Here is a 57,671-nt window from a genome sequence, read left to right on the forward strand (position 1 = left end):
TTATTAACTATATACCAATATATTAAGCCGCAAAATTAAGTTAATTTAAGTATTGAGTACTATTAAAATATAGATTAGAGTATGGAAGGGGAAAGGAAGAATATAAATAATTGTGGCGAAATTTTGAAAAAAAGCAAAGAGGTGTAAAGTATGGACGATAAGAATATAGTCACTTTTTTTATTAACGATGCTTTAAGTAGTTTGAATGAATACCGCAATAAAAAGTTGAATAAGCACCCTGAAACAGAGAAAAGCATTCAAAACCTAATAAAAAGTAATAATGAAGTCGTATTTTACGAAATCAAGAATAAGTCTATATCCTTGCATTTCTACGATGGTGTAGATGGTACGAAAATAGAATTTTATATAGACGAAAAAGAGAATATCCAAGCTAGGTCAGTTCCACCGAAAAATAATCAATCGGTATTAAGGTGACTGAAGTAGGCGACGCAAAATAACTTTTATAAACCAACTTTAATTTTAAAGTGTTGGGACCCTTCAGGAAGAATGATAATGGACAGGCTTAAGGAGGAAGGGAAAGTTAAAAATAAAAATCTTTTATTTTGCAGTTACGATAAAGTAACCCCGTTAAACCATAATAGCTTACTGCCAATACATTAAATTAGCAGGTAAATTAATTGATTAGTTAATTAAAATAGTCTAACGACCTAAATTGAAAAATGAGTTTAAGAACGTACGATCTGTTTAACAAGATATAAATTTAACTGGGTTTTATTCCTTTTGAATCAAATTACTTCATGGGGGGATTTTATGAAACACTATACGGTTAAAGAGGGTGCCATTTTATTGAGTAAGAGTGAAGAAACTATTCGTAGGTGGTTACGTAAAGGCGATGTTTTTCCAAATGCTCAATACAATTCGGATAAAGAAGGATGGAAAATACCAGCGGCGGATATCTTCTTATTATCAAAACCAACGATTAATGAACAACCTAAAACAAATAACCAGACACTAACGGTATCTCAGGTCGCTTCTAGACTAGGCAAAAGCGAGGAAACCATCAAACGTTGGCTCAGGTCTGGTCAACAATTCCCTAACGCTTATAAGAACAGTGATGTACAGGGATGGCGTATCCCGGAAAATGACTTAACTAACATGAATTTTAAACAAGCACCTCCGGTGCAATCTCCTGTTATATCCCAATCTCCTTCAGTGCCATACACCAATGTTATTCATCAAGAAATAAATCAGAACAGAGACCTAGTAACTCTTGCATATAAAACAGTAACATTAAGCTCACCTACAGAAGACATGATTGCATTGTTATCTCAAGTGGGTATTCAAAGATGTATGGAAGTACTTCTGATAATGCAGCAATCCCGTTTAAAGGTAAGAAACGTTGATGGCTTTATAAAGAAAGCAATTAGAGAGAATTGGAGTACTGATACAGTTCCTATAAAGATACCAAGAAATCAGAGTAAAAAGTTGTATGAATTTACGCAAGATGAGTATTCACTAATAGTGAACAATAAAGAAAATCCTGCCCAAGATTATGTTCCTTTATACAATTGGTTGGAAGAGGATTGAAAAAAATTACCTCTCGATAACTCAAATTTCATATACAATCCCTTTCCGAACTAAACGATTTACAACAGTGTCGGCAGACAGAAATAAAAAGTTGCATTTGAGCCCCAAAACTTCAAATGATAAAACGCAAATGTACAAACTTGCCCCAGTATCTACCTATAATGGATTGGTGGTAGTTGATAGATCAATTCTCTGTCACTAGTCTTCGGAAGCTTGCCCAAGACTTACTGGAAGTCTAATAAGTGAAAATCCATAAAAAGGTTGAACAAACGAAAGGACATTGGATCGAACAGCCAATCCATTCATTTTTATCGTCTACAAAGAAAACGCCGGGGAGAACTTGAACACATAAAGCTTTTATAGGAAGAGAGTGACCATTATGAATATTTTATTTGAAGAATTATTTGATGTTGATCTAGTCGGAAAAGCGACTACCAAAAAACCGAAATTAAAAAACCTAAATTCTAATCCAACAAGAAAGAAAGAAGTGGCTGTAATTGGTATTGATTTTCAAAATGACTTCTTGGAAGAAGGAAATCTGGCTATTGCTAATTCTTATCAAGACGTTAGAAACTTTGCTAAGTTCATTTATGAAAATATGGATGCTATAGATGATATTTTTATGAGTTTAGATATACATCAACCGAAACAAATCTTCCACCCTGCTTGGTGGGTAAATGATAAAGGACAGTATCCTGAGCCATTTACGGTTATTACTTATCAAGATGTATTAGAAGGTAAGTGGGCACCTATTTACCAAGAGCAAGAAAGTTTAGAGTATATTCGTGGACTAGAGGCAACTGAAAAGAAGTCCTTGATAATTTGGAGTTACCATTGCCTACAAGGTACATTTGGTGCAGCAATTGAAACGCAGTTATCAAACTTGTTATTTGCCTATTCTTTGTATAAAGAGAAGGATGTACATTACGTGACAAAAGGGTTAAATCCTATTTCTGAAATGTATGGAATAATAAAACCTGAGTATTCAAAAACGGATTTAACAGACAAAAATCTTTTAAGTCAATTGCAGAATTATAAAACAATAGTTATTGGTGGAGAGGCTAAGTCTCACTGTGTACTTGAGACTATTAAACAGATTGTGGAAGAGTTTGAAATGATAAATCACAAGGATTACTTAATTTATGTGTTAGAAGATTGTACATCTTCCATCACAGGTTTTGAAGAAGTCACAGATGATGAATACAAAAAATTAGCTTCAAAATACCCAATTATACTAACTACAATTAAAGAACTAAAATTTTAATTGATACCTGAAGAGGGAGGGGTCTCTCTTCAGATACATACATTTTTATAAACGTAGGAGGTTGATTATAATGAGAAAAACTTATCAAGATAATAGTTTAGCTTCGTACAATGATGCTTACCGAATAAAAATGGTTGAGACATATTGGCAAGATAATATGCACTACAAACAGGCGTTATTTGAACTATTCTTTAGAAATTCACCTTTTAGAAACGGATATGGGTTATTTATTGGATTGGAAAGTATTGCGAATAATATCAAAGAAATTAAGTTCACAGATAATGGTATTGATAATTTGAGAGGTGTATATGGCTATGAGTGGTAAGTGTGACTACGATCACTTGAGACATATTGATAATACATTGGATAGTACTGACAGATTAAGAGACTTCATCCAGATTTATTCATCTGCAAATATAAAAGGTCTACATTATGTGCATTTTGATGGCAAGGAAAATGTAATTCAAATTTACACTCCTTCTCATAAACTGCATTACTATAGTACTTGTTTTTTATTAAAACAAAAGTACACAGACACTCCTATAAATACTGTTTTAAGACAAGGACATCAACTGAGAAGGTTTATGGACTTCCTAGAGTTTTGGAATATTGATTTGTTAGAAGTGGATACCTTTACAGTTGTTGTATCCTTTGTAAGTTACTTGCGTTTATTAAAGAGTGAAAGAGCTACACCTAACCGGGCAATTCAATGGTCATTACTAAATCAGGTGCCTTTGCATGAAAGAGCAAAGAATTTTGGTAAAGTGTCTACTATTAGATTAAATTTTGAAGGAATAATGGTTCAAGATAGATTCGAAGACTTTTCCCATAATACAATATGCGGCTTTGTCGAAACGGCATGTAAATACCTTGGATTTTTAAAAAAAGAAACCCATGATTTCGCAGATATAGATCTTTCGTCTATTCCGGTAAAGCAAAGAGCATTCACAACTACTTTAACAGGTACCACAGGGAGAAAAACGAAGGTAATAGTAACCGATGTACACGCAATACTAAGAGAAGCTAGTTTTAGCAATCCAAACGCTTCAGGAAACCTCATTCAGCCGTTATCGGAAGAAGTGATGACCGAAGAAGATGTAAAAAAGTTCATTTCCTTGATTCCTTCAGGCGATATCCAAACAATACTTTTGTTTTACATCCTGATGTCCTTCGGACTTAGAAGGGCCGAGGCTCGAAACCTTATGTTTGTTTCTAATAACGTACCTAATGACCTTTACCTTTGGGATATTAACAAGGCACAGGATTGGTTAAAGAGCGAGTTGCATGGGGATATATCGTATGATAACACAATAAAAGCATGGGTTTGTGATGTAGTAAAAAGAGAGGTTACCAATTTTCAATCTCAAAATAAAACTGTTAGACGACGATTAATTCCAAACTTCTTCTCTCAGCATGACCTCACTAACGTATTACTTGAACATATCAAGGAAAGACAATTGGTAATGAAAGAGGCTGCGCAAGAACATGATTACTTATTTTACTCAACTTCAAATAATTCAAAGAGAGAGGCAATTACCGGTGGTACGATTTATTCTAAGTACCGGAGCGTTATTTCCGGTTCAGAAAAAGAAAATTTTTACCTCAACTTTTCCCCACATTCATTCCGACATTTTTTTGCAACTCACTTAATTCGCATTAAACACAAACCGATATACGATGTTTCTAGGTGGTTAGGTCACAAAGATGAAAAAACCACTAGAACAATTTATCTTCATTACCTGCCTGATCAGGATGATTTGCCTGGAGACGATAAATTAGGAGATATGGCTGCTACTTTCAAAAATGGTGGAAAGGTATGAATTTAATGAATACAGAGTGGATTGAGCTTGAAGATATGTGTATAGTGCGCCAATACAGTGAGACAAGGAAGAAAAATTATAGTGGTATACTGAGGAAATTGAAAGCTGAATATCCGACAGGGGACATTTGGCTGAAAACTCCTATAGAAGAAAAGGAACATATCATTATATGGAGAGACATTAATGACTCTAGATATATTTTATCTTGGGCAATAGAAAGAGATTTAATGCAAAACCCTGAATATAGAAAAGTGGTTATAGATTACTATAGTAAGTTCTATAATACTGTGGGTGGAATATGTAAAGAGTTAGCTGAATATTACCAGTTTGTCACAGAAGAAGAAGCTGAAGCATTAAAAGAGTTGCGAAACGACTCCGAGAAAGTACTTTTTGTGAATAGTTTTTACAAGTTGTGCGTTACCTTTGGAAAGAAGTTGAGTGATCTTACTGATAAAGATGTACTAGAGAGCTGTGTAGACTGGTCATTAAACACAGTTGTTACTTCAAGAAATATCATACAAAAAGCAAGATTCGCTCTTGGTTATACGACAAAGAAGAGAATTGTTAATAAGAAAAGCAAAGATAAATTCGAAAAAATTGCGACTGAATTTCCAAATTTTGAAACTCCAATCCGAGATTATCACAAATACATGAAAGCCGGAGGATACTCTAAAGGAACTTTAGATAAGAAATATACCACCTTGTTACACTTTCTAACATTTCTAAATGAACAAAGTGATACTATACAACTGTCAAACTTCAAAAGAACGGAGTTCTGGGCTTACTATAGTTGGTTAAATCTGCAGTACGGCATATCATATACTTGGGCAAATGTTAATGATGCTAAGTTGTTTATTGAATGGGGGGTAAATGAGTACCCTGATTTTCCAAAGACTATTGACTACCCTGAAGGGCTATCGTCAAAACTAAATCGTGCTCTAAAAGCAGAGGAAGAAAATAGTGAGGGACTTGCTTTTCCGATAGAAGGATTAGCTCAAAGGATAATTCAGGAATGTTATGCATATGTTCCTGAAACTGAAAGGGAAGCGTTATGTAGAGACTTCTGGCTTATTGTCGGGTCTTGTCCTGTTCGATTTTCTTTTGTTCATAACCTTGAGGTAGACTGCTTAAATCCCATGTTAAACAGTGATAGTTTTCTAGGGTTATCATCCACATATAGGGATAAAGCTGGCAATGTTAATGCTCAGTTCCCTCTGTTTGATGACGTTGGAATTGAAGCGATACAACGTCTTCAGAAACGATTCCATGAAAAAGGATTGGAAGCAATTACTAATCCTAATAACAAGCTGAAGTATGATCATCTTTTCCATGAGAATAATGTCAACGGACTTCTGCCAAAAACTGCTTTTAGAGGCTTTTTGAAAGATAGAATCCTCCCTAAGATAAAAGAGATTGAAGATTATAAGATTAATAATGACGGTGCTATGTTTGAGATTGGTGCTCATGGATTTAGGCATTATATAGCTACCGTAGTACAAGCCAAAACAAGAAATATAAAGGCAACCCAGTTTGTACTAGGCCATCATGACGAAAAAATGTCTATGCGTTACCTTAGAAGTAAAATTTCGCGAAACACTCTTCTCTACTCCATCATTGATGGCTATGAAAAGCAGGAGGTTTCCGGAAAATTCTATCTGAAAATCATTGAAATGTGGAATGATGAATCCATTGAAGATAGTAGGTTGTTTGATGTATTCATGTCAGACATGGATTTAACTACATTCCTAAAACATTATGGTCGTAAAAGGGATATGGGGTGGTGTATGTCTGAAGATAATTGCGAAACTTACTATCGATGCTGGGGCTGTAACTTCTTTGTTTTGCGAAGGGAAGAAATAGAGGAAGCAATTGAATTGCTAGCAACTCTTTTTCGGGAACACAGAAATCTAGTTCAGAACAGTAAGGATTATACAGATAATAACCCTATCGCAGCTTCTTCTATAAAGACACAGGCTCTAATTCAAAAAAGGCTTACAGACTTGCGTTTGAGTCCAGAGATGGTATGGAAAATGGTCAGATTGAAATTGTTGGGTAAAGATATAAAGGAGGCCTTATCAAATGGGGATTTTTCACTCGCTTCAAAAGAGTAATGATGTCATTTTAAAAGGACTTCCTATAAAAATGTATGAACAAGTGCATTTATCAGTCGAAGAATGGGTTGTGCTTGCTCCTCTCGGACATAAAAATAGTAGGGCGATGTTTAAAGTCCCTTTTCATGAGTGTGTTCAAACTGACGTTACGAGATTCCTCGGAAGAAAAAAGAGCTTTAATGAACTTTTAATAATCAACTATTTGTTAGCTCTGGCTTTTGTACAAAGATGCCGATTACCTTTAGAATTCACTATGAAAGCTATTATACTTTATCAATTACCTTTAAAAGATATGCCTAATTTTATAATCCTTTCGGACTTGTTTGATAAGCATTATAAAACATGGAACCCTCTAAACGCAAATGACACAGAAAGAATGGAAGACAAAAAAGGAATCCAAAGTCTTGCTTTGAAATTTTGGCTTTCCGGATACGGGGTAATTAAAGGGATTGGTCATGAGCCAATAACCAATGATTTATTAAAAAATGTAGCAGATAATTTCTATCACCCATACAGTAAGGACAGAAAACGAAAAACTTTTATGTTACTAAGTTATCTTCTTTCCAAGGAAGAGATGTCCTCAGTTCAAGAAACTATGAGTTTTTCTAAAAAGAGGGACGTTTTCGGATTAGAATCAGAGCATTGGTCTGAAGAGTATCCTGCCCTTAAAACAGAGCTAGCACTCAATATAAAGGAGTATGTTTTTACTTTCTTGAAAAACAGAGTAGATAAAGGACAGCTTCAAATAATAACCGATAACGATGGTAATTCGGAGACTGTTTACCAAGAGCAGATAGTGGCCTCCTCTTGGAGAGAGTATTCCCGTAAATTACGTAGTTTTTGCGTGAACTATCTCTATCCAAGCCAAGTACACACCATTAAAGATGTACTTCAAGGAAGCCTAATGGATGTGTTCGTTGATATTGATTATGATTATGATAACAATATAAGGGAGCTTACTAAAAATGTCTTTCTCTTTGAAAATTGGTTTGATTTTTACGCAAGCAAAAACAAGTTATATATTAATAAAAAACGAATCATTCCAAGTGCAAACTTAGGGACACGCGATAAAATATATGGAAAACACATTGATTTCAATCAAGCAGTTAAATTAATAGAAACTTTGCAAGATGATCAATCACCTTATCATGAAGATAATGAGTTGCAATACTTTAGAGGTAGAAGGGTGTCTTTATTGGTGCTAGAGACTGCAAAAAGGGCTCATGAGATAGCTTACTTAAAACAAAATTGCCTAAAAAATAACGTGTATGGTGACAGCATCTTGCATTGTCATAAAACAAAAACAGGTAAACCGCATAATGTTAAAATTTCAAAAAATGCTGTCGAATGGGTTAAGCAATTACAGAGTGTAGCCCCAACGGAACCTATAGAAATAAATTCGAAAATTTTTTTAGGTGGCGACGATCTAAAAACAAAGAGGTTGGTTGCAGGTGCGTCTATGGTAACCCCTTTACTTCCAGGCTATATTACTTATTATCTCAAACAGTTACAGAAGAGGATATGGAAAGGGAACCCTCCGCCAAGTGGTAGGTACTTCACATCTCATGATTTAAGGAGAATGGGTGCGACTTACTTGAAACTGAAAGGACTTTCCAATGAGGAAATCGCTGATAGGCTGGGTCATGACGACTTAGCATCTCAATACACTTACACTCTCACAGCAGGGAATGATGTATTGGATGCACTACAAGACGTATCAGAACAAGGTTTGTACGGAATTCAAGCGGATGTGAATAAAAATGCCATTGCTTCTGTTACAGAAGACGTAAACGTGCTAAGCGAAGAGAGTTTTTTCAACAATGCTTCTATGGTTATTGATGTGGTGGAAGATGAGGAAAACGCTAAATCCTTTATAGACAAATTGTTACAGGAAATGAATGATGTTGATCTTCCAGAAGAACAATCGCAACCAAATGGAGAAATCCCAAAGGGATTCCCTATGAGAACACACAACTGCAACGCTCATGAGAAGGTAACTTGTTTTCATCATACATTGAAGTGTTACAAGTGTAAGAAGTACAGTCCTGATGAAGATATGTTACTGGAACATAAAGCTGAGCTTGTTAGATGGTTTGTTTTTGTTCATCACCAAGAAATTTTACTAAAGAAGACCAAAGATAGAGTAGAGAAAAGAACGCTTCCGGTAAGGATAGACGACATTAAAAATGACTTAAACCGAGAGACGTTTAAGGAATTATTCCGAAAGTTTAAGGATCTTTCAGAAAAGGAAGCTGAAGCTGTTGAAAAAGAGGTAAAACAAACTGCGAAAAAATACATCAAAAAGTATTATCGGAAGGTTCCGAGTCCAACAGCAAAGCAAATGGATGAATTTGTGAAGAGTGGTGTTATCAATGGCTAAGAAAATAATATCCCATGCTGATTTAACTCGAGGCACTGCCAGTGCAAAAAGAACGTTTATTAGGAGAGCCCAGAAGGGGATATATCTCACTAAAAAGCTTAGCAAGGAAGAAGTTTTACAGAAGATCGCCTCGACTCTACAATTGACACCTAGGAGCTTGTATTCTGTAGACAGAAAGAAATACTTAGAGGAATGGTATCATACCCTGCTTATCGAAATTGATGAAATTCATGAGGATTTAAGGGTTAAAAAGAACCTTTCTTCGGTAAAAGAGCTTAAAAACTTAACTGTAGAACAACTAATGGAAGAAGTTTCTGACCTGAAACAAATGTTAATGGCTTACCAAACGAAGTGTGAGGAGCAGGCATTAGTTATTGAAAAAATGATGAAACAAGTAGTAAAGAGACATGAAAGGGTTTGAAAAAATATAGCTTATTGACCGTCGAAAGGCGGTCTTTTTTCTATACCATTTTGTACTTTTGAAGTAAAATTGTATAATGAGTTAGAAAAAGCCTTGCCCTGACAGGTACGAAGCGGGTTTTTGGATATACTATTTATTCATATGACCGTATTTTGCATACGGCAATCGACGCTTATAATCTAGGCTATAATATCTTTGTATATGAAAATGCAGTGGCCTCGTTCAATGATGCCGGTCACCATTGGGCGCTTGGACATTTTAAAGGATCTCTTGGAGCAACCATTCTATAATATCCATTCAAGCAACAGAATAGAAGGGAAGCGATGCTTCTCTTTTGGGAGGAACTATCCATGGAAAAAAAGTACAACGACGACAGTTACGCATTACACACTGACCTTTACCAAATCAATATGGCCCAAACTTATTGGCAGGACAAAACACATAACCGAAAGGCAGTTTTCGAGATATTTTTCAGAAAGCTTCCATTTAATAGCGGATATGCGATTTTTGCGGGACTTGAAAAAATTGTCCATTACCTTCAAAACTTTTCCTTCTCGGAAAGTGATATCGACTATTTAAAAAATGATCTGCACTATAATGAAGAATTTTTGAATTATTTGAAGAACATTCGTTTCACGGGAGCGATTCGCTGCATGAAAGAGGGAGAGCTCGTTTTCGGCAATGAACCGATATTACGGGTGGAGGCACCGCTTGGTGAGGCTCAACTCATTGAAACTGCGTTGCTTAACATTGTGAACTATCACACACTCGTGGCAACAAAAGCTTCACGCATCAAACAGGTAATCGGTGAAGAATCTGCCCTTGAATTCGGTTCAAGGCGGGCGCAAGAAATGGATGCTGCAATTTGGGGAGCGAGAGCGGCCTATATTGCTGGCTTTGATTCCACTAGTAATGTACGTGCTGGAAAGCTGTTCGGCATTCCGGTTTCAGGGACGCATGCACATTCCATGATCCAAGCTTATAAAGATGAATATACAGCTTTTCATAAATACGCTGTTTCCCATAAAGACTGTGTATTCTTGGTTGATACTTATGATACATTGCGTTCTGGCATCCCGAATGCAATCCGTGTTGCCAAGGAATTGGGCGATAAAATCAACTTCATTGGCGTTCGTCTTGACAGCGGTGACTTAGCTTACTTATCAAAAGAAGCACGGCGTATGCTTGATGCTGCAGGGTTCCATGATGCGAAGATAGTCGCTTCCAATGACCTTGATGAATATACGATCATCAATTTGAAACAACAAGGAGCAAGAATTGACATTTGGGGCATCGGAACCAAATTGATTACGGCTTATGACCAGCCAGCGCTCGGTGCCGTTTATAAAATGGTTTCAATAGAGGGTGAAGATGGGAATATGAGAGATACCATCAAAATTTCTTCTAACCCTGAAAAGGTTACGACACCTGGCTTAAAACGAGTATATCGAATCATCAATAAAGTGAACCATCATGCTGAAGGTGATTATTTGGCGATGGAATATGAGAAGCCGCAGGAACAGGAAAAATTAAAAATGTTTCATCCTGTCCATACCTTCCTAAGTAAATTCGTCACGGATTTCGATGCGGTTGATCTGCACGTGGATATTTTCAAGGATGGAAGTTTGATTTATGAATTGCCGACCATAGATGAAATTAAGGCCTTCACGCAAAAAAATCTCCAAGTATTATGGCCGGAATACCTTCGTGCACTGAATCCTGAGGAATACCCGGTAGATCTAAGCCAGGATTGTTGGGATAATAAAATGAGGAATATAGATGAAGTTAAAGCAAATGTAGAAAGAATGCTAACGAAATGACCAATCTATTTTATTAGAAAGCGGGGCTATGCCAATGCGTCCATTACAAAAAGAAATCGTAAAAAAATTACTTGTCCAACCAACGATCGATCCTGAAGCCGAATTCAGGAAAAGTGTTGATCTTTTAAAAGGGTATATGAAGAAAAATACGTTTCTGAAAAGTTTTGTACTTGGGATATCCGGAGGTCAAGATTCAACACTGGCGGGGTATATTGCTCAAACCGCTGTCAATGAATTGAATGAAGAAAAAAATGGCAGCGACTATAAGTTTGTTGCTGTAAGCTTGCCATATGGAGTACAGGCTGATGAAGATGACAGGCAGCTGGCTTTAAAATTCATCAAGCCAAGCCAAACGGTTACTGTTAACATCAAGGAAGCGGTGGATGCTTCAGTAAAAGCTGTGGAAGTAGCGGTTTCTGAAAAGCTATCGAATTTCTTAAGGGGAAATGTCAAAGCACGTGAGCGAATGAAGGTACAATATGATTTAGCCGGACTGTATAAAGGCGTTGTGCTTGGTACGGACCATGCAGCTGAAGCGATCACAGGTTTCTTTACGAAACATGGTGATGGTGCAGCGGATATCCTACCTTTATATCGCTTAAATAAAAGGCAAGGAAAAGAAATCCTCAAATTCGTCGGTGCTCCTGAGCGTCTTTATACGAAAATACCAACGGCAGATTTAGAAGATGACAAACCGTTACTTCCTGATGAAGTGGCTTTAGGCGTTAGCTACGATGAAATCGATGATTATCTTGAAGGCAAGGAAATCAGAACGGAAGCTGCCGAAATCATCGAAGGATGGTATACTAAAACCGAACATAAACGCAATGAAGCCATTAATGTTTATGATACTTGGTGGAAATAAAAGAACGAGTGAAATCTGAAATAAGTTAACCCGCATCACATAAGATGCGGGTTTTTTGGCAAGACCTATTGTGCACCTTGGCCAACACATCGATTATGAAAATTTTACCGGCAAGGGGGGAAACGAAATGTCGACTCTACATATGGATATATCCAGGATTATTGAGGAAACATGCAAGGAAATTGAATTCTCGGGTGTTATCGGTGTGAAAGCGGGAGATGACCTGATTCATAGCTCAGCACATGGCTATACCAATCGAGCGGATGAAATCATGAATACGGCCGAAACAAGATTCGGAATTGCTTCCGGTTGTAAACTGTTTACGGCGGTAGCCATTTGCCAGTTAATACAAAAAGGAGAACTTAGGCTGGATTCTAAGCTTATAGACTGTCTTCCTATCGTGTTTCCTGATTTCCATCAAAATGTATCCATTCATCACCTCTTAACACACACTTCGGGCATTCCTGATTACTTTGATGAGAAAGTGATGGATGATTTTGAAGAGCTTTGGCAGAAAAATCCGATGTACCATATCAAAAGATTAAAAGATTTCCTCCCAATGTTTCAAGATGATGTGATGATGTTTGAACCAGGGGAAAGATTTCATTACAATAATGCAGGCTATATTTTATTAGGATTGATTGTTGAGGAACTAACCGGACTTCAATTTTCTGAATATATCGACAAGAACATCTTTCTTCCTTGTGAAATGATAAATTCCGGTTATTTTTCTCTGGACCAGCTTCCTAAAAATACTGCATTAGGGTACATTGACGAAGAAAATGGAGCATGGAGAACTAACGTTTATTCCCTTCCCATCAAAGGCGGTGCGGATGGAGGAGCGTATATTACCGCATCAGATATGTTCAGGTTTTGGGATGGGTTATTTTCCAATCAGTTACTGAATCAAGAATATACCACTCTCTTATTGGAAGCCCATATTGCAACTGGAGATGAAGGGGAATACTATGGATATGGTATATGGATCCGTAAAAAAAATGACGGGATTTTCAAATATCATCTTATGGGGTATGACCCGGGTGTAAGTTTCAATTCTGCGGTATATCCGGCAAATCGATTGAGAACCGTCATTACTTCAAATAAAAGCATGGGTCCATACCATATTACTAGAGCGATTGAGAAAGAATTGTAAAAACAAATGGAACCTTTCCACTAATGAAGGGTTCCAATTATTTACAGTCAATGTGAATTCATTCAAGTATTTTTTAAGAAAGGGACGAATTAGCATTCAATTGCTCCATTGGTTCCAAAACTTCTGGATTTTAAAAGGGATGAAACTTCACCTGGACCTTTATTCAAGAACGCGGCTTTATTGATATGGTTCATCACTTTTCCATATATGGTCTTGTGAAGCTCGTTAAGGAGGTAGATTTCTTTAGGTTTCAAGGCTTTTCCAAACAAAGAATTTGTATATTTAAATATCTTGAAGTAGAGTATATTTAATATACATTATTTTAACCGGTATTTTCCGATGGAGGTTCTTTTTACTTTATGAAGGCAAGATATGAACTCGCGAATATGAACTTAACAGTAAGCAATGTGACTTTACGTAATGCTGCGGATAGCTATGTCCTCTTGAAAGCTGCAGATGACCAAAATAATGAAATCACGATCAAGCTTTCCCACGAACAAGCGGAATTTCTGGAAGCGGAATTAAGGGAAGTAAATCGCCGTCGCAGGGAAAATAGTCCTGATATAACAGGAAATGACCAGGAACGTATTAATGACGACGATTCTTTTAATCTGTTCAGCATTGATTTATTCAATGAAAATGAATCGAAGTAATTCCCCGAATCATATTTGCTTCTCTGTAACCTTCCTTTCCATTTAAGATGCTGCTACAGAGAATTTATCATTCCCGCCAATACAAAATCCGAATTTCCAGTTATTGAAAGGCATTAGGAATGTTTTAAGCAAGGTGACCTATCGTTACCTTTATTTTGATTGCTTGAATAAATTCTTCACCAATAGGAATATGGATGATAGTACAGCAAAAACCATGAAAAATACGATGAACCCCCATAGGCCTATCGCCGCATCTTGAAACTCCATATTTCCCCTGCTGGTAAGGGCTTGCTGTATCTCAATGGCAAATACTAAAACAACCATGACTGTAAAGGTATAAAGGAAAGAGAGTATCGTTATCCCAAAACGCATCCGGGCAATTAAATTAGATAAAAATAACACGAACAAAAATATGATGATACCGATGATTCCCATTATCCAAAAATGCAAATCTTTGTCCGTTGCATTTGAATTTAATGTGTCACTTACAAAGAATAGGATGAAATCGTGAAGATTATTGACGATTTCAGCTAATATCTGGATGATTTCTTTCATTTTTTCACACCTCCAATCCTTAGATTATAGCAGGTTATAAATCTATATAGAAGAGGGAAGGTCCTCGGGGTTGCCAGACTGACCTTTGGTGGAAGTAATGTGAAATCATACACATGCTAAGAGAAGTATATTCTGGGAAACGTATAAAAGCATATGTGAATGAAGAAGTCAGGACATGCAAGTTCAGTTAAATAAGGGGAGATTGAACAAAATACATAGAAAAATAAAGTAATTCATGGAAAGCAGGAGTACCTATTTCCAATGTTTTTAATGCCTTTAGCAACCTTAGCCATGATTGTTTGATCGGTTTCTTTATTTATAAAGTTAGTAAACCTTAATGCTTAGAGTTGGAGGAAAAAAGGATGAATGATATACATAATCATGTGTTAACAGTAATTGATTTTATGAAAACCGGACACAAAACCTGTTTTGTGAAAGTTATCGGTTTTGATGCTGAATCCGGACAGGATTTTGAAGGTGAAGTTAAATTTGTCGGTGATTTGCCTTTTGGCGATTTGATACATCCCGAGCGGTCACATTTATCTTCCTCTTGCAGGGAATTTGTTCGGGATGACTTACTGCGCAGATACAGTCAAGGGCAGTTTGAATGAAGTGTCGGAAATTTTTATAGAGAATCTAATAAGATGACATTCTGCTAACTTGTTTAAAATTGGTAAAATGCCGGGTATAAAGAATATGGTATGTAGGAACTTTTGTATGCCAATCTTCTCTTTTAACTGACAAAATAGCATATTTCTCCCTATTTAACTCTCGGACTATAATCCTTATAATATTAAATAGGAAAATATGACATTTAGTGTAGGATTATACTGTTTCTGAGGTGAGTTTCATGGTATATGCAGACATTTTGAGTAATATACACTCTGCTATCTCCAGTAAAAAAGCTGATTTAAATGTGAAAATTGATCGATTAGAAAATGCGAAAAACGATATTATAAAAGAGCAAAGCATGTGTCTTAACGAGATTAGGAAAATAAAAGACCCTGAGCTTGGTGGCAGCTGGACAGGGAACCGTTCGGATCAATTTCAGGAAGCCCGTCATGATGCCTATAATGTGATGTTTAGTATCATTCATGACGATTATGATGATTACCAATGGAAAATCGAAGCGATGATTACAAAGCTGAATGCAGAGAACACGCTTCTGAGCATAGCGGGGAATATAGCCCAAGAAGCCGATTCCCTTTTGAGCAAAGGTGAAGAGGCATTTGAGCAGCTGGAAAGTAAAATATCCGATTTAAAAAGGCGGTTGTTTTAATGACGACAATCAAACTGAATCATCCTGCCGTAACGAAGCAAGTCGATCAGGTGAAGACGGCACTTGGTACAGTCACGCTTGGAAATTTGCCGGCAGGCGTGCTTGGCAATAATAAATTGGAATTCACCTCGAAATGGATCGACCGCGAAACGAACTTGGAGAAGGTCTTTGAACAATATATTAAAATCGTCCAGAAAAATGTGGAAGATACCCGTGCCAACATTGACTTATTAAAAGAACAGGATGAAGCCATTACCCATACGTCTTCACATGGGTATCCTACGCGATGAAGATATATGAAGCCGAGACATTGACGGCCGCAACCAAGTCGCGCGCCAAGCAATATGAAGAACTAAAGAAGGAAGTCACAGCCCTGAAAAAGGAATTTCAGGGCATCGTCGGCCTGGATAACGAGTTTCAGGGAGCCGGTGCTGCCGCCATCAAAAGCTTCTATGAAGCACAAATCGAGGTGGCGGACGCCTGGATGGAACTATTCACGACCCAAATCAGTTTTTTGGAAGGCATACAAGCCACCCTGGAAGAGGCGGACCTCTCCGGAAATACGGTGGTCGAGGTTCCCTTTTTAGACGGCGAAGTGTCAAACGGCATCAACCAAGCGAAATCGCTTGTCGATGAGCAAGCGAACGATCTCCAAAGAATCCTGAACAGCATTGACGATATCCTGCCTCTTGATATGTTCGATCAAAAGGACTTTAATGAAAAAATCACGCTGGCCGGACATAGACTGGATGACACCGTGACAAAGGTCGAGAATGTCGACCGGCAATTGGTCGAGGAATATGATGTGTCCGTCGGGCAGGAAAACGTGGCCGTTGGCCTCTTCCGTGCCTTGCTTGATGCCACCAAACAGGACGGCCACGTTTCGCCGATGACATTCAACCAATCGGCATTCAAGAGCAGTGACGTCTATCAAGTGAAGGATGAAGTCGCCGGTCAGATGAAAGACTATCAAACCTTCAAAAAGCAGCAAGCCGAAGCCCGGAAAATCGAACAGGAAATGGAAGAACTCGAAAACCGCCCATGGTACGAAAAGGCCTGGGATACGACAAAAACCTTTACAGGGGAATTTACGGGGTATTATGATTCTATCAGGGCCTCGACCGGAGTCGATCCAGTAACGGGCCGCAAGCTGTCCGATGCCGAACGAATCGCCGCCGGCGCCATGGCAGCAGCTGGTTTCATCCCCGTCGTTGGCTGGGCCGGCCGGGCCATTAAAGGCGGCAGCGCCATCTACAAAACGGCCAAAGGACTCAACGCAGCGAACCACGCGCTCGATGCCTATAAAACGACAAAAGGCTTTAGCCTCCTCCAGAAAACCGAATACGGGATATACGGACTCCTCGCAGCCAACGGCCTCGGCGAAGCGGCCACAGGCAAAGACATGTTCGGCAACCAACTGACCGAGGAACAGCGCCAGAACGGGCTGTTGATGGCACTCGGAATCGGCGGTGTGGCAGGTGCTGCTAAAGTCGCTGATAAAGTAGCTGATAAAGTAGCTAGTGGAACAAAGTTCGTCCCTTACAGCAAGGAATTTGCGCAAAAGCAGGTTCAAAAGGTTCAAGCTACAATAACAGACATAGCGAGATCAGGAAAAACCACGTTAAAAAATATAGGTGAAGCAATCGGTAAAAAAGAAATCCCTAAACGGATAAGTATGGAACAAGTATCCCTCGCAGGAGGACCAACCCTTCGCCAAGTTATGATGGAAAAGCAGACAATTAAGGAAGCCTATCAGAAATTTGCGGTGAAGGATAGCAAAGTAGAGGCTGCTTCAGGGAAGAGTGTTCCTAAGGGTATAGATAACGTTAGATATGGTGAACAATACACGAAAGTAAATCGTAAGAAGACCTTAAAACCCAATGTAGAGTATACAACAAAAGAAGGATATAAATATACCACTGATGATAACGGACGTATTGCGATTGCTGAAGCTAAATTAGAATTGGGTAAAGCAAAACGAAATCCTTATGCCCAAAGAAAGGTTGGAGGAGACGATAGACTATCAAACGATGATGGTGGACATTTAATTGCAAGTATCTTTAAAGGTTCTGGTGAAATAGATAACTTAGTACCAATGAATGCTACTTTAAATAGGAGTGAATATAAGACTCTAGAGAATACATGGAAGAAGGCTTTAGTAGAGGGTAAAGAAGTAACCATTAAAGTAAAACCCATATATGAGGCACAATCAGCTAGACCAAGTGAGTTTAAAATCAACTATGTAATAGATGGTAAAAAATATTCAGATAGATTAACTAATTATTTAGGAGGTAAGTAGATGGAAACCAAAATAATGGAGCAGACATATCAACAAATTGCGAATACATTAATTAATATAATTCCAGAGGATTGGAAACAAATCTTTTTATACGCTGAATTTAGAGAAGGTTATAAAAAAGTTTTTTTCTATTATTACCCTGAAACTGGAGGGGAACCAGTATATAGTCTGGATATAACAGATTTATTTAATGTTGATGAGGAAGAGTTTGATGGGCTTGATGATGATTTGTATAATTATTTTTCAAGATTGCGTGAAGAATTTAAGGAGCAAGAACAGGAACTATGGACAAACCTAACTTTCATTTTAGATAACACAGGAAAAATGAAAATTAATTATGGATATGAGGATATTTCAGAACTTAGCCCAGTAGAAAAACAAGATAAATGGGAAGCTGAATATCTAAAGTAAAACATTATATAGAATGAAACCCCTTGATTGGCTAAACACCTTTCAAGGTTTCTTTTTTTTGGGAGCTACCTAGTGCCGAATAAATAGTTTGGTACTAAGAGAGTAGAGATAACACTTATTAGTTATAAATAATGTTTGACAAAAATTTATCGTACATAAAAACAACTTTAAAAACAGGTACCCTATTTAAGCCCTATGGGTACCTCAGATAAAAGGCCGTCAGGTCTAAAGTGGTACAAAGTTCATCCCTTACAGTAAGGAATTTGCGCAAAAGCAGGTTCAGAAGGTTCAAGCTACAATAACAGACATAGCTAGATCAGGAAAAACCACGTTAAAAAATATAGGTAATGAAATAGGTAAGAAAGAAATCCCTAAACGTATAAGTGTGGAACAAGTTTCCCTTGCAGGAGGACCAATCCTCCCCCAAATTATGATGGAAAAGCAGACAATTAAGGAAGCCTATCAGAAATTCACGGTGAAGGATAGCAAAAAGGAGGGAGTTTCAGGGGAGAGCATTTCTAATGGTATAGATAATGTTAAACCAGGAGATAAGAGTTCTCTTGCACCTGTTGGTGGTCTGGCTGTACATGAGTCAAGAGGTGGGCATTTGATTGAAAGACATGTTGGGAAAACTGATGAAGAATTATTTAGAAAGGATAAGAAATAATCCAAGAATTACTGGTTCTTCTACTTTTATAGATAGGCATACAGCTGAGAAAGTTGCTTATACAGTCTTAAACAATCCCAAAAATATTGAGAAAATACAAAAGTGGCTTTCAGAACCTAATAGTAGACCTACATTACCATTAAGATACAAGGGTGATGGAGAGATAATTGGTAGAAGTGTAGCAAGAAACTCCGAAGTTGTAGAGAATGTTACAAATGCAAAAATTGTACTTAAAAAGGATTCAAACGGTAATTTTATTCTAACAGGATATCCAGAAAAATAATGAAGCGAGGAATTTAAATGGACGAAAGTTATGATTACTTAGAAGAGTTAGAAGATTTTTTAGGTGGAACATTCCACCAGGATATTAGTTCGCCTGAACAAGCATTAGCTGAGTTTATAAACGAAGCTAATAAAGAATGTTTGCTTTTTACAATAAAGTATTGTGACGAATTTCTAACTAGTAATAGAACAAAACAAGAAAAGGAAAACTATATTCAAACTAATGCTGAAATTTATTATCCCGCAATTGGATTAACTCCTATACAGTGGCTTAATAAAGTCGTAGAACAAATAAAAGAAGCTGTGAATTCAAAATAGAATGTTTTTCATAGAAAACCTTGGGTGGAAAATAAAAGGACCTTAACAACTTATGTTAGGGTCCTTTTATTATAAATAACTGAAGGACTTTAGCCTCCTCCAGAAAACCGAATACGGGATATACGGACTCCTCGCAGCCAACGGCCTCGGTGAAGCAGTCACCGGCAAAGACATGTTCGGCATCCAGCTGACCGAGTAACAGCGCCAGAACGGCCTGTTGATGGCACTCGGGATTGGCGGTGTGGCAGGTGCGGCCAAAGTCGCCGATAAAGTAGCGAGTGGTACAAAGTTCATCCCTTACAGTAAGGAATTTGCGCAAAAGCAGGTTCAGAAGGTTCAAGCCTTCAGCAGGGAAATCGGCAAGGTGGAAGTACCTCTCCGGATTAGGGTCGAAGAATTAGCTACGGCGTATGGAAACAACTATAAACATGTCACATTTGATAAAACGACGATTAATGATATCGTGCAGAAGTTTGCGGTGAAGAGTGATGGTGGTATGGGTACAGGCATGTTATACATGTCCAAAGAATCTCAGAAATAGAGGTTATGTTCAAGCAAAATCCAAAACACAATGCAGAAGAATTCGCTAGACAGTTAAAAGACCAAGAAAAAGGGTTGAATGATTTAACTATTGATGAGTATTTAAAAAATAGAGAAAGATATATAGAAGAAGGAAGTGCTATAGAAGGGAATGCAGTTCAAAAGGCTGCAAGAGTAAAAGCTTATTTAGATAAAGTTGATGAGTTAAGGGAGACAGGCTTATCTAGAAAAGAATCAGAAAAGCAGGCTACGGTATGGATAATTGAACAGGCTGCTTTACATAATCCAGATCAAATTGCGGGTGGCAATCCACTTGACATTGGTGGAATGGGAGATAAAAAGGTTAATTCATCCCTTGGTTCGCAATGGAGATATAGAATTGATGTTATAGATGAACAAATAAAATCTATTGCAGCTAGTATGACGGAAGTGGATAAAAAATCAATATACTTAAATGTGAAATTAATACAATGAAATAGTGGTGATTATAAAAATGTCAACTAATATTTTTGATAACTTTAAATTATTTGAAAAAGAACAAGCAGAAACTATTAATAATTTCAATGGTTCCATACCTGAACAAGTATTAGAAGTGTGGAATAAATTTGGTTTTGGTAGTATTTTAAACGGGTATTTAAATATTGTTAACCCAGAAAAATATCAGGAACTATTAAAGGATGTATATGTAAGAAACGAGGATGCTCTAGTATTGTTTACTACATCAATGGGGGATCTTGTTGTTTGGGAAGATAATAAATATTTAATTTTACTTAATTTTAGAAAGGGTGAAATTAAAGGGATATCGTCCGGTTTTAAATATTTCTTTCCTGATTTAGAAGATGAATCATTTTACAAAGAAATTTTAGATTGGAATCCTTATCCTGAAGCAGTTGATAAATATGGAGAACCAGAATTTGATGAATGCTTTGGTTATACCCCTCTCCTTGGATTAGGTGGACCTGAGAATGTGGAAAACTTGAAAAAGGTGAAACTTATTGAGCATATTTATCTAATTACTCAATTCATGGGACCAATCGAATAAGGGAGAGTCAATGAAGTTGAAAAGATGGTTGATGATTACAAGTGACTATCAAAAGTAAATGAATCCAGGGTCTTTTTTGGGGTTAAGTCAAAAAGCCTAAAACTCAGGGGCTTATCGTTTTTTTCGATAAGCTCTTTTAATTTGATGAAAAAAGAATCCTAAATACTAGAAACTGGTTATATGAGAAAGTAGAAAAGAAATATTAATCCCCAAGTAACAACCCAAGGATAAGACAGATATAGTAACAAAGAAACTAAAATCCTCCCCTACCAGTAAGGAATATTGGAGATAAGGACATTTGAAAATAGATCAGGAGGTGGGTAAGTATGAATGAAATTAAACTTAATAGTATTTATCAACAAATAGCTCAAACTATTAATGAAACTATACCAGAGGAATGGTCAAAGGTATTAATGTACGGTGAAATTGCTGACGGTACCGGTACGGCTTTCTTTTTTTATTATAATCCTAATAGTGAATTGCCTATTTATAGTCATGATACACCTGAAATATATAGTTTAAACGAAGAAGAATATGATAAATTATGGTATCAATTATTAGATGAATTAAAATTATTATCAGATGAATTTAAAAATAATAATCAAGAACAATGGACCAATTTAACTTTTACTTTAGAAAGTACCGGTAAATTTAAGGTTGACTATGATTATGAGGATTTATCCAATGCAGATGATCACGAAAGAAGGGTTATTTGGGAATATACTCGTTTAGGCCTTTTACCCGAATCTGAATATGATAAGAGTATTTTAGAAGAATACCTCAAGAAAGAATAATGGAGGATAAGTAAAGCTTGTTCTTTTTATGACCTTAACGCAAAAGTTAAGGTCTTTTCATTGTTGAAATAGAATATGTATCATCTATCGGTTCCTCAGATAATAGGCCGTGAGGACTTAAAATCATATAGAATTACTTCAGGTAAGGTGGCATAGGAAAAAATTAGCAAGTGGTACAAAGTTCATCCCTTACAGCAAGGAATTTGCACAAAAGCAGGTTCAGAAGGTTCAAGCTACAATAACAGACATAGCGAGATCAGGAAAAAACACGTTAAAAAATATAGGTGAAGAACTAGGCAAAAAAGAAATGCCTAAACGGATAAGTTTGGAACAAGTTTCCCTTGCAGGAGGACCAACCCTTCCCCAAATTGTAATGGAAAAACAGACAATTAAGGAAGCCTATCAGAAATTCACGGTGAAGGATAAAAAAGTAGAGGGTGTTTCAGGGGAGAGTGTTCCTAAGGGTACGGGTAAAGTTAAAAGGCTTATTCCTGGTAGTCCTGGAAAGGTGACAGGAGGTAGTTCTACAAAATTAGGGGAAAATATGTTTGAAGAAATGGGTCTACCTAAAACTACAAAAAGAACGCCCCTATCAAGCACAACATATTATTCCAAAGGAATTTAGAAGTCATCCTGTATTAATAAAAATAGGAATGGATATGGACGATGCCTCAAATGGATTTTTTCTTCGAGTACCTGATGCTGAGTACAACTTCTAGACATAAAGGATATCACCCAGTTTATAGTAATTTTGTAAGAAAAAAATTAGACGAAATAGATGCTAGTCAAGATATATCTAAAATAGAAATGCAAGTTTTTGAATTGCAACAAAAGTTAAGAACACTTCAAGAAAAGGGATTACCATTATACATGAAAGATGCTTATCTTGAAATTGAGCTTAAGAGGATAAAAGAAATTGGGTTGGAACAGTATAAAATTGAAAGAATGGAAAAGGAGATTGGAACCCCTGTATGGAAAAGAGGAGGGGGAGCAACAGTCGACCTATGGGAAAGGTGGTATAATAAGTAATGAATTATGGTATATATAATAATTTTGTTGAAGAAGTGATACAATTTTCGAAAAACTTTCAAGGAAAACTTTCTAATAATATTTCAGATAAAATTGTTTTTATTAATGATATAAAAACAGCAGAGCACTTAGCTTATGATGAAATATTTGGTGAAGACGAATATAATTGGAAAGATATCAGGGAATTAGAAATGAGTGAAGTTTGGGGTAGTTATTATGCAATGCCAGAAGATGAAAAGCCGGAGGGATTGGAAGCATTCTTAGAAATAATCTCTAAGAATGTAAGAGAAAGCCCTTTTGAATATAATTTATTTTATAACGATGTTGTGGCTGATCTTACTAATTGTGCTATCAATAGAGCAATAAATGGAAAGAATAGTTCCTTTTTTGAAGAATTATTTGACATATATCAATTTGGTGCTTTTCCTTGCGGTTGGAATGGTGATTATCCAGATGGGAAAATTGTTGCGTATAAATTGAAAAAATGAAATGAGTATTTCAAGTGGTTGAAGTGATTGATGACGAAACGTTAAGAATATTAGGTGAAAATGCAATTGAATCTGGTTATTTTAATATTGAAAGTCTAAATAATGTAAAAAAATACTTATTGGAAAACTACTCATTAAACGATAATATTGAAAACTATAATTATATAAAAAGGGGTAGTTTACCGTTGTTCTAACAACATAAAATAGACCTTCTTCCTAAGGGAGAAGTTTTTTTTACTTAACAATACTTATTAGGTGAACCTGAGAATGTTAAGAAAAATTGAAAATAGAGCAGGGGGATAAAAAATGAATGAATCAAAACTAAATGAATATTATCAGAAAATAGCTCAAACTGTAAATGAGATGATTCCAGAAGGATGGAGTAAAGTAATTTTGTATGGAGAAGTTAATGAGGGGACAGGGACTGCGTTCTTTTTCTATCAGTCTAATATTAATGATAAACTCATATATAGTCACGATATCCCTGAATTACATAGTATTAGTAGAATAGAGTATAGAGATACATGGCGGAGGTTAATAAAGGTTTTAAAAGAATTATCAGATGAATTTAAAGATAATAATCAAGAACAATGGACCAATTTAACTTTTACTTTAGAAAGTACAGGAAAATTTAAGGTTGACTATGATTATGAAGATTTATCAGATGCAGATGATCACGAAAGAAGGGTTATTTGGGAATATACTCGTTTGGGTCTTTTACCTGAAACTGAATATGATAAGAGTATTTTAGAAGAATACCTCAAGAAAGAATAATGGAGGATAAAAAAAGCTTGTTTTTTTGTATGACCTTAACGGTAAAGTTAAGGTCTTTTCATTGTAGAAATAGAATATGTATCGTTTTAAGTTATATCGGTCTTCTCAGATAAAAGGCCGTTAGGTCTAAGAATATTTATAGATAAGAATATGGATTTACTGACCTCAGACATCGTGATTAAATACAAGTGGTACAAAGTTCATCCCTTACAGCAAGGAATTTGCGCAAAAGCAGGTTCAGAAGGTTCAAGCTACAATAACAGACATAGCGAGATCAGGAAAAACCACGTTAAAAAATATAGGTGACGAACTAGGTAAAAAAGAAATACCTAAACGGATAAGTATGGAACAAGTTTCCCTCGCAGGAGGACCAAGCCTTCCCCAAGTTGTAATGGAAAAGCAGACAATTAAGGAAGCCTATCAGAAATTCACGGTGAAGGATAGCAAAGTAGAGGCTGTTTCAGGGGAGAGTGTTTCTAAGGGTACCGATAAATCCGTTACTAAAGTTAAATACGGGGAACATTATACTAAGAATGGTCGTAAAAAAGTATTAAAACCAGATGTTGAGTACACAAGTAAGGAAGGTTACAATTATTAAACAGATGGTCAAGGTCGTATTTCTAGTGCTGATGGAACTCTCAAGTTAGGAGATGGCAAAAGAAATAACTATGCCTAAAAGGTTGTAGGAAGAGAAAATAGATTGCCAGATGATGATGGTGGTCATTTAATTGCAAGTATTTTCGAAGGTTCAGGTAATCTTGATAATCTTGTTCCAATGAATGGGAATTTAAATAAAGGTGAATGGAAGAAACTTGAGAATACATGGGCAGATGCACTTAAACAAGGTGATGAAGTGAAGGTAAAGATAACCCCAAACTATAAGGGGGACTCACAACGTCCAGTAAGTTTTGATATTAAGTATAAAATTGGTGATGATGAATGGGAAATTAGACGATTTGATAATGTACCGGGGGGAAAGATAGATGAATGAAGAACAATTAGATAGATTATATCAACATATAGCAGAAGTCGTTGTAGACACTATTCCAGAAGAATGGTCTAAGTTTTATTTATACGGTGAGGTAGTTGAAGGAGCTCAGACTGCTTATTTTTATTATTACCCTGAAGGTAGTGATAAACCGATATACAGCCATGAGTTAACTGAACTATTTACAATAAGTGAGCTTGAATACGCAGAAAAATGGCATCAATTAGTAGACTTTATTCAAGAACTTTGGAGAAAGTCTAAAGATAATGGCAAGAGTCTTGGACAAATTTTACTATGGTTTTAGATAAGATAGGAAAGTTTAAGATTGATTTTAATTATGATGATCTTTCAAATATAGACCCTCTTGAAAGAAAAACTATTTGGAAGTATAGGAATCTTGGTATTATGCCTAAAAGCAATTCTGGAAAAAAGTATTTAGAAAAATATCTTTCCAGACTGGAATAAAGTAATAATAAATATTTAAAGCAAGTTAAGGGTGAAAAGAACGATAAATAGAAGATTTGACAGTTTAAATTATGAAGTATTATCACGGGATTAAGCTATAAACTCACGAAATTAAACAAGATCGTTGGATTAAGCATAATATTCGTCAAGAAATACTTATTAAGTTAACTATAAAGCACTTGAATGCCTTATCCTTATAGGCAACAGGTGTTTTTGTTTTTTATGAGATACTTAAATTTTGGACGACATGAATGACGATTTACTGAAGTTCGCAGCTCATGAAGGTTGTCTATGAAGTTTTGTTTTAATACTTGGATAGTGAGGAAAGAACGATAATTAGACGAGACGACATTCACATGGCTGGATGTGCAGTTTAATTAGCTAAATGAGAGATTACCGAATAAGGTGCAACCTGTTTTTCTTTTATATGACTTTAACGGAAAAGTTAAGGTCTTAGATATGAATATGTATCATCTTAAGCTATATCGGGTTACTCAGATAAAAGGCCGTTAGGTCTAAAAAATATTTCTATAGATAAAAATATGGATTTACTGACCTCAGGAAGGTCGCTGATTAAGTAGAAAGTGGTACAAAGTTCGTCCCTTACAGCAAGGAATTTGCGCAAAAGCAGGTTCAGAAGGTTCAAGCAACAATAACAAACATAGCGAGATCCGGAAAAACCACGTTAAAAAATATAGGTGAAGAACTAGGTAAAAAGGAAATTCCTAAACGCATAAGTGTGGAACAAGTTTCCCTCGCAGGAGGACCAAACCTTCCCCAAGTTGTAATGGAAAAGCAGACAATTAAGGAAGCCTATCAGAAATTTACGGTTAAGGATAGCAAAGTAGAGGCTGCTTCAGGGGAGAGTATTTCTAAGGGTACGGGTGAAACAAAGAACCTTAGTAGTACTGGAAATAGGATAGAGGTTGGCAAAGTTGATTTGGATGAATTAAGGAAAAAGTGGAATGTTCCTGAGAGTAATACAATAGCTGTGGGTAGAACAGATATCAAAGGACTTGAAGATTTAACTTTTAAAGGAGGATCTCCAGAAGTAAGTAAAGAAGCAGGGTTACCTTCATTAGAAGAAATCTTACCTAATAGGGATATTAGGGCCCCGTATGATCATTTAAAAAACCCTAAATTAGCACAGTTCACAAGACATGCTGAAGAAGGAGTTTTAAATGAATTTGATTCTGTCGTCAAAAAAGCAGGAATCGAACCAAGCGATATTACAGGAACTTTAAGAATTCACCAATCTAATCCGAGAGGTGTTTGTAATAAGTGCAGTAAAGGATTACTGAAACCCTATCCAATTGAAAAAAGTGGTATATTTTATCAAGCTAGCAAGAAATATCCCAACCTAACAATAGTCGTAACTTTGGAGATTAATGACAGTGTTAAAACCAATGGTTTGCTCTCTTTTGTTTTAAAAGATGGGAAAATCGAATAAATATAAGGAGGAACTTATGGAAAATAAATTATTTGATAATATACAAAGTGAAGTAAAAGTGGGCTTTGTATTAACTGTTGCTGAAAGAGTATTTTCTGTTATCAGTAAAGACGATGAAAGATATCCAGAAGGGAGAGAAGCATTGGATAAATGTTGGTTATGGGTAGAATCCCATGCTGTAACTGGGGATGAACTGTATGAGCTTATTGATAATGCAGACTATACAGGAATCTCAGAATTTGCTGAGGAAGAAGAAGAAATGAATATTGCTAGACTATGGTCACTACTAGTTGATGCTGTTGCTTATACATCTTGGGAAGCTTTTAATTTAGAAAAAGTAAAATATTTACCACAATCACTGGAAGGTATTCATGCAGATAGTATCACAATCTTTTTAAATAGTGCAGTTGAAACCAGTTTTCTCAAAGTAGATGAAATTGAGAGAATGGAATCAGTTCTTCATGATTATCTGTGTACAGATAATAAAATCCTAATAAATAGAGAAGAATTTATAAAATTATTTTAAACATGTAATAAACCTATGGATTTGTCTGTGTTACGTACTTCAAGATTTACAATAGAACTTTTAGCATATTAATAATTTCGTTTGTTTATGAAGGTGATAACTGGTAAAACCAGTTATCACCTTCTTTATTCCTACGTATACAGATTATAACTTTTGGTACGGGCTGTTGTTAAAAACTACTAAGAACATTTGAAAATAGAGCAGGGGGATAAAAAATTGAATGAATCAAAACTAAATGATTATTATCAGAATATAGCTCAAACTGTAAATGAGATGATTCCAGAAGAATGGAGTAAAGTAATTTTGTATGGAGAAATTACTGAGGGGACAGGGACTGCGTTCTTTTTCTATCGCTCTAATATTAATGATACACTCATATATAGCCATGATATCCCTGAATTACATAGTATTAGTAGAAGGGAGTATAGAGATACATGGCGGAGGTTAATAAAGGTTTTAAAAGATTTATCAGATGAATTTAAAAATAATAATCAAGAACAATGGACTAATTTAACTTTTACTTTAGAAAGTACAGGGAAATTTAAGGTTGACTATGATTATGATGATCTATCGGATGCAGATGATCACGAAAGAAGGGTTAATTGGGAATATACTCGTTTTGGTATTTTACCTGAATCTGAATATGATAAGAGCATTTTAGAAGAATACCTTAAGAGTATGACCTTAACGCAATGGTCTTTACATTGTTGATATGAAGATTAGCTAGAATTTATATTTAGCACTTGATTGCCTTTTAGGCAAAAGTGCTTTTTGTTTTTTCGAAGATACAAGTTTAAAACACATTAAAAAAGGAATTCTCATTTAAAGAATTCCTTTTTGCATATTATTTGTCAAGAAATGATTTTTCGAAAAATTTCAGAAGATGCTCTAAAGTGATTGGATCACTGTAGGTGGATGCTTTACTATTTATTTCAAATATACGATCGTTTTTAACAGCAGGTATATTTTTCCACGTTTCGGTCTCCACAAATGAGTTAACCACATCTGGGTTTTTACTAAAGATAATATAATCTCCAGTATACTCAGGAAGCACTTCAGATGAGAGTACATAAATGCCGGATTTAAGTGCCTTTTCTTTTACTTTTTCAGGCATTTTCAAATCCATTGCTTGATACAATATTTCAGTTCCGCGGGCATAATTATTTCCAAATACATAAAACTCCTTAGCATCATTTTCAATCACAGAAACGGTTGCATCTTCACCAATTTTTGCACGTATCGCTTTTCCTGCGGATTCTGCACGCGTTTCGAAATCATTAACCCATTCTTTTGCTTCCTTTTCTTTATTTAAGAGTTTTCCGATTTCTATTTGCTGTGATAAATAATCTAATTTTCCCCAAGTGAATACTACAGTTGGGGAAATTTCATTTAGCTTTCCAATATTTTTCATTTCGGATCCCGCTATGATTAGATCCGGTTCCAGTTCAATGATTTTCTCGAGGTTATCTTCTGATACGACTTCCACTCCCTTTAGTCTTTCTTTAAAAAGGGGATTCATATTAGTCCATTGGTCTATCCCAACGACATTACCTTCTAAAGCCAATACATTAGGTCCATTAGAGAGAGCAATTATTCTTTTTGGTTTTTTAGGAATCTCAATAGGGCCAGTTTCTGATTGATATGTAACTGTTTCTTTTTTAGTCTTGGATGCATTATTATCGTTCGCTGTCTCTTTGTTCCCGCAAGCACTAAGAATAAGTACGAACAAGAGTAGGAAGGGGATGAATAGCTTTTTCATTCTGATTTTGCTCCTTATTAATTATAGAGTAGGTTAAAAACATACCAAAAAATGTCTAATTAATAATGATATTCATTTTCAGTGACTACATCAATATATTAATGGTAATGATAATCATTGTCAATAACTTTCGCCAGATGGCTAAACTCTGTGAACTACAAAATTGCGGTGTTCGCAATCATCATTTTCTGCCTGCGTCGTTAAATACTTGATGTTGAAGTCTTCCGTTAAATTTTGATTAATCTATAATATTCAATTTGATAAGTAATTGTTTACATAACTATATTATGGTCTAATCGTTGAGAGGTCATATATATTTAAACTAAAATTTGGAAGTGTATATAATTCTATAAATATAGTATAGAAAAGAAGAATTATATGAAAGTTAAAAAAAGGATTTTTAATAATCGTGTTAGCAAGTTTTTGTCTTTTATTACTAAACATTTCGACACCGGCTTCAGCTCATGTGACCAAATCAAAAAAAACGGTATTAACGAGTGAAGATGGATCAATAATATTAACTCAAATAAAAAAGGATGTATGGGTTCATACAACATACGGAAATCCAAGGTAATAAGGTCGGTGCGAATGGCCTTATTATTTGGTGATATGATATTCGCGCTTGAACAAAAGAATTCTGGAATCATTGATGAAGCTAACATGGAAGCTTTGCCAAATGCGATGAAGAATTTAATGTATGTTTATAATGATGCGAAGATTGTTATTCCTGGCCATAAAACTTGGGGAGATTTCAGTTTGCTTCCACATACATTGGAAATTGTCCAGAATCATGGAAAATGAATTGATTTGCATTCAGTCTAAACTTTTAGCAACTTGTCCACACCTTCCATCAGTCCATGCATATACAATAGTAAGGAGGGTGTTAGGATGGAGATAAATTGTTGTTATGAAGAAAAATGTTTTGAGAACAATGACCCAAGTACAGTATGGTTTCCTGGAAAGCGTTGTAAATGTAAGTGCAAATGCAAAAAAAACAGGCGCCGTTTTTATTAATCACTAAATGAATGCCTGGACATAAGTTGTTCAACAGAGGCAGGCCTAGTGGCTGCCTTTTTTATTTGGACATGCGTGGTATATATTAGTGGAATTGCGCTGAAATATATAAAGATGAAAAAAACACTCAACCATGTTGGCTGAGTGTTTTTAAGCTAGTCTTTCTTAAGGATCTGCCTGCTTTGCTGAATGATTTCATTATTTTTATTAATCGCTTCAACATTGTTTAATTTAACATGGTCATTGATCAATTCATTGTCTTCCATATATTCAAGTAACAGTTCGACGGATTTATCCAATAATCTTTCCAGTGGGATTTCCCTTTCTTCTGCCAAACGAGTGAGCCGCATGTTTAAATGAGAAGCGAGTGAAGAAACGAATGGATCTACAAAATTAATGAAAAGCTGGTTAGATCAAATTGAAAGTGTGCTGGTAGCTGGATGATTTTTGGATTGGTTTTTGATAGTTATTTTGCATAAAAAATAGAAGCTATCCAAAATAAATAGCTCCTCATTTGTTTTATTTTATGACAATTACAAAACTGGTCCATTAAGACTCTCGGTTTTCGAACCAACTAAATTAGTATCTACTACCTGAAGTCCCAAGAAATTGAACAGCAGTTTATGTAACGGATAGCACAACCCGAAAGTCTTATTTTAGTTTAACCAAAATAAGACTTTGGTCATCTTTACGTTGGTCAGTGTCCTCTTCATTTCTAAGCGATTGTATAATTTCCTCCTTAAGTGTAGATAAAGGGGCAGCCGAATAGGTCTTTAACAATGAGCATAAACGGTCTGAACCTAGAGGTTCTTCTACTCCATCTGTATAAAGGCACAACTTACTGTCCTTATTGTATGTAAGGGTATTTGTTTTAAAAATAATTTCTTCAAACATCCCGAGTGGAGGCCGATTAGAACGCAACTGATATTGTTTTCCGTTTATATCCTGTAAAAGAACGGAAGGATGGCCTGCATTGATATAATTAATTTCTCTCTTATCAGTATCGATTAGAAGGTAGACGGCTGTGCAGTAATGCCAAGTTTCACTTGTGTTTTTGAATAAAGAATGAAGGTGATCATCTAATTCCTTCATCACAGTTTTCACTTCAGAACCTTTTAAAATTAATCTCTGAAATATGGAATGAAGTGACATGGTTATGAGAGCTGAAGAAAGACCGTGCCCCATCACATCAAGTAGGATAAGTCCATACCGTTGGGCGTCAATTTGATAAAATCCATATAGATCACCTGATAATTGATTGGAACCTTTATAATACGCTTGAATTTCAAGATGTTCATTACTAATAGGAACAGTTAATAGTGTCTCTTGGATTTTTTTAGCAAGATCCATTTCTCTTTCTGTATCTACTTTGTATTTTTCGTTTTTTTCGTTTAATTCACTAAGTTTATCCTTTTGAACTTTCATCGTTTCATGAGCATTCTCTAAATCAGAATAAGCCTTATTCATAGAATTTAGAGCTGTCACTGCCTCTTTTTTCGCTATAAGAAGCTCATTTTCTAATTCGTTTCTTTTTCGCATTGGAATCACCACACACTCAATAATAGTTCTTCCATCACGCTCTCTTTGAACAGCGTTTAGTAACACAGGTATTTCTTCATCGTCTTCAGACTTTAAGGATATGTATATTTCCTCAATGTGATTTTCTAACTTGATCAGAGGAACCAGATAAAGCTGATGAAAGAGTATAGCAGAAGCCGAAAGGATAAAATTAATATGCTGCCCTTGCAATTGATCGAGATTATACCCCAATAATTTAAGTAAGGTTTGATTAACGGATAAAATATCATCTTCTTCTGATAAAGTTAAATATCCGCAGGGTGCCTCATTCAGTTGTTCATTCACAAAAATTCACACCCATCTCTATCTATAAATCGTTTGTCGGAAATTCATCCAAAAACTGTCTAATTAAGAATATCGTCTCTTCAGGATGACTCATATGTGGACAGTGTCCTGTTGCTTTCATCACTTTCAATGTACTATCAGGAAGATGCTTATGAATATATTCTCCTACTGCTGACGGAGCAATAACATCTTCTGAACATTGCAAAATGAGTGATGGTACTTTTACTTTTGGTAAGTCTTTACGGTTGTCTGCAAAAAAGGTAACCTCCGCAAATTGTCGAGCGATAATAGGATCAGTAGAGCAAAAACGATTCTCTAGATCCCGTTTAAGCTCTGGCCGATCTGGATTATTCATTACCGTTCCAGCAAAGGCGGTTGCCCAGCCTATATAATTTTTGTCCATCATATCAATCAATCCTAAAAGTTGTTCTTTTTCGAATCCCCCGTAATAATCATTAGGCAGATTCAGGTAGCAAGGAGAAGGACCAACCAGAACAAGTTTAGAAAAATATTCAGGATGTTTAATTGACGCCAGCATGCCAATCACACATCCAACAGAGTGTCCGACAAATATAGCATCTTTTAGGTCTAATGCGGAACAAACATCAAGTACGTCTTGTGCATACCCTTCAAGAGTACTGTATCTTTCCACGTTATATGCCTGTATATCTGAATTACCTGACCCAACATAGTCAAATAGGATAATTTGGTATTCATCTTCAAAGTCTTTTGCAACTGATTGCCAGACATTTTGATCACAACCAAAACCTGGAGCAAATATCATTGGTCGTGTACCACTTCCTTTAAACTTTACATTATTACGCAATAAAATATTGGGATTCATAATTAGCTCCTTCATTAGAAGATATACTTACTATATGTTAACACTAACCTTATTCGAATTAAAGAATTACACTTTAGTACTAAATCGGAGGAACTTATCTTTAACTTCACCAGGATTTACTTGAACTGAATTGTCTAAGCATCTATTTACCTTAAAAGTTCTGTCATCCTTGTACCATTGTAAGTAATGATCGGTTTTCATAGACTCACATTTGCTGGTCAGTGAGTATGAGGGAACCCATTATCTCCTCAAACCATCATATAAGATCTATTAATAAGCATGAAATAAACATTAATCTACTGATTTACAAAGGCAGTAAGATAAATTTACTTGCTTAAAATGACTTGGAATCGGGGGGAGATTGATACACTTCGTGGAGTTCCAATACTTTAGGAAACTCTTAAATTTACGTATACACGAACTTCTTATACCCGGAAAAGGCCGACAACGTTCCTTTATAATTAGCCTTTGCAAAGCCTAATTATAAAAGGGTTATGTATAGGGAATCCACAAGGGATTTTTTTAATTAGAACGAAATATATGGCCATGATGTGATTCATTCCACTGTTCTAGAGTGTAACTTCTTTTTAGAAAACATTATGTAGAGAGCAAAGATAAGTGGGGGTTAGAGAAGTATGTACTGATCATATGAAGTTCTTTAATTCAATTTATCTATTTTATAATCGTGATAGAAACGCTACAAAAAATATATAACCCTAATTTATGTCTATATTTGAATAGATAAGATGGGGGTTTTTATAATGGTAATTTAAACTTCTCCCTTTTTCTGATTCAAATCCTTCAATATGGATTCACCCCATCTTTAAGAAATTTCTGATGCCTATTTGGAGATCATTAAAATGTGGCTATCTTCAGTTTTTTTTCGCAAAATAATTATTTAAATAATAAATCAATATCGGACGCCTTCTTTATTTTTCCTGTATAATAATACTATATTTTACATTTGGGAGGAATTATTTATGGATCAAGCCAGTAGTTTAATAGGGCTTTTTGCAATCATACCGATTTTGTTCTATTTGGGACTTATTGTATTAAGTGTTTATTTCATAATTAAGATAATTAAATTCATCAATGCAAAGACAAGATTAGACCAAGAAAGAAATGAAAAGCTGGATGAGTTGATAAGGGTAATCGGTAAAGATAAAGAAGATCAAAATATGCCTTTATAATAGATTAAAAGCACAGCCCCATTTAGGGTTGTGCTTTTTTTATTTAAGAACCATGAACCTATACTAGGTCCTCATAAAAGGGCGTTATTTTTGTAACGTCAAGGTAGGTGTACAAGCATTTCCTAATTGGCACCATAACATATTAGGAGGTGATAAAATTGACAGTTAAATTAGAAACTTTATTGGATCGTTCAGAAAAGAATATGGGCAGCGGAATTCATCCAGTCGTAAAAGAATCAGCATTGGAAATGGTTAAACGGGCATACCAAGAAGGAATTTTCGTGCAAATCAGCGCAGGTTATCGATCTATGGATGAGCAAGCAAAGCTATACGGTCAAGGTCGCCTAGGATATTTCTACGATGGTAAAAACTATAGTGATTTATCGAAACCGAGAGTGACCAACGCGAAGCCAGGTCAATCTTACCATAACTTTGGACTAGCCATTGATTATTTCATCGTCAGCGATGATGGAAAGAATGCAATATGGACGGTTGATACAAAATGGAAACGGGTAGCGGCAATTGGTAAATCCTTGGGCTTTTCATGGGGAGGGGATTGGTCAAGCTTTAAAGACTATCCGCACTTGGATATGACGGGCGGACTGACTTATTCGCAGTTAAATGCCGGAGTGAAGCCTAGACTGGTATCAAAAGTGAATGGAACCATTCCACCAGCTACACAAGTCGAATCCGAAGTCATAGTAAAAGATACGCCAGCAAAGGACAGCGGCAATCAAACTATCAAGTCCATTCAAAGGACATTAAATAGCAGGTATAATGCAAAAATAGATGTTGATGGTTATTATGGTCCCAATACTAAAAAAGCGCTGATCAAGGGTTTTCAAACCGAATTGAATAAACAATATGGTGCAAAGGTTAATGTTGATGGAATATGGGGGCCCCTAACAAAAGCAGCTTCACCTAATGTTAGGGAAGGGGCGGAAGGGAATATCACTTATATCCTTCAAGCTGCACTTTATTTGGAAGGGCATAATCCACATGGAATAGATGGTATCTTTGGAATCGGAACGGAAATAGCGGTGAAGGCATTTCAAAGGGCTAATGGATTATCTGCAGACGGGATCGCCGGTGAAAATACCTTTGCAAAATTATTTGGATAAAATATATGAAATGTAATAGAATATAATGCTTAAATGCAATTAGCTTAGCAAAAAAGCCCTTAAAATGAGGGCTTTTTTTGTATGAATAATAGCATTCATTAAAAGTGAATACTCCAATAATTTAAATATCGAGCTGATGATAGATTTAAGGTGAGGAAACGAAAGCAGCTGTGAAAGCTTATCAGAAGCGAAAAAGGTTAGTTGTTGACGGACAACTCTAAAAAAACCTTTACGTATCCTTTAATATCTCAATTTAAATAGTCATGACGTTTCCCAACCATTTCTGTAACTTCACGACTATCTACCAGCAATTGTTCATGGTGATTTACAACCCTTAATTCAATTACCCTTTTTCGGAAATCCGAAGGCTTCAACTTCACAGTTCCTCAGATTTTCTTATGCGGTCTTTGTGGTGAGCTAAAAATGATGTATAATGAAAGCGTTTTTAACACTTTGAAAGTGGGTATGGACAGCATGGAAAGCATTTCTAACATCTTGCATAAACCGGAAACAAATAATGAAATACACTTTATAGGAAATACCGAAGATGAGATTTCGTTTGTGAATAGTAAAATCAAATTTTGGGGTAAAGGAAATCGGTTAATCATTGAACGCGGAGCTGAATTTAAAAATGCAACGCTAAATTTTAATGGCAACAACTCGCTCATAATCATTGGGAAATCAAATCGCAATGCAACAATGAGCGTCAGTGTTTGGAATGATAATACATTTTTCCTTGGTCGCAACTATTCATTTAATGGTTTAGCGAGATTTATTCTCTCTGAGCAAAAGAATCTATTCATCGGTGATGATAATATGTTTTCAAGTGGTGTAGTCGTTCGTTTGGCAGATCCACATTTGATCTACGATGTAACAACTCAAAAACGGATAAATCCAACAAAGAGTGTGTACTTAGGTGACCACATTTGGATTGGACAGGACGTCATGATTCTAAAAGGAGTAGAAGTAGGTACAGGTTCAATTTTAGGTGCAAAGTCACTAGTGGCAAAATCCATCCCATCAAATGTAGCAGCTGCAGGAAGTCCTGCACGTGTGGTGCGGAAAAGTGTTTTTTGGGCACGACCATCTGTACATGCATATACTGAAAAAGAAACAGTTGAATCACAAAATTTCCCAGATGGCCGTTTTGTCTATACGCCAAAAGGCTCGACAGCGAAACATTTTGCGAAAATTGAAGAACAGCTTAATACCGCAATTTCTGTAGAGGAGAAGACTGACATCTTAACGCCTTATCTTAAAGTAACAAATAAGAATCGTTTCTATCTTCCTGTGCCTCCTGAGAAAAAGAAAACATTTTTCGATCGAATCTTTCGCAAATGAGGCAAGAAGTAAATGAATGAATTTATCTCAAAAAATAAATCAAAACTCTGAGTTGTTTTCGTTAACCACAGGAAAATTTTTTGGTCATTGATACACTTAACTTATTACAGACAACTCTACCTAAATGGAAAGCCCGAAAGGCTCTTCGTACATCTATTACATTTTTCTTCAAAGGAAACATTGTTATTTAAGTTATCAAAGTAAAGATGTCCTAAAAGTTATCCTTTCACAAATATGAATTGTAATATTTATCGAGTATTTATGCTCATTTTTGTTCACTTAAAATTGACTGAAATATAATAGTCTTTTTAATTTTCCATCATATTCCTCCAATAAAGTTAAAGCAGGACATAACTTTATTGGAGGAAAAAATGAAAAAATTATGGAAAAAGCCCATTTTGCCTATCGCCACTATTAGTCTAGCATCTGTGATGATTGTAAATGCCATTCCAGAAACTCCAGTTCATGCAGAATTGAATGCTCAATTACATGTGAAGAATCATGTGCTTCCGTTAGGAACACCCAATTTGATTGAGCAAAGAACTTCCATGAATCCAGCACCAGGAGTGACGTATACCAATATCCATCGTGGTGAAGCATCTTCTAAAGACTACTTCACAGTGGATGTGGCATTTGTAAAAACAAAGAAGCAGGCAAAGATATTGTTGGGGAATTTAAAGAGAGATGGTTTCAAAAAAGCTCGTATCATAAGAGAAGCGGATCGGGCCATGGATGATGGGGAAAAAGGTCCACTTGGATACATTGTCCGCATCGGCCAATATCAGCTGGAAGCGGATGCAGCCGAAATGAGAAACAAGTTATCGGAAAAGGGATATTCGGGTCTACGGACTGTGTATACGGGAGAAGACGGAGAGAAAACAACAGGACCATGGGTAGTGAACGTCCTTGAAGTGGATCAGGATCGATTTCAAGGGCATGTGGAACCTGAATTGGCAAATGATACAGTGACAGGGAAAGAAACATTGACCAAAATCGCTGACAGAAATGATGCCATTGCAGGAGTTAATGCCGGATACTTTGTTGTAGGAGAGAAGGATGGAACACCAGGCGATCTTGCCGGTATATTCGTCAGCAAAGGTCAGCTTGTCAGTGAGGCTATAAATGGCCGTTCAGCTCTAATTTTATCTTCTGTTGAAGAGAAGGCAAACATTGCGTCCGTTTCAACGTCAATTCAGGCTACGTCATCTGATGGTGCGGTCAGGGAAGTGGATGGGGTAAATCGGAAGCCAGGATTAATCCGCAATTGTGGCGGTGTTGGAGGAGATACGACAACAGAACGGGCGAAACATGATTTTACTTGTAATGATGAAAGTGAGCTTATCCAATATACGTCCGTATTTGGAGGAAAGACAGAATCGGGCGACGGTGTGGAAGTAGTCGTAAATCATGCCGGAGAAGTGACGGTAATTCGTAACCATCGCGGAGGAGTCATTCCGGGCAGTGGTTCTGTTCTAGCGGGAACAGGGGAGGCAGCAGAGTGGCTTCGTGACCATGCCCGACAAGGGATGAAGATTCAGGTGAAGAGTGAAATCATCGGGGATGCAAAGCTATTAAAATTAGACCAAACCACCAGCATGATTAATGGAGGTCCTCGTTTAATGGAAAAAGGGGAAATTTCCATTAATGCCGTAGAGGAAGGCTTTCACTGGGAAGAAGACCCTGGGTTTTATTATCGTTTTGGGGAGCGCCGTAATCCTAGAACGCTTGCAGGAATCAAAGAAAATGGCAATCTATTATTTGTCACCATCGATGGACGCGCACCCGGATGGAGTGTGGGAGCTAATTTTGAAGAAAGTGCGAAAATCATGAAATCATTTGGGGCAATCGATGCCATCAATCTAGACGGCGGCGGATCGACGACCATGACAGTTGGGGATGGGCGAGTCACAAGACCCTCTGATGCAGCAGGTGAACGCCCGATTGCCGACGGTATAATGTTAGTAGAATAGATGGGCAGAGATTAACGACTTCAATTATCAAATAAACTTAAAATCTCTTCAGATAGGTTTCTGAAGAGATTTTTAACGGAATCATCCGATGATCACAAAGAAGTCAGCTATTAATTGTTTGAACTTCAGGCATAATATAAGGTCTAAAGATAATCATGGGGATTTTTTTTTGTTGAAGAACCTTTTTACTATATTTTAAGCGCTCGATTGTGGAAGTTCCTCATTTAATCTTTATTCAGGATATGACCTATTAAAACGGTAGACTAGCTACAAAACTCCCTTATAATCTGGTTCTTTATTTCTTCTACCGGAAACCCTTGTTGATAGGTGGATATCATCAACATAATACCTTGTAGCACAGATGAAAAATATAACGATCGTTTCCTTGGTTCCTTTTCACCCATACTTTCAAATATTTTACATTGAAACTCAAATTGTCTAGCATTTTCTTCAATAATGAGATGACTGTATTTTATCAGCTCTTCATCTGACTCTGGCTGAGTTTGAAGGTGTAGATAGAAGCGATGGATTTCCGGTTTTTGGTGGATATTATCAATGGCACGATTGATTATATTCAAGCTGTTCACGAGGTGTATTTAAGGCGAACGCTACTTTCATGACTTCCACCACTTCCCTGATTCTGGCTTCAACCATTTCAGAAAGCAGTTCTTCTTTTCCTTTGTAATAGTTATAGAGTAACCCTTTCGAAATGCCCGCCTGATTGGCTATCTCGCTTATGGAAGTAGCGTAATATCCTTGTTTCATAAATAACTCCATGGCTGCAGTACGAATATTTTCTTTTGATGCTTGGCGAATACGGTCATTTTCTTCAGGTTGTACGTGGCATTTTATTTTCAATCCTCCATAAAAGCAGTGAATTCTTCATATAAAACTTCAGAATGGGTGAGGGGCAGCATATGATCCGCATCCTTTATTTCGATGAATCCGATGTTTGGAACCTTACGGAAACGATCGGCAACTCGGAAGTTATCCGCCAAGTCCTTTTTGCCGATAAAAAATAAGGTTTCGGCGTTCAATGCTTCTAATCGTCCTATTGCTGGCGGCTGTGGCCATTTCATGCAGAAATCAGCGGGCCACTTAAGCATGCGCTCAAAATGATGCCTGAGCATTTGAACAATGAGATCTTTGTGCGGACTATCGATTACCACCTGATATGTTGGTGATTGAAGGGCAAGCTCTAACATCTTATCTATATTGGGTGCACTTTCCAATATTCTGTCATGATATTGTTCAAACTCCTTTGAATAGGGAAAACCAGTTAAAGAAGGAGCAATTAACAAAAGTTTCGATACTCTTTCAGGGAAATTAAGAGCGAAATCAGTTGCAATCTGCCCGCCCATGGAATGGCCAATAATCGTTGCCTGATGAAGTTCCAGGTAATTCATTAGTGCCAGTACTTCGTCTACATAGTTTACATGTTTTATAGGGGATGGTGATTTACCGGCACCACGGCCATCAAAAGCAATAACTTTGTAATCCTTAGATAAAAGAGATGCTAAAAATGTCCATTGCCTCAAATCAGTCCCACCACCATGAATAAGAACAACAGGACGACCCTTGCCAGTAATCTCGAAATGTAAATCCAATGCAACCCCTCCATTTTTCACTGAATTTTCAGTTTTGTTTTATTATTGAATGAATGTTTAGTCAATAGAAAATGTAATTTAATTCCTTATGATCTTAGATACTATTTCCATTCCGCATAATGGCGTTAACCAATAGAAAAAGCAAAAATAATTATTGCCCTATTATTGAACAAGCAGGGAAGGAGAGCTTCGGAATCTCTCCATTACCTTTGCAAAAGCCAATTCTAATCGGTTCCTAATTTGTTTATTTCATTTTTCTATATCTTAATCTTACGTTACAGTGATTAAAACTGCCAAGCTTCATGCCAATTCTGCTTCAGGTGTATGCTCGACTAACTGGGCCGTGGCTTCGGTGACTTGGTGGGTCTAAAAGCGTTCCTGAATTTCCATCTCCTCAGGTTTTCTTATACGATCTTTGTGTTGAGCAAAAAATATTGCATAATGAACACATTTTTAACAATTTGAAAAAGTGGTATGAGAGGCGACTATTGATTTATTAATTAGTTTTATTACTTCTTATAGAGTGCAATACCCATTAGTGCAGAGCCCGTTATTCTCTTTTATTTTAATTTTTGCATCAGTCCTGAATTTGTCCATACGTATGATTCCCTTTTTGCATAAAATGGTAAATGTATAATTCGAAGGAGGACTATACTTGAGAAAGAAACTCTTAACGACGAGCTCGGAGGGTTTGATGGAAGATTCATATCCCTACCAGTTGTATCAAAAGGCAAAAAAGTTTGGAATTTGGAATCCCCAGGATATCAATTTCTCACAGGATCAAGAGGACTGGAAAACACTATCTGTTAAAGAAAAAGACTGGGTGCTGAAACTTCTCGCTCAATTTCAAGGAGGGGAAGAGGCGGTTACTCTTGACTTACTCCCATTGCTTAGGGTGATTGCGAAAGAAGGTAGATTGGAAGAAGAGATGTTCCTTACAACCTTTTTATGTGATGAAGCTAAACATACTGAATTCTTTCGACTGGTGTTAAATGCTATTGGTGAAAAAGGCGATCTTTCCCACTTGCATTCTGAAACCTATCGTAAGTTATTTTATGAAATTCTCCCCGAAACAATGGAACGGCTATGGCATGAACAAACCCCTGAGGTAATAGCTGACGCAGCTACAGTGTACAATATGTTTGCAGAAGGAGTGTTGGCGGAAACTGGATATAAATCATTTTACGATGGACTTAAAAAGATGGGTAAAATGCCCGGACTTTTAGAGGGCATTGACCACTTAAAAAAAGATGAATCAAGGCATATTGCATATGGAACATATCTTCTTCAGCGCTTGATTTGTGAACATCCTCATCTTTTTGACAGGGTGGTTAAGAAGCTTGAGGAATTGGCACCAATTTCTATCTCCTTAAATGCAGAGGGCGTTATTGGAGAAGGGGAAAAAGTAAAGGAATACCATTCTGATATTAAGAAATACTCAGAAAAACAGTTAATGGCAAGAATTGAAATCCTTGCACGGGCGAAGGGACAGACAATCGAAGAAATTTATCGATCTACTGGAGGAAACTCAAAACTAAAAAAAGGTTCAGAATGACAGATTTAGAATTCACCAGTCAATATGATTGGTGATTTTTTTAATAAAATTATCTTTTTTTACTTTTAATGAAAAAATACATAAACATTATTATATCCTTTAGTGGCAACATCCTGTCCTAATAAACAGACACAGATTCAGCATCAAAATTCCTTAATAAGTTATGTTTTAAGGAATCGATTAACGGATCATCTAGACATTTATTCAATCTCTTTTGGTGATATGTTGCTCGCCTTCTAAGTGTTATTAATGCTTCTAGGTACGGCATGCTTATATCTGTTATATAATGAGTTCCTATTTCCCTGAGTAGCATTGGAAAGGGTTCATCAGGTGTAACAAGTAACTTAAAACTGTTTTTCATTTATTTACCCTCACTTGAAAATGAGTATACATAAAAATTCATCCATGAAATGTTAAAGCAGGAACAAACTGTGCGGTAGGTTAGAACTTCTTTTATTTAAATTTATTTTTCCTGATTTGATATTAGGATATAATAGAAAAAAATGAATAAAAGGTGTGATTTTTCTGACGGAAGCACTAAAAAAGCAGCATAGAAAGTTATCTAGTTTGATAATTATCCAACGGACCATTCTTATTACAATTGGTGCTTTGCTAATGGCCACGGGATTGGAAATCTTTTTAATTCCCAACCATGTAATTGATGGTGGCATTACAGGTATTTCAATTATGCTTTCTCACATTACTGGGATAAAACTAGGAATCTTTCTTTTTCTATTGAATCTACCATTTGTATACCTGGGATATAAACAGTTCGGAAAAACTTTTGCTATATCTACTATATATGGAATTATAATGCTTTCCATTTTTGCAACATATTTTCATCCTATTCCACCCTTCACTGAAGATATCCTTCTTGCTACAATTTTTGGCGGCATTTTTTTAGGTGTAGGTGTAGGAATAGTAATTCGTAATGGTGGTGCACTTGATGGTACAGAAATACTTTCGATTGTAATAAGTAAAAAAGTGCCTTTTTCTGTTGGCGAAATTGTTATGTTCATCAATCTATTTATACTTGGTTCTGCCGGATTCGTTTACACATGGGATAGAGCTATGTATTCAATCTTAGCTTATGTAATAGCTGCTAAAGCCATTGACATTGTTATTACTGGAATGGAAGAAACAAAGTCAGTATGGATAATTAGCGATGAAGCAAGAGAGATAGGTGATGCAATCAATAGTCGCTTAGGACGGGGTGTGACATACTTACATGGTGAAGGTGCCTTTTCTGGAGAGGACAAGAAGGTTATTTTCTGTATAATTACCAGACTTGAAGAATCTAAGTTAACTACTATTGTTGAAGAGATTGACCCTTCATCTTTCTTAGCAATAGCAAATATTGCGGAAGTACGTGGAGGACGGTTCAAAAAGAGAGATATTCATTAATTTATAAAATAATACTTATTAACAGGGCCAACATTTTGATGCTGGCTTTTGTTTATGTTTTTTAATCTGTAGTAAGACTACTACATGGGAATCTTCTGTAGTTCCTAAACATATATTCACAGAACTTGGGTCAAATGCATAGTGTAAATTGAATATATTATTAAAGAGGGGAATGTTCCCAATGTATGATAATTACTACAATAATCAAACGCCTTTATATAGACAAAGATTAACCATGCAACAGGCACAAGAAATCGCACTTCAGAGAGTGCCTGGCCAAGTTCTACATGTTGATATGGATATGGAACATGGTGTTTTAGTATACGAATTCTTTATTTTGACAAACCAAAACAGAATTTATGAGGTTGAGATAAATGCAAAGACAGGAAAGATTCTGAAAGTAGAAGAAGAAGATTTGGATTAGGGAAGTTAATGCGTTGAAAAATGCTTGAAAACTTGCGATAAATCAACAAAATACAAGCCGTCTCTTAATGAGGGAACGGCTTTTTATTATGCAATGAAAGGAGGGATCCGCTTCAGGTGAATATTTTACATACAACGTTGAAACATCCGAGGGGGTAGTTCAGTGGTTTCAGAGTCAAAAGATTACGAAGCTGCTGAGGATTATTTTGGTGATAACAGGGTGATTAATAAATCTTAATTTACATTAGGTGTGAAATACAGTTCCCCCAATAAAAACCAGGAGGAGTAATAATAGAAGAAAAATAAAAAATAGGCAGTCACAAAGACCGCCATAATCGGGATACAACACATGTACAGTGTGACTCTAGAGTCACGTTACGAGTCACAAATCATCAAATTTTCTTGTGACTCGGTTTTCATCAACTTTTATTTATGATTTTTTCAATTAGTACTTGTAAATCATCCGGCCTATGAAATTCAATCGGCGAAACGCCTTTATCGAACTCTATTGTATTGGATTCTATCATTAATACATACTTCCCGTTAATTTTTCCTAAATGGATGCTTTCGCCAAAATCGGCTAACAGTCCTTTGATGGATGTACTGCCAAGCTTCATTCGTAATTCAGCTTCAGGTGTATGCTCGACAATCTGGGCTGTGGCTTCGACGACCTGGTGGGTTTCAAGGCGTTCCTGAATTTCCCGCTTTTCACTCGTTTCCCAGATTTCCAGGTCTTGTTCGAATTTCTGCAGTTCGTCACTGTTTTCTTCGAATTGTGCGGAGACATGCTCATGGACCATGTGGATGACCTGGTTTTTCATGATTTCAGGCATCGATTCGCCATATTCGACGAATTTCAAGAAGTCCTCGAAGTAGCGGGCATGTGAAGCCTGGTGGATCTTCAGTTCGCCTTCTTCGACCATACCTTCTTCGGGCATGTATGGGTATTGAATGGATTTCATATTTTTAGTGGTGATTGCCATTTCAACGTGCCTAATCAAAGTCCGTTCATCCGATATGGAAGCAACTTTCGGCTCGAAATCACATTTTAATAAGAAAACGAATGGTTCATCAAGATATTTCGTTAATTTTGCCGATGCGATTATGAAGACTCCGCCACGGACGGCACTTGTATCGATATAAGACCGAGTGAATTGTTCATTTTCCTCCTGGAATTCCTGTTTTGTTTTAGCATATCGAACACGGTTAAATACATTGTAATTAGGGTTGGAATCAAGTGCATGTCCTTCTTCGACAATAAAAGAACCAATTTTCGTCGGTATTTGTTCAGTTTTTGGATGACGGTCGACTTTCCGTTTGGAAATCTTCATCAATTCCCCATCCAAAAAATCCTTTAGAGGACTTTCTTCGTATTCTTCAGTATCAAGAGTTTGGAAATGTTTAAAACGTTTATCAGCCTGATCGCCTTTTCCTTCGACTTGGATTAAATAAAAAGACAGATAGGTAATCTCAAAATCCATGAATGTCACCTTCTTCAAATATTAAGCATAATTCCCGTACTTTTTTTAAGACTTAATAAGTATAGTGATGTACTTTGATTCCGTCAAACTATTGGTACATGAATGATCAGAATAATATTGAAGTGTTATTTCATAATAATACATAGAGAAAAATAAATAATGATTCTTTATAGGATTAAAAATATTAGAACTCTTGCAAAATTAATTAATGGAATACAGTACATACACCAATAGCTCACTTTATTAATATTAAAATAATGAATTGTTAATCATTATTTGTTAATTATGGATAAACCTGTTGAATGTTAAAGCCTGCCTTCCAAAGGAAATAAAAAAACAGAATTTTAAAATAATAAATCATTGACGTTAAAAAGGTTAATACGTATAATTTAAAAGTCAGATAATTCAGGAATTGCAGAAATTTGTCGAAATTTCTCCGATATAAATGGTAAGTGAAATTATTTGTCTATAGTTTTCAGAATAATTATAAAATTATGGAGGAGAGAACATGAGTATTTTTAGAAAGAAGTCCATTGAGGACTTGTTGAAAAACGCAGGTTCCGGCGGTAAGGGATTGAAACGAGAACTGGGAGCTTGGGATTTAACGATGCTAGGAATTGGAGCGATTATTGGGACTGGCATTTTCGTTCTAACAGGCACTGGTGCAGTGAATGCTGGTCCTGCACTTTCATTATCGTTCGTCATTGCTGGTCTTGCCTGTTTATTCGCTGCACTTTCTTATGCAGAATTTGCAGCTTCCGTGCCGGTATCCGGTTCGACTTATACGTATGCTTATGCAACTTTAGGTGAATTCGCCGCTTGGATAATCGGCTGGGATTTAATCCTTGAATACTTATTGGCTGTCAGTGCCGTATCGGCGGGGTGGTCGGGCTATTTCCAATCATTTTTAAGTGGATTCGGAATTAACTTTCCGGAGAAATTGACGGCAGCACCGGGTTCGGTCGAAGGAGTCACGACTTATATGAACTTACCAGCCTTTTTGATAGTCATGGCGATTACCTTTTTGATTTCCATAGGTACGAAACAAACGACTAGAATCAATAATATAATGGTCGTTATTAAAGTGTTGGTAGTCTTGTTGTTCATCGTTTCTTCTATATATTATGTGAAACCGGAAAACTGGCAGCCGTTCATGCCATTTGGAATCGATGGGGTATTTTCAACTGCCGCATTAATGTTCTTTGCCTTCATCGGCTTTGATGCAGTTGCATCTGCGGCTGAAGAAACAAAAAATCCAGGTAGGAATTTACCACGGGGAATTCTTGGTTCATTAGTCATTTGTGTAGTGCTTTATATGGCGGTAAGTTTGATCATGACTGGTGTGGTACCGTATGCACAATTCAGCCAGGCTCTTGACCATCCGATTTCTTTGGTATTGCAAAGCGCAGGACAAAATTGGATTGCAGGTATCATCGATCTAGGTGCCTTCCTCGGAATGACAACGGTAATCTTGGTTATGTTGTATGGACAAACCCGAATCATGTTTGCGATGTCACGTGATGGTCTGATGCCTAAATCCTTATCAAAACTTCATAAAAAATATAAAACACCTTATGCGGCTTCATGGATATTCGGTTTATTAGCGGCCTTATTGGGGGCATTCATACCGCTTGGTGAATTGGCTGAGCTGGTCAACATTGGAACATTGACTGCGTTTACGATGATTTCCATTGCGGTCATCGTGTTACGGAAAACAAGGCCTGATATGAAACGTGCTTTTTATTGTCCGGCTGTACCGCTCGTTCCAGGCCTGGCAATCGTTTTTTGCGTATTCTTGATGGTTCAGCTAGGGAGTCATACATGGATGAGGTTCTTGATCTGGATGGCTATCGGAGTAGTCATTTACTTCACTTATTCCCGTAAACACTCGAATCTTAACCAGCAGCAGGAAAATGAACATTGAAAAAGACACTCTCTGGAGTGTTTCAGTTTGTAGACAAAAGGAGCTCTATCTGAATTTTTAAACATAGTTGATTGGAGCGGGTGTGCGAGACTCCTGCGGGAATAGCGAGTCCAAGGGAGACCCCACACAGGCGCAAGTGCGCCGAGGAGGCTCCCGGACCGCCCGCGGAAAGCGAGTGCCCTACGTTCCAATCAACGTCCAAATTTGTAAAAGCAAAAAACTGTAGATACTCTTTGGGAGTGTCTTTTTTTATTTGGACATAAATAGTTCATAAGTCTTGTGTGTAAGAAGAAAATTTATCAAAGTGAATTAAGATTAACAGACTTTATGTCGAAATAGTATATATGGGTAGAAAAAATTGGAGGCAATTCAATCATGAAAAGTATATGGAGAAGTAAACAAAAGATAGATTCGATGGACTATATGCAATATAAGGAACACGTCGGTATCAAAATCAGGGAATATCCGAGCGTATTGAATCAAGTGGAAATGATTCATTTGACGATGGGGGATTTGTGCATAATTCGTTCTTTACAGGAAGAAGTGAAGAAACATTTGACCCAAATAGTAGGAAATTTCTATAAAAATCTAGAAAATGAACCCTCATTAATGAAAATCATATCAGACAATAGTTCTGTTGATAGGTTGAAAAAGACACTTCATCGTCATATGTACGAAATGTTTAGCGGGAACATTGATGATGCGTATATTAAACAACGTTATATTATCGCACAAGTACATGTGCGAATTGGATTGCAGCCAAAATGGTATATGAGTGCTTTTCAGGATTTATTGCAGTCATTAATCATTCATGTGATTTCCAATATGAAAAATATTGAGCAATATCAAGAAAACATTCTGGCTGTCACTAAAATTTTTAATCTGGAGCAGCAAATAGTTTTAGAGGCATATGAACTTGAAAATGAGAAGATTCGCCAAAAAAACCAAGCAGAAAAAGAAACGATTAAACTGCAGGTCAATCATAATGCAGAGGAATTGGCAGCAATCAGTGAAGAGACTAGTTCAGCAACTCAATTAATGGCAAATAAGGTAGTCGAAATTCATGATTTCACTAAAAAGGGCTCAGAGATTGCGATACATGCAGAGGGAAAATCAAAAGAGGGAGTCGAACTGTTACAGGGATTAGAGAAAAGATTGGTAAAAACGCAGGAGCAAATGACGATCATCTCAAAAGATATGGAACAGCTATCCAATACTTCAAAGGAAATTGAACGAATTGTCACGATCATCACTTCAATTGCAGAGCAAACGAATTTGTTGGCGTTGAACGCAGCGATTGAAGCGGCAAGAGCTGGTGAAAATGGTAAAGGATTTGCGGTTGTGGCTGGTGAGGTAAGGAAGCTGTCGGAAAATACCAAGGACTCAGTTTCGGAAGTAGTGAAACTGGTTAATGGAATTGCTCATTTTACCAATGTCATGAACACATCAATTTCCATGGTTAGCGGGGAAATTACTAAAGGAACGAAACAAGGAAAAGAAACTGGCATATTTTTTACTGACATAGCAAAGGACATGCTTTCTGTAAAAAAGCAGAATATTAAAATCACCAAGGAAATGACAGAGCTGAATGATATATTCGACGAAATTAATGAAGCATTCAATCAAGTGGCGGTTTCCTCGGATCAATTGACTCAAATGACGATGAACTTGTAATGAAGTTCAACATTTTTATAAGAACAGCTTAATGGTGCTCATTCGTATTTTAATAAACAACTCGATAGAATATTTCTGATCAAACCCCAAGCGGTTTATAGAATAGTAATAAGGATGCCGTTAACAAGCTGTCCAATAAATCACTTGATATAAAATAAGTTTAATGTTATATTAATAAAGCGATGAGCTAATTTGTGTAAGTCGAAGAACATGCTTTTAGCTAAACGTCGGGATGTGGCCTGACGGTTCTGCGCCACAAACGCATCAAAGACGCCTGCTGCGTGCAGGCGTCTTTTTCATTTTATCGATTCTTTTCTTGCAGCTTGTACGTCATCCTTGAATTCCTCTTGTATTTCTTCTGTTATTCCCTTGGTTGCATCCTTAAACTCCCTAAGCGAGGTGCCGACTGCCCGTCCGATTTGAGGTAGCTTGTTCGGTCCAAAAACAATTAAAGCTAAAAGAAGTATTAAAATTAAACCGGGAAAACCAATGTTTGAAAGCATAACTAGTCACTCCAATCAAATCTGTTAGTTAATATTATAGACTCCTTCCATGTATTTGCCAATGTTATTTAGGATATATTATAGAGTTCAGCAACCGATGATTCTCACAAGACAACACTTTCAATTCCGTCCAATTTTATCTTGCACATTCTATCTAAAAATTACTTACCCAAGTATGCTATTACATAATAATTTATCAATGAACGTGGGGGACGGTAACATAAATCAGAGTGCAGCCGTTAGTTTTGCCGTTTGGGCATGAATAATCTGGCTCCACCTATTTAATGTGTAATATGAAATTTTTTTGTTGTCTGGGAATGATTTAACTTGCAAGAATGAAGATATTTCGGTATTATAACTATACAAGCTGCGTTGTTCGTAATGATAATTAAGTTTTAACCTTTAAGCTGTAATAGGGAGTTTTATATTGAAACAGGAATGTTATGCCTCGTCACTGACTTGGACAACAGGATTGCTTCTGCAAACACCCACTTTGAGGAGTGGTGGTTTAAAACTTTCTTACTTGAATACGGCAATGGCGGCTTCCTACTTCACTAATTAGAAACCAGTTCCGATAAGGGACTGGTTTTTTGTTGTTTTTACGCATGTTCAAAACTTGTAATTAACGATAGCATCAGAAAACATATTAAGATTTTATGAAAAATATGCGAAAGTTTTTATTGAAATATCAGATAATTAGCATTTATAATAACAATTAGATAACTCGGTTCACTATTTGTATAAAATATGTGAGTCGAATATTTTTTACATGATTACGTAAGCGCTATCATTTGGATGGAATTACTGCAGTCACCTAGAGAGGAGAAAATTTTATGGCTAAAATTAATACGACCGAGGTAATTAGCAACAGTAAATTTAACCGCTTTCATTTTGGATTGCTGGCATGGTGTTTTATCATTATCCTTTTTGACGGCTATGACCTTGTCGTTTACGGTACGGTCGTCCCGTTATTGACGGAGGAATGGAACCTTACTTCCGTGGAAGCAGGGGCTATGGGCAGCTACGGTCTATTTGGAATGTTGTTTGGGGCGATCTTCTTTGGTACATTAGCAGATCGGATTGGCAGAAAAAACGTAATCGCGATTACACTAATTTTATTTAGTTTATTTACGCTTTTATGTGGATTTGCGGATACGCCTACGATGTTTTCAACTTTCCGATTTCTAGCGGGATTAGGGCTTGGGGGCATCATGCCGAACGTCATTGCCTTATTGACGGATTATGCACCGAAAACGATGCGGAGCATGGTCGTTTCAATCGTATTATGCGGTTACTCATTCGGAGGGATGCTTGCTCCGATACTGGGTATCCTGGTTATGCCGACACTAGGTTGGGAATCAATATTCTGGTTTGCAGGAATACCATTGTTATTTTTACCCTTCATGATGAAGCGTTTACCAGAGGCTTCGACGCATCTGATCAGAAGTAATAAAAAGGAGGAACTGATCAGAATACTATCAAAGGTAAGTCCGGAAAGTAAATTCGACATCAATGACGAACTTGTGGAAGTGAAAAAAACAGAAGCCACTATGCCGATTGTTGGATTGTTTAAGGATTCCCGTGCCCTTAGCACATTGATGTTCTGGATCGCCTTTTTCATGTGCCTATTGATGGTATATGGATTGAATACATGGCTTCCAAAGCTAATGATCGAGGCAGGGTATGCGCTGAATTCAAGCTTAGGTTTCTTGATCGTCCTTCAAGGGGGCGCTATCGTAGGCACGCTTATCATCGCTAAACTTTGTGATCGTTATGGATCCAAGAAAATGCTTGTGCCGATGTATGCGCTTGGGGCTGTCAGTCTGACGTTATTGGGAATGGGCGGAAGCTCCTTCGTGATTTACACATTGGTAGCGGTTGCAGGAGCCTGTACCATTGGTGCCCAAAACCTTGTACAAGCCTATGTTTCCCAGTACTATCCACCAAATATAAGATCGACTGCACTAGGGGTGGCATCTGGTATCGGAAGGATTGGCGGTATGCTCGGGCCCATACTCGGCGGATTTTTATTATCCATCTCGCTACCCATCCAATTGAATTTCATTGCCTTCGCCATACCTGGTCTAATTGCTGCGGTTGCCTTATCATTCGTTCCAGTGAAAATGGCTTATTATAAACATGATCATTCGGAACCAACTGAAGAAATGGTCGTAGAATCAAATAAAATGAACGTCTTGTGATTTAAATGCATGAAATGCAGTGCTGGGATACCCTCGCTGTCATTTCATGCATATTTGTATTAGCTTCCTTTTTTCCTTAGCAAAGGGTCTATATAAAAACTGCAAATTTACAAGAATTAGTGTAAAGATTTTCCGGGAATTGTTTCGCTTGACCTATCCTTGAGAAAAGTTGCTTAAATGTTCATAATTTCGCAATATGAGTCACTCTTAATATTAAGAATAAATGTTAGAATGATGATATGGATAATTAATTCCTCCTTGAAGTGGAGCGAACTATAAATTAATCTCATCTTTTGTGAGGAGTCATTACTTTGAAAATTTTAAAACATGTAATTTTTTGGTTAAGCATTATAGGGACATTATTCTCTATGATTTATTTCTTTGTAGCGGACATTCCGTTATATGTTAAATTGTTAGGCGGAGCCATTATCCTTTATCTGGGTTATGATCTTATAACAGAATCAAGGAAAAGAAAGCGTAAAGAAGCCTTGGACGCTTAATCTTATCTTCATTAAAAAGCCCTCTTTGATAAGAGGGCTTAGTTTGTGTCCAAAAGGGGTTCGGAATGGGATAGACAAAGGTAAATTAAACAAGGTAAACTATGGAAGGGCAGAATGACACATCAAGAATAAGCTCTTTAATGGCCATATAGGGGATAACTCTTTCCTTTGCACTGATAGTCATAAGAGTTATGTTCAGTTCGCCCATGTTTTTTGTTAGATTATAAGCGTGTACAAAGAGGAAAACATGAAGAAGGAATATACTATATTCAACACATAAATTCTGTTCAGCGCTAATTAAGGAAGTGAATGAATAGGTTTAATGGTATGGCAATAAATATATCAGTACTATATGTACTGGTTCTAATGGATGGAACTCCTTGAAAATCGCTGTAGCCAAGACCCCACAGCCGCTTACGCTGAGGAGGCTTGACAAACAGCTGGCGGATAGGAAGCGGATTTCTGAAATCAACTGAAATGTTTAAAGAAATATTGTAGGTAAGCTGGAGTTTCTTCCAAGTTTGTCTATAGCCTGAACCCTCTTCGATAAGAGGGTTTTTTTGTTGATTAATAGGCAAATTAACAATGATTATTGACAATATTCTGAAAACTAAGTTAATATATAGTGAACATAGTTCTATATACGTATAATTTTTTATGTAATTAAATGTTAGCTCGAACCAAAAAAAGAGAAATCCTTAAGACTACGTCAAAAGGAATAGCAGAAAGAGGGGAAGGAAATGCGCACGATCCAAGTGTCTGAAATGATGGATGAACAAAAATTTAACCGTTTTCATTTACAGATTTTATTATGCTGTATCTTTATCATCATCTGTGACGGGTATGATATGTTCATGCTTGGGACGATCCTGCCATCTTTGATGGCGGAGTGGAGGATAACTGCCGTAGAGGCAGGGTTATTCAGCAGCTATGCTTTGTTTGGAATGATGATAGGAGCGTTGGTCTTTGGGCCGCTGGCCGATAAATCCGGCAGAAAGAAAGTCATATTGATTTGTACGATCATTTTTTCCGTATTTACATTTACTTCAGGTTTCGCCGATGATCCAATATCTTTTGGAATACAGCGTTTTATTGCAGGACTAGGCTTGGGAGGAGTCATGCCTAATCTAATTGCAATCATTACTGAATATGCCCTAAAAAACTTAGAAGTACCCTGGTAGCGATCATGTTCAGCGGGCACGCTCTAGGGGGAGTTGTAGCATCACTGGGAGCGATGTACCTGATTCCGAACTTTGGTTGGCGGGCAGTGGTTTGGCTCGGTGCACTTCCATTAATATTCATGCCAATATTATATAAATTGTTGCCAGAGTCAATAAGTTTTTTCATGAAAAATAATAAAAAACGCAAATTGATGGACGTTCTGAATCAAGTGAATGTAAACGGTCAATATACGATGAATGATCATTATGTTCTTCAGGAGCAACTCAAAAGTGAAATGAAAGGGTTTCCAGTAAAACAGTTATTCAAAAATGAGAGGACTTTAAGCACGCTCATGTTCTGGATTGCATTTTTCATGTGTTTGTACGTAATGTATGGCTTGAGTACATGGCTTCCAAAAATCATGGGAGGGGCAGGATATGAATTAGGTTCAAGCCTGACATTCTTAGTCGTATTGAACCTTGGAGCGGTTTTTGGAGCGATCGTTGGAGGGAAGCTTGCAGACAGATATGGTTCCAAGAGGATTCTGGTTACTTTCTTGGTCATTGGATTCATTACCCTTACGATGCTGAGCTTCAAGCCAAGCATGATCATGCTTTATATACTGATTGCGATTGCAGGAGGTACGACAACAGGTACACAAATTGTAACGAATGCATATGTATCTCAGTATTATCCGAATGAAATCCGTTCTACAGGAGTCGGATGGGCATTGGGTATCGGCAGAATTGGCGGAATACTCGCTCCTACTTTCTGCGGGGTCCTGCTTGATATGAAGTTATCCTTGCAAGTCAATTTTTTAGCTTTTGCCATACCATGCATCATTGCAGCAATGGCGATTTGGTTCATTCAGGATAACTTCAGTAATATGACCGCCAACAGGCAGGAAAAAAAGTTGATATAATAAACACCCAGCTTAATCACTTTATGAAAATGTTCAAATGAAGATAGGCCCAATCAACAAGTGGAGATCTTGGTAAAAGAATTAAAGGGCCTTTATGCCCTTTAATTCCTTTACTGTCTAGGGCCCCATATAATGACTGAAACTCCAACCAAGCAGATTAAAGCTCCAATCCAATCATATAAATCAGGGGTTTTCTTATCGATGCCCCATCCCCATAAAACCGATAAAACGATGAAAACCCCGCCATATGCAGCATAAACACGTCCAAAGGTAGGGAACGTTTGGAAAGTTGCAATGATGCCGTATAACACCAACCCAAAACCTCCGGCTAAACCTAGATAAATGGATTTACCTTCTCTTAACGCCAAATAAGGTAACCGCCGCCAATTTCAGCTAGACCAGCCATAAGGAATATTACGGTAGTAACTAACATATATGTATACCTCTCTTCCTGCTTGAAATTTTATCATATATGAAACTGCAAATGACATACTTTAAAGAGTTCTTAATAATTGAAAGTTAACTGGAGCATTCCATTAAGGCATGAAAATGATCTTAATCTTTAAAAAGTTATTTTTAAAAGGTTGGTTTTGTTGATAGTTGAACAGTTTAGCTTAAAAAAATGCCATATTTATTTTTTGACTCTAACTTGGATTGCAATACAGATGCAAAGGGTACTATACCTAAATAGGAATATAGTAATTTAGTTGAGGAGTTGCAGCCATGAAAACCCGAACATTTGCATACATGTTAGCGCTAATTCATTCAAGTATTGTCGGCCTATCTTTCTTATTTACGAAAATGGCGATTGCAGAATCGAATCCGCTGGATACTTTGGCGTTCCGGTTCTCCGTTTCTTTCGTCATCATTTTATTCCTGGTCGTCTTTAAAGTCATTAAGGTGAACTATTCCTGGGAGTCGGTTAAAAATCTTGTTCCGTTATCTTTGTTATTCCCAACTCTTTTCTTTGCCTTTCAAACTTTCGGACTTAAGTATTCGCAATCCACCGATGCTGGAATTCTGTCTGCGGTCACCCCGATTCTAACATTGATGATAGCTGGATATTTCCTTAAGGAGAAAACATCTTTATATCAAAAACTTTCGATTGTCTTGTCCGTAGTTGGGGTATTATTCATTTTTGTGATGAAAGGGAGCACAATCAATTTTTCCGACATGCTAGGGATGGTGTTGATCCTGCTATCCTGTATTGCAACTGCATGTTATACAACGATGACCCGTTCCCTTGCCAAGGACTATACACCAGGTGAAATGTCCTTTTTCATGATGGGAACAGGCTTTGTCATTTTTAACGTAGCTGCGCTCTTCACCCACTTAAAACAAGGAACGATGCCGAATTTCTTTACACCATGGTCGAGCATCGAATTCATCAGTTCCATTTTGTATTTGGGAATATTGGCTTCATTGGTCACTTCGTTATTATCCAATACGATCTTATCAAAAATCAAAGCGTCCCAAATGAGTGTGTTTGCAAATCTTTCCACTGTTGTCACGATTGCAGCAGGGGCTCTCATTTTAAATGAAAAGATTACAATCTACGATATATTGGGTTCGATACTAATCATTTTAGGTGTAATAGGAACGAATTATTTTGGAGTGAAGAAAGAGCATTCAATAAAAGTGAATCTTGAATATAATGAAGGGAAACTGTGAATGAATGAAAAAGATCCATCCCATTTGGGATGGATCTTTTTCATTTCCACCATCTTGTTTGAGGGAAATCCGTTGAACCAATGACCACTGGTTCGCCTATTTGAGGTGTGCAGACCTGGACTCCAAGATCATTGGCCGCTTTTGTTACCCGTTCTATCGGATCTGTCCAGTCATGAAAAGACAATGTGAAACCAGCCCAATGAATGGGGAGCATCCGTTTTCCTTGTACATCTATATGTGCTTGTACAGTTTCTTCTGGAATCATATGGATGGTTGACCAGCGTTCATCATATTGGCCGCATTCCATTAAAGTTATATCAAAAGGCCCGAATTTTTCGCCTATTTCTTTAAAATGGCTGCCATATCCACTATCTCCGCTAAAAAATACCTTTTCTTGTTTTCCATTAATTACCCAAGAGCACCAAAGTGTCGTATTGCCATCGCGTAAACTTCTTCCAGAAAAATGCCTTGCAGGCGTGCAGACAAATCGCAAACCCTTGAATGAAACCTCATCCCACCAATTATGTTCCTGAATCAGTTCTTGTTTAACTCCCCATCTTTCAAGGTGTCCGCCGACACCTAGTGGAACAATGAACTGACTGACCTTATCCTTTAGTTTCTTTATTGAGTAATAATCCAAATGATCGTAGTGATCATGTGAGAGCAGGACGGCGTCGATAGGAGGCAGCATATCCAAATCAATAGGCAGCTCCCCGCTAAAACGCTTGTTCCCGAACCAAGGAAAGGGGGTTGGTGCTTTGCCAAACATGGGATCCACTAAAATGGTTTTCCCATCTAACTCCAACATGAATGCAGAATGACCAAACCAGGTGATTATATTGGAATTCATAGATACAGGTTCTTTTGTTCCAAGTACGATTGGCTGGTCGGGCCTCCTTTTTGGATTAGGTTTTATGAAATCACGTAAAATCGAACCAGTATGCTTAAGACTCATCGCTTGACTGGCTGGAATTTGATTTTGGAATTTTCCCTTGGAAAAATTCTCTTTTGTAGTGAAACTTCTCACTTTTTCTTTGTTTGTCCGTCTTCCAAGTGGAGGATAGAGGTTTAAAAAAAGTAATAATATTATAAAAAAAGAAATGAGGATCTTAATAATTTTCATCATGATAGTTTCCTCCCATATTAATCATGCCTTTTTATTAAAACATATCATATCACAGAATATATGGGGTTATTTACTATGATGTCATTCAGCTAGTGAAAACTTCTGGCAAGTGTTTAAGTTTCACCCGTCTTAGGCAGGGAATAGAGGTATATATAATGAATAATATAGAGAGCGGGATAATGAATGTAGCTGCTGAAGGGTAGGGTGATAAATCGATTGTTAATGTTTTTCAGAGTCTTTGTATGGGTAGTATTTATTGCTTTATTGGCATATGTCATACTTTCTTGGAAATATAAGGACAAGGTAAGTAAAAGGATTGAAGCGATTCGAAAAACCTGGTATATCATTTTTGTACTGGGAGCTTTGATTTATTGGAATTTCTATCCGATGAGCATTTTTAATGAGTGGAAAAATTTCTTGATTATGGCTATCGTATTCATCCTTATTGATATGTTTGTATTCTTGAGCATGTATA

General features: G+C 36.7%; 58 protein-coding genes, 1 other RNA gene and 9 pseudogenes (1 of these 68 running past the window's edge). 56 read left to right on the forward strand and 12 right to left on the reverse strand.

Annotated elements, in window-relative coordinates:
- Positions 1–150: 150 nt before the first annotated feature.
- The 13 genes and pseudogenes from ACWF5P_RS22400 to ACWF5P_RS22460 all read left to right on the forward strand — a co-directional run bounded on the left by ACWF5P_RS22400 (position 151) and on the right by ACWF5P_RS22460 (position 14,035).
- Positions 151–435: a hypothetical protein gene (locus tag ACWF5P_RS22400; RefSeq protein WP_095394868.1), complete on the forward strand. Its 285-nt coding sequence runs from the start codon at positions 151–153 to the stop codon at positions 433–435.
- A gap of 336 nt (positions 436–771) precedes the next feature.
- Positions 772–1,548 carry a helix-turn-helix domain-containing protein gene (locus tag ACWF5P_RS22405; protein WP_452445309.1) on the forward strand — a complete coding sequence of 259 codons (777 nt, stop codon included), beginning with the start codon at positions 772–774 and terminating at the stop codon, positions 1,546–1,548.
- A 379-nt stretch (positions 1,549–1,927) separates the two neighbouring features.
- A complete protein-coding gene (locus tag ACWF5P_RS22410) occupies positions 1,928–2,812 on the forward strand; it encodes a hypothetical protein (protein WP_452445310.1) in 885 nt (294 codons plus the stop codon).
- Between the two features lie 70 nt (positions 2,813–2,882).
- Positions 2,883–3,137 (forward strand): hypothetical protein, encoded by a 255-nt coding sequence (locus ACWF5P_RS22415; RefSeq protein WP_452445311.1) that lies wholly within the window; start codon positions 2,883–2,885, stop codon positions 3,135–3,137.
- Positions 3,127–4,632: a tyrosine-type recombinase/integrase gene (locus tag ACWF5P_RS22420; protein WP_452445312.1), complete on the forward strand. Its 1,506-nt coding sequence runs from the start codon at positions 3,127–3,129 to the stop codon at positions 4,630–4,632. Before ACWF5P_RS22415 ends, ACWF5P_RS22420 begins: the two co-directional genes overlap by 11 nt.
- Positions 4,629–6,743: a hypothetical protein gene (locus ACWF5P_RS22425; RefSeq protein WP_452445313.1), complete on the forward strand. Its 2,115-nt coding sequence runs from the start codon at positions 4,629–4,631 to the stop codon at positions 6,741–6,743. Before ACWF5P_RS22420 ends, ACWF5P_RS22425 begins: the two co-directional genes overlap by 4 nt.
- Complete coding sequence (locus tag ACWF5P_RS22430) at positions 6,712–9,123, forward strand: site-specific integrase (RefSeq protein ID WP_452445314.1); 2,412 nt, start codon at positions 6,712–6,714, stop codon at positions 9,121–9,123. The genes ACWF5P_RS22425 and ACWF5P_RS22430 overlap by 32 nt, the downstream gene beginning before the upstream one ends.
- The gene (locus tag ACWF5P_RS22435; RefSeq protein ID WP_452445315.1) at positions 9,116–9,544 is read left to right on the forward strand and encodes a hypothetical protein; all 429 of its coding nucleotides are present in this window, start codon (positions 9,116–9,118) and stop codon (positions 9,542–9,544) included. Before ACWF5P_RS22430 ends, ACWF5P_RS22435 begins: the two co-directional genes overlap by 8 nt.
- A gap of 149 nt (positions 9,545–9,693) precedes the next feature.
- A pseudogene (locus tag ACWF5P_RS22440) lies at positions 9,694–9,834 on the forward strand (isochorismatase family protein); the annotation flags it as partial.
- Between the two features lie 60 nt (positions 9,835–9,894).
- Positions 9,895–11,364, forward strand: a complete 1,470-nt coding sequence (locus ACWF5P_RS22445; protein ID WP_402942665.1) for a nicotinate phosphoribosyltransferase — start codon at positions 9,895–9,897, stop codon at positions 11,362–11,364.
- Positions 11,365–11,398: 34 nt separating this feature from the next.
- The gene (gene nadE / locus ACWF5P_RS22450; protein ID WP_101221978.1) at positions 11,399–12,229 is read left to right on the forward strand and encodes an ammonia-dependent NAD(+) synthetase; all 831 of its coding nucleotides are present in this window, start codon (positions 11,399–11,401) and stop codon (positions 12,227–12,229) included.
- A gap of 127 nt (positions 12,230–12,356) precedes the next feature.
- Positions 12,357–13,382 carry a serine hydrolase domain-containing protein gene (locus tag ACWF5P_RS22455; RefSeq protein ID WP_452445316.1) on the forward strand — a complete coding sequence of 342 codons (1,026 nt, stop codon included), beginning with the start codon at positions 12,357–12,359 and terminating at the stop codon, positions 13,380–13,382.
- Positions 13,383–13,741: 359 nt separating this feature from the next.
- Entirely contained in the window at positions 13,742–14,035 is a 294-nt protein-coding gene (locus tag ACWF5P_RS22460) for a hypothetical protein (protein WP_063593415.1), read from the forward strand.
- 150 nt (positions 14,036–14,185) lie between these two features.
- Here ACWF5P_RS22460 and ACWF5P_RS22465 read toward each other — a convergent pair whose 3' ends face one another.
- A complete protein-coding gene (locus tag ACWF5P_RS22465; protein WP_101221979.1) occupies positions 14,186–14,590 on the reverse strand; it encodes a hypothetical protein in 405 nt (134 codons plus the stop codon).
- A gap of 362 nt (positions 14,591–14,952) precedes the next feature.
- Here ACWF5P_RS22465 and ACWF5P_RS22470 point away from each other — a divergent pair, with 362 nt between their 5' ends.
- From ACWF5P_RS22470 to ACWF5P_RS22585, 24 genes and pseudogenes are all read left to right on the forward strand, one after another.
- Entirely contained in the window at positions 14,953–15,201 is a 249-nt protein-coding gene (locus tag ACWF5P_RS22470; RefSeq protein ID WP_101221980.1) for a hypothetical protein, read from the forward strand.
- Between the two features lie 239 nt (positions 15,202–15,440).
- Positions 15,441–15,869: a YwqH-like family protein gene (locus ACWF5P_RS22475; protein WP_434169495.1), complete on the forward strand. Its 429-nt coding sequence runs from the start codon at positions 15,441–15,443 to the stop codon at positions 15,867–15,869.
- Positions 15,869–16,159: a YwqI/YxiC family protein gene (locus tag ACWF5P_RS22480; protein ID WP_434169496.1), complete on the forward strand. Its 291-nt coding sequence runs from the start codon at positions 15,869–15,871 to the stop codon at positions 16,157–16,159. Before ACWF5P_RS22475 ends, ACWF5P_RS22480 begins: the two co-directional genes overlap by 1 nt.
- Positions 16,156–18,168 carry a T7SS effector LXG polymorphic toxin gene (locus ACWF5P_RS22485; RefSeq protein ID WP_434169497.1) on the forward strand — a complete coding sequence of 671 codons (2,013 nt, stop codon included), beginning with the start codon at positions 16,156–16,158 and terminating at the stop codon, positions 18,166–18,168. The genes ACWF5P_RS22480 and ACWF5P_RS22485 overlap by 4 nt, the downstream gene beginning before the upstream one ends.
- Positions 18,169–18,579: an immunity protein YezG family protein gene (locus tag ACWF5P_RS22490; protein ID WP_101221985.1), complete on the forward strand. Its 411-nt coding sequence runs from the start codon at positions 18,169–18,171 to the stop codon at positions 18,577–18,579. It begins immediately after the preceding gene.
- 385 nt (positions 18,580–18,964) lie between these two features.
- Positions 18,965–19,246 carry a hypothetical protein gene (locus ACWF5P_RS22495; protein WP_434169498.1) on the forward strand — a complete coding sequence of 94 codons (282 nt, stop codon included), beginning with the start codon at positions 18,965–18,967 and terminating at the stop codon, positions 19,244–19,246.
- Entirely contained in the window at positions 19,200–19,529 is a 330-nt protein-coding gene (locus tag ACWF5P_RS22500) for an RNase A-like domain-containing protein (RefSeq protein ID WP_434169659.1), read from the forward strand. Before ACWF5P_RS22495 ends, ACWF5P_RS22500 begins: the two co-directional genes overlap by 47 nt.
- A gap of 17 nt (positions 19,530–19,546) precedes the next feature.
- Positions 19,547–19,846 (forward strand): contact-dependent growth inhibition system immunity protein, encoded by a 300-nt coding sequence (locus ACWF5P_RS22505; protein WP_434169499.1) that lies wholly within the window; start codon positions 19,547–19,549, stop codon positions 19,844–19,846.
- 220 nt (positions 19,847–20,066) lie between these two features.
- The gene (locus ACWF5P_RS22510) at positions 20,067–20,387 is read left to right on the forward strand and encodes a hypothetical protein (RefSeq protein WP_434169500.1); all 321 of its coding nucleotides are present in this window, start codon (positions 20,067–20,069) and stop codon (positions 20,385–20,387) included.
- A gap of 5 nt (positions 20,388–20,392) precedes the next feature.
- Positions 20,393–20,860 carry a polymorphic toxin type 15 domain-containing protein gene (locus ACWF5P_RS22515; protein WP_434169501.1) on the forward strand — a complete coding sequence of 156 codons (468 nt, stop codon included), beginning with the start codon at positions 20,393–20,395 and terminating at the stop codon, positions 20,858–20,860.
- A gap of 19 nt (positions 20,861–20,879) precedes the next feature.
- Positions 20,880–21,428, forward strand: a complete 549-nt coding sequence (locus ACWF5P_RS22520; protein WP_434169502.1) for a T6SS immunity protein Tdi1 domain-containing protein — start codon at positions 20,880–20,882, stop codon at positions 21,426–21,428.
- 326 nt (positions 21,429–21,754) lie between these two features.
- Positions 21,755–22,222 (forward strand): antitoxin YezG family protein, encoded by a 468-nt coding sequence (locus ACWF5P_RS22525; RefSeq protein WP_434169503.1) that lies wholly within the window; start codon positions 21,755–21,757, stop codon positions 22,220–22,222.
- Between the two features lie 325 nt (positions 22,223–22,547).
- On the forward strand, positions 22,548–22,847 hold the full coding sequence (locus tag ACWF5P_RS22530) for a hypothetical protein (protein WP_434169752.1): 300 nt from the start codon (positions 22,548–22,550) through the stop codon (positions 22,845–22,847).
- On the forward strand, positions 22,771–22,941 hold the full coding sequence (locus ACWF5P_RS22535; protein ID WP_434169504.1) for an AHH domain-containing protein: 171 nt from the start codon (positions 22,771–22,773) through the stop codon (positions 22,939–22,941). The genes ACWF5P_RS22530 and ACWF5P_RS22535 overlap by 77 nt, the downstream gene beginning before the upstream one ends.
- Positions 22,889–23,251, forward strand: coding sequence for an AHH domain-containing protein (locus ACWF5P_RS22540; RefSeq protein WP_434169505.1), 363 nt, complete (start codon positions 22,889–22,891; stop codon positions 23,249–23,251). The genes ACWF5P_RS22535 and ACWF5P_RS22540 overlap by 53 nt, the downstream gene beginning before the upstream one ends.
- A complete protein-coding gene (locus tag ACWF5P_RS22545) occupies positions 23,251–23,739 on the forward strand; it encodes a hypothetical protein (protein ID WP_434169506.1) in 489 nt (162 codons plus the stop codon). The genes ACWF5P_RS22540 and ACWF5P_RS22545 overlap by 1 nt, the downstream gene beginning before the upstream one ends.
- A 14-nt stretch (positions 23,740–23,753) precedes the next feature.
- Positions 23,754–23,933: a hypothetical protein gene (locus tag ACWF5P_RS22550; RefSeq protein WP_434169507.1), complete on the forward strand. Its 180-nt coding sequence runs from the start codon at positions 23,754–23,756 to the stop codon at positions 23,931–23,933.
- 112 nt (positions 23,934–24,045) lie between these two features.
- Positions 24,046–24,513, forward strand: a complete 468-nt coding sequence (locus ACWF5P_RS22555) for an immunity protein YezG family protein (protein WP_434169508.1) — start codon at positions 24,046–24,048, stop codon at positions 24,511–24,513.
- A gap of 343 nt (positions 24,514–24,856) precedes the next feature.
- The gene (locus ACWF5P_RS22560) at positions 24,857–25,111 is read left to right on the forward strand and encodes a hypothetical protein (protein ID WP_434169509.1); all 255 of its coding nucleotides are present in this window, start codon (positions 24,857–24,859) and stop codon (positions 25,109–25,111) included.
- A gap of 99 nt (positions 25,112–25,210) precedes the next feature.
- Positions 25,211–25,504, forward strand: a pseudogene (locus ACWF5P_RS22565) (DNA/RNA non-specific endonuclease); the annotation flags it as partial.
- Positions 25,497–25,966 (forward strand): annotated as a pseudogene (locus tag ACWF5P_RS22570) (antitoxin YezG family protein). The pseudogenes ACWF5P_RS22565 and ACWF5P_RS22570, both read left to right, overlap by 8 nt.
- 739 nt (positions 25,967–26,705) lie before the next feature.
- Entirely contained in the window at positions 26,706–27,416 is a 711-nt protein-coding gene (locus tag ACWF5P_RS22575) for a hypothetical protein (protein ID WP_434169510.1), read from the forward strand.
- A gap of 16 nt (positions 27,417–27,432) precedes the next feature.
- Complete coding sequence (locus ACWF5P_RS22580) at positions 27,433–27,942, forward strand: Imm6 family immunity protein (RefSeq protein ID WP_434169511.1); 510 nt, start codon at positions 27,433–27,435, stop codon at positions 27,940–27,942.
- Between the two features lie 216 nt (positions 27,943–28,158).
- Complete coding sequence (locus ACWF5P_RS22585) at positions 28,159–28,653, forward strand: immunity protein YezG family protein (RefSeq protein ID WP_434169512.1); 495 nt, start codon at positions 28,159–28,161, stop codon at positions 28,651–28,653.
- Between the two features lie 133 nt (positions 28,654–28,786).
- Here the strand turns inward: ACWF5P_RS22585 and ACWF5P_RS22590 are convergent, their stop codons facing one another.
- Complete coding sequence (locus ACWF5P_RS22590; RefSeq protein WP_434169513.1) at positions 28,787–29,701, reverse strand: ABC transporter substrate-binding protein; 915 nt, start codon at positions 29,699–29,701, stop codon at positions 28,787–28,789.
- A gap of 588 nt (positions 29,702–30,289) precedes the next feature.
- On the opposite strand from ACWF5P_RS22590, the gene ACWF5P_RS22595 reads away from it, so the two are divergent.
- Positions 30,290–30,502 (forward strand): hypothetical protein, encoded by a 213-nt coding sequence (locus ACWF5P_RS22595; protein WP_434169514.1) that lies wholly within the window; start codon positions 30,290–30,292, stop codon positions 30,500–30,502.
- A 368-nt stretch (positions 30,503–30,870) separates the two neighbouring features.
- Here the strand turns inward: ACWF5P_RS22595 and ACWF5P_RS22600 are convergent, their stop codons facing one another.
- The 3 genes from ACWF5P_RS22600 to ACWF5P_RS22610 form a co-directional block, all read right to left on the reverse strand.
- Positions 30,871–31,050, reverse strand: a complete 180-nt coding sequence (locus tag ACWF5P_RS22600; protein WP_434169515.1) for a hypothetical protein — start codon at positions 31,048–31,050, stop codon at positions 30,871–30,873.
- Between the two features lie 316 nt (positions 31,051–31,366).
- The gene (locus ACWF5P_RS22605) at positions 31,367–32,578 is read right to left on the reverse strand and encodes a SpoIIE family protein phosphatase (protein WP_434169516.1); all 1,212 of its coding nucleotides are present in this window, start codon (positions 32,576–32,578) and stop codon (positions 31,367–31,369) included.
- Positions 32,579–32,600: 22 nt separating this feature from the next.
- Positions 32,601–33,422, reverse strand: a complete 822-nt coding sequence (locus tag ACWF5P_RS22610) for an alpha/beta fold hydrolase (RefSeq protein ID WP_101221993.1) — start codon at positions 33,420–33,422, stop codon at positions 32,601–32,603.
- A 980-nt stretch (positions 33,423–34,402) separates the two neighbouring features.
- Here ACWF5P_RS22610 and ACWF5P_RS22615 point away from each other — a divergent pair.
- From ACWF5P_RS22615 to ACWF5P_RS22635, 5 genes and pseudogenes are all read left to right on the forward strand, one after another.
- Positions 34,403–34,612, forward strand: a complete 210-nt coding sequence (locus tag ACWF5P_RS22615; RefSeq protein ID WP_101221994.1) for a hypothetical protein — start codon at positions 34,403–34,405, stop codon at positions 34,610–34,612.
- A gap of 158 nt (positions 34,613–34,770) precedes the next feature.
- Entirely contained in the window at positions 34,771–35,733 is a 963-nt protein-coding gene (locus ACWF5P_RS22620) for a peptidoglycan-binding protein (protein ID WP_434169517.1), read from the forward strand.
- Between the two features lie 155 nt (positions 35,734–35,888).
- Positions 35,889–35,954 (forward strand): annotated as a pseudogene (locus ACWF5P_RS22625) (peptidoglycan-binding domain-containing protein); the annotation flags it as partial.
- A gap of 202 nt (positions 35,955–36,156) precedes the next feature.
- On the forward strand, positions 36,157–37,074 hold the full coding sequence (locus tag ACWF5P_RS22630; protein WP_427572529.1) for an acyltransferase: 918 nt from the start codon (positions 36,157–36,159) through the stop codon (positions 37,072–37,074).
- A gap of 371 nt (positions 37,075–37,445) precedes the next feature.
- A complete protein-coding gene (locus tag ACWF5P_RS22635) occupies positions 37,446–39,044 on the forward strand; it encodes a phosphodiester glycosidase family protein (RefSeq protein WP_434169518.1) in 1,599 nt (532 codons plus the stop codon).
- 263 nt (positions 39,045–39,307) lie between these two features.
- Here ACWF5P_RS22635 and ACWF5P_RS22640 read toward each other — a convergent pair.
- The 3 genes and pseudogenes from ACWF5P_RS22640 to ACWF5P_RS22650 all read right to left on the reverse strand — a co-directional run.
- A pseudogene (locus ACWF5P_RS22640) lies at positions 39,308–39,891 on the reverse strand (TetR/AcrR family transcriptional regulator).
- Between the two features lie 7 nt (positions 39,892–39,898).
- Positions 39,899–40,651 (reverse strand): alpha/beta fold hydrolase, encoded by a 753-nt coding sequence (locus ACWF5P_RS22645; RefSeq protein ID WP_434169519.1) that lies wholly within the window; start codon positions 40,649–40,651, stop codon positions 39,899–39,901.
- 306 nt (positions 40,652–40,957) lie between these two features.
- Positions 40,958–41,047: pseudogene (locus ACWF5P_RS22650) on the reverse strand (DUF3898 domain-containing protein); the annotation flags it as partial.
- Between the two features lie 259 nt (positions 41,048–41,306).
- Between ACWF5P_RS22650 and ACWF5P_RS22655 the strand changes: the two are divergent.
- The 3 genes from ACWF5P_RS22655 to ACWF5P_RS22665 all read left to right on the forward strand — a co-directional run bounded on the left by ACWF5P_RS22655 (position 41,307) and on the right by ACWF5P_RS22665 (position 44,034).
- Complete coding sequence (locus ACWF5P_RS22655; RefSeq protein ID WP_434169520.1) at positions 41,307–42,206, forward strand: R2-like ligand-binding oxidase; 900 nt, start codon at positions 41,307–41,309, stop codon at positions 42,204–42,206.
- Positions 42,207–42,731: 525 nt separating this feature from the next.
- Complete coding sequence (locus tag ACWF5P_RS22660; protein WP_434169660.1) at positions 42,732–43,610, forward strand: YitT family protein; 879 nt, start codon at positions 42,732–42,734, stop codon at positions 43,608–43,610.
- A gap of 181 nt (positions 43,611–43,791) precedes the next feature.
- The gene (locus ACWF5P_RS22665) at positions 43,792–44,034 is read left to right on the forward strand and encodes a PepSY domain-containing protein (RefSeq protein ID WP_230176337.1); all 243 of its coding nucleotides are present in this window, start codon (positions 43,792–43,794) and stop codon (positions 44,032–44,034) included.
- A gap of 418 nt (positions 44,035–44,452) precedes the next feature.
- On the opposite strand, the gene ACWF5P_RS22670 is transcribed toward ACWF5P_RS22665, so the two are convergent.
- Complete coding sequence (locus tag ACWF5P_RS22670) at positions 44,453–45,514, reverse strand: DUF3900 domain-containing protein (RefSeq protein WP_452445318.1); 1,062 nt, start codon at positions 45,512–45,514, stop codon at positions 44,453–44,455.
- Between the two features lie 508 nt (positions 45,515–46,022).
- Here ACWF5P_RS22670 and ACWF5P_RS22675 point away from each other — a divergent pair.
- Positions 46,023–47,438, forward strand: a complete 1,416-nt coding sequence (locus ACWF5P_RS22675) for an amino acid permease (RefSeq protein ID WP_452445319.1) — start codon at positions 46,023–46,025, stop codon at positions 47,436–47,438.
- Positions 47,439–47,813: 375 nt separating this feature from the next.
- Positions 47,814–49,112 carry a protoglobin domain-containing protein gene (locus tag ACWF5P_RS22680; RefSeq protein WP_452445320.1) on the forward strand — a complete coding sequence of 433 codons (1,299 nt, stop codon included), beginning with the start codon at positions 47,814–47,816 and terminating at the stop codon, positions 49,110–49,112.
- Between the two features lie 296 nt (positions 49,113–49,408).
- Here the strand turns inward: ACWF5P_RS22680 and tatA are convergent, their stop codons facing one another.
- The gene (tatA, locus tag ACWF5P_RS22685) at positions 49,409–49,615 is read right to left on the reverse strand and encodes a twin-arginine translocase TatA/TatE family subunit (RefSeq protein WP_101222064.1); all 207 of its coding nucleotides are present in this window, start codon (positions 49,613–49,615) and stop codon (positions 49,409–49,411) included.
- A gap of 361 nt (positions 49,616–49,976) precedes the next feature.
- Between tatA and ssrS the strand changes: the two genes are divergently transcribed.
- The 6 genes and pseudogenes from ssrS (at position 49,977) to ACWF5P_RS22715 (ending at position 54,399) form a co-directional block, all read left to right on the forward strand.
- A non-coding RNA gene (ssrS, locus tag ACWF5P_RS22690) (6S RNA) lies at positions 49,977–50,164 on the forward strand.
- A 284-nt stretch (positions 50,165–50,448) separates the two neighbouring features.
- A complete protein-coding gene (locus tag ACWF5P_RS22695) occupies positions 50,449–51,816 on the forward strand; it encodes an MFS transporter (protein ID WP_452445321.1) in 1,368 nt (455 codons plus the stop codon).
- A gap of 311 nt (positions 51,817–52,127) precedes the next feature.
- Positions 52,128–52,316 (forward strand): hypothetical protein, encoded by a 189-nt coding sequence (locus ACWF5P_RS22700; RefSeq protein ID WP_063233876.1) that lies wholly within the window; start codon positions 52,128–52,130, stop codon positions 52,314–52,316.
- Between the two features lie 99 nt (positions 52,317–52,415).
- A pseudogene (locus tag ACWF5P_RS22705) lies at positions 52,416–52,622 on the forward strand (IS1595 family transposase); the annotation flags it as partial.
- 548 nt (positions 52,623–53,170) lie between these two features.
- Positions 53,171–53,934 (forward strand): annotated as a pseudogene (locus ACWF5P_RS22710) (MFS transporter); the annotation flags it as partial.
- Between the two features lie 15 nt (positions 53,935–53,949).
- The gene (locus tag ACWF5P_RS22715; RefSeq protein ID WP_452445337.1) at positions 53,950–54,399 is read left to right on the forward strand and encodes an MFS transporter; all 450 of its coding nucleotides are present in this window, start codon (positions 53,950–53,952) and stop codon (positions 54,397–54,399) included.
- Positions 54,400–54,509: 110 nt separating this feature from the next.
- Here the strand turns inward: ACWF5P_RS22715 and ACWF5P_RS22720 are convergent.
- Positions 54,510–54,832, reverse strand: a pseudogene (locus ACWF5P_RS22720) (YnfA family protein).
- 290 nt (positions 54,833–55,122) lie between these two features.
- Here ACWF5P_RS22720 and ACWF5P_RS22725 point away from each other — a divergent pair.
- Positions 55,123–56,070: a DMT family transporter gene (locus ACWF5P_RS22725; protein ID WP_452445322.1), complete on the forward strand. Its 948-nt coding sequence runs from the start codon at positions 55,123–55,125 to the stop codon at positions 56,068–56,070.
- Between the two features lie 40 nt (positions 56,071–56,110).
- Here the strand turns inward: ACWF5P_RS22725 and ACWF5P_RS22730 are convergent, their stop codons facing one another.
- Positions 56,111–57,196, reverse strand: coding sequence for an MBL fold metallo-hydrolase (locus tag ACWF5P_RS22730; RefSeq protein ID WP_434169528.1), 1,086 nt, complete (start codon positions 57,194–57,196; stop codon positions 56,111–56,113).
- 222 nt (positions 57,197–57,418) lie between these two features.
- Between ACWF5P_RS22730 and ACWF5P_RS22735 the strand changes: the two genes are divergently transcribed.
- On the forward strand, positions 57,419–57,671 hold the start of the coding sequence (locus ACWF5P_RS22735; protein ID WP_230176571.1) for a type II toxin-antitoxin system SpoIISA family toxin. It continues 494 nt past the right edge of the window; 253 of the gene's 747 nt are visible here — the first part of the coding sequence; its start codon is at positions 57,419–57,421; the stop codon falls past the right edge of the window.

The organism is Peribacillus sp. NPDC055009 (assembly GCF_053608705.1).

Coding starts and splice junctions, on each gene's coding strand:
- ACWF5P_RS22485 (WP_434169497.1), top strand. CDS start 16,156: ATGAAGATATATGAAGCCGAGACATTGACGGCCGCAACCAAGTCGCGC.
- ACWF5P_RS22420 (WP_452445312.1), top strand. CDS start 3,127: ATGAGTGGTAAGTGTGACTACGATCACTTGAGACATATTGATAATACA.
- tatA (WP_101222064.1), bottom strand. CDS start 49,615: ATGCTTTCAAACATTGGTTTTCCCGGTTTAATTTTAATACTTCTTTTA.
- ACWF5P_RS22595 (WP_434169514.1), top strand. CDS start 30,290: ATGGCCTTATTATTTGGTGATATGATATTCGCGCTTGAACAAAAGAAT.
- ACWF5P_RS22425 (WP_452445313.1), top strand. CDS start 4,629: ATGAATTTAATGAATACAGAGTGGATTGAGCTTGAAGATATGTGTATA.
- ACWF5P_RS22430 (WP_452445314.1), top strand. CDS start 6,712: ATGGGGATTTTTCACTCGCTTCAAAAGAGTAATGATGTCATTTTAAAA.
- ACWF5P_RS22525 (WP_434169503.1), top strand. CDS start 21,755: ATGAATGAAATTAAACTTAATAGTATTTATCAACAAATAGCTCAAACT.
- ACWF5P_RS22555 (WP_434169508.1), top strand. CDS start 24,046: ATGAATGAATCAAAACTAAATGAATATTATCAGAAAATAGCTCAAACT.
- ACWF5P_RS22725 (WP_452445322.1), top strand. CDS start 55,123: ATGAAAACCCGAACATTTGCATACATGTTAGCGCTAATTCATTCAAGT.
- ACWF5P_RS22505 (WP_434169499.1), top strand. CDS start 19,547: ATGGACGAAAGTTATGATTACTTAGAAGAGTTAGAAGATTTTTTAGGT.
- ACWF5P_RS22540 (WP_434169505.1), top strand. CDS start 22,889: ATGCCTCAAATGGATTTTTTCTTCGAGTACCTGATGCTGAGTACAACT.
- ACWF5P_RS22635 (WP_434169518.1), top strand. CDS start 37,446: ATGAAAAAATTATGGAAAAAGCCCATTTTGCCTATCGCCACTATTAGT.
- ACWF5P_RS22730 (WP_434169528.1), bottom strand. CDS start 57,196: ATGATGAAAATTATTAAGATCCTCATTTCTTTTTTTATAATATTATTA.
- ACWF5P_RS22680 (WP_452445320.1), top strand. CDS start 47,814: ATGAAAAGTATATGGAGAAGTAAACAAAAGATAGATTCGATGGACTAT.
- ACWF5P_RS22580 (WP_434169511.1), top strand. CDS start 27,433: ATGGAAAATAAATTATTTGATAATATACAAAGTGAAGTAAAAGTGGGC.
- ACWF5P_RS22470 (WP_101221980.1), top strand. CDS start 14,953: ATGAATGATATACATAATCATGTGTTAACAGTAATTGATTTTATGAAA.
- ACWF5P_RS22520 (WP_434169502.1), top strand. CDS start 20,880: ATGTCAACTAATATTTTTGATAACTTTAAATTATTTGAAAAAGAACAA.
- ACWF5P_RS22460 (WP_063593415.1), top strand. CDS start 13,742: ATGAAGGCAAGATATGAACTCGCGAATATGAACTTAACAGTAAGCAAT.
- ACWF5P_RS22615 (WP_101221994.1), top strand. CDS start 34,403: ATGGATCAAGCCAGTAGTTTAATAGGGCTTTTTGCAATCATACCGATT.
- ACWF5P_RS22500 (WP_434169659.1), top strand. CDS start 19,200: ATGTTGGGAAAACTGATGAAGAATTATTTAGAAAGGATAAGAAATAAT.
- ACWF5P_RS22400 (WP_095394868.1), top strand. CDS start 151: ATGGACGATAAGAATATAGTCACTTTTTTTATTAACGATGCTTTAAGT.
- ACWF5P_RS22515 (WP_434169501.1), top strand. CDS start 20,393: ATGTTCAAGCAAAATCCAAAACACAATGCAGAAGAATTCGCTAGACAG.
- nadE (WP_101221978.1), top strand. CDS start 11,399: ATGCGTCCATTACAAAAAGAAATCGTAAAAAAATTACTTGTCCAACCA.
- ACWF5P_RS22435 (WP_452445315.1), top strand. CDS start 9,116: ATGGCTAAGAAAATAATATCCCATGCTGATTTAACTCGAGGCACTGCC.
- ACWF5P_RS22675 (WP_452445319.1), top strand. CDS start 46,023: ATGAGTATTTTTAGAAAGAAGTCCATTGAGGACTTGTTGAAAAACGCA.
- ACWF5P_RS22405 (WP_452445309.1), top strand. CDS start 772: ATGAAACACTATACGGTTAAAGAGGGTGCCATTTTATTGAGTAAGAGT.
- ACWF5P_RS22670 (WP_452445318.1), bottom strand. CDS start 45,514: ATGGATTTTGAGATTACCTATCTGTCTTTTTATTTAATCCAAGTCGAA.
- ACWF5P_RS22455 (WP_452445316.1), top strand. CDS start 12,357: ATGTCGACTCTACATATGGATATATCCAGGATTATTGAGGAAACATGC.
- ACWF5P_RS22610 (WP_101221993.1), bottom strand. CDS start 33,422: ATGAATCCCAATATTTTATTGCGTAATAATGTAAAGTTTAAAGGAAGT.
- ACWF5P_RS22510 (WP_434169500.1), top strand. CDS start 20,067: ATGGCACTCGGGATTGGCGGTGTGGCAGGTGCGGCCAAAGTCGCCGAT.
- ACWF5P_RS22475 (WP_434169495.1), top strand. CDS start 15,441: ATGGTATATGCAGACATTTTGAGTAATATACACTCTGCTATCTCCAGT.
- ACWF5P_RS22415 (WP_452445311.1), top strand. CDS start 2,883: ATGAGAAAAACTTATCAAGATAATAGTTTAGCTTCGTACAATGATGCT.
- ACWF5P_RS22465 (WP_101221979.1), bottom strand. CDS start 14,590: ATGAAAGAAATCATCCAGATATTAGCTGAAATCGTCAATAATCTTCAC.
- ACWF5P_RS22545 (WP_434169506.1), top strand. CDS start 23,251: ATGAATTATGGTATATATAATAATTTTGTTGAAGAAGTGATACAATTT.
- ACWF5P_RS22695 (WP_452445321.1), top strand. CDS start 50,449: ATGGCTAAAATTAATACGACCGAGGTAATTAGCAACAGTAAATTTAAC.
- ACWF5P_RS22445 (WP_402942665.1), top strand. CDS start 9,895: ATGGAAAAAAAGTACAACGACGACAGTTACGCATTACACACTGACCTT.
- ACWF5P_RS22560 (WP_434169509.1), top strand. CDS start 24,857: ATGGAACAAGTTTCCCTCGCAGGAGGACCAAGCCTTCCCCAAGTTGTA.
- ACWF5P_RS22665 (WP_230176337.1), top strand. CDS start 43,792: ATGTATGATAATTACTACAATAATCAAACGCCTTTATATAGACAAAGA.
- ACWF5P_RS22630 (WP_427572529.1), top strand. CDS start 36,157: ATGATGTATAATGAAAGCGTTTTTAACACTTTGAAAGTGGGTATGGAC.
- ACWF5P_RS22410 (WP_452445310.1), top strand. CDS start 1,928: ATGAATATTTTATTTGAAGAATTATTTGATGTTGATCTAGTCGGAAAA.
- ACWF5P_RS22590 (WP_434169513.1), bottom strand. CDS start 29,701: ATGAAAAAGCTATTCATCCCCTTCCTACTCTTGTTCGTACTTATTCTT.
- ACWF5P_RS22490 (WP_101221985.1), top strand. CDS start 18,169: ATGGAAACCAAAATAATGGAGCAGACATATCAACAAATTGCGAATACA.
- ACWF5P_RS22480 (WP_434169496.1), top strand. CDS start 15,869: ATGACGACAATCAAACTGAATCATCCTGCCGTAACGAAGCAAGTCGAT.